Source organism: Pseudomonas sp. R15(2017) (assembly GCF_002112685.1).
In the GTDB taxonomy this organism is placed as follows: Bacteria; Pseudomonadota; Gammaproteobacteria; order Pseudomonadales; family Pseudomonadaceae; genus Aquipseudomonas; species Aquipseudomonas glycinae.
On sequence record NZ_NEII01000004.1, the window covers coordinates 115344 to 172342 of the forward strand.

Genomic DNA, 56999 nt, shown 5'->3' on the forward strand with positions numbered 1-56999 from the left:
TTTCTCACCAGGCTGCCTCTTACCGAGGCAAATTTCTTTTCAATTCAACCACTTGCTTGCCGCGCCGAACGTACGCCGGCTTTGCGGGGGCAAAAGGGTGGTCATTGTACACAGCGACACAGAGGCTCACAAATTTGACGACGAAATGTCGCAAATTCATGTCGCATTTGTGAAAGGTTTAAAGCGATCTGCTGTGCTAGTCAAAACTTTTTTAATTTTGACCGCAACGACTCAAAGACTACTGTGACGCAGACACTACAAGGCACGCGGTCTGTAGAGACGGCGCGCACTTGTAGAGATTTTGAGGTGCTTGGAGAGGCGGCCTGGGTAAGGCCGCCGAATCTTCAGCGAGTTGTTGCCAGTTCCTGTTGGACGCTGGCGACAGTGCGAGGCCAAGGTTTACCAGCCTGAACCTTCGCTGGCAAGGCCTTGATGGCAGAAACGGCTGCATCACGATTGGCGAAGTTGCCGTAGGTGATCACGTAGAGAGGCTTGCCGTTGAGGACTTTCTTGAAATAACGGTACTCGCCGCCCTGCTCCTTGACGAAGTTTTGCGCGGTCGCTTCGGAGCTGGTACCGAGGATCTGCACCACGTAGTTGCTGGTCGGCTGACCGGCGTACCAGCTGCCACCGGCAGCCTTGGCGACGGTGACCGGCTTCTCGGCAGGTTTCGCGGCGGCAACAGGCTTGGCAGGCGCCGGAGCCGGTTTGGCCGCTGGAGCTGCCGGAGCAGGCACAGGCTTGGCGGTAGCGACCTGGGTCGGCGCCGGGGTCGGCTTGGCCGCCGGGACTGGAACCGGAACCGGTGTCGGCGCAGGGCCGGCCTGAACGCCCGCAGGTGGCGCAGTGGTGGTCACGGTCGGTGGCGTGTTGCTGGAACCTTCGACCGGCACGCCGTCGTCGCCCTCAGTGATGCCCCCAGCGGCTTCAGCCAGCGGACCGCGCATTACCGGCTGCGAGTTGCCGACCAATGGCAGCGGCATCGGCTGGGTATTGCCGTTGAATTCGACGGACGGTGCGCCACCCGCTTGCGGCGCACCCTGGCCCAAGGGCAGTTGCGCCTGCTCGTTGGCCGGCGCACCGGTGGTCGGTGCCTTGTTGCGACCCGGCATCAGCCAGGCGGCAGCGACCGCGACCACAACGACGGCGGAAATCGCCAATACGTGTTTCTTCGGCATGTTGAACCCCATACTTGGACGCTTGACCGCAGAGCGGCTGGCAATCATGACTTCGATCAGAGCATCGCGAGCAACCTGGTTGATGTTGCCCGGCCAACCCTCGGAGCTTTCGTGAATATCAGAGATCTGATCCGCGGTGAAAAGTTCGACACCCCGGCCGGCGCCTTCAAGCCGCTGGTCGAGATACTCGCGGGTTTCTTCTTCGGTGTACGGCTGCAATTCGATGACGTGGAAGCGCTCTTCCTCAAGGTGCAAAGCCTCGAGCTGGGCGATCAGTGACGACTCACCGAACAGGAACACATGCGGACGGCCCTCCGGCGCGCCGGCACCCAGCGCCATCAGGGCTTCAAGCGCGGACTCGTCGAGCTGCTCGGCATCGTCCACCAGCAGATAGACTTCCTGCCCCGTCAGCGCCAGCTGCACGACCTGATCGAGGATCGCCCCGACTTCGGCCTGGGCCACGTCCAGCGCCTGGGCGATCTGGCGCAGCACACCGGCTGCATCGCCGGCGCCACGGGCGGAAACGACGACGCTCTGCACCGATTGCTTGTTGGTACTGGCAACCAGCGCCTGGCGCAGCAGGGTCTTGCCGCTGCCCTGCGGGCCAGTGACCACCAGCAGCAACTGACTGTAACGAGCCAAGTGATGCAGTTGACCCAACACCGGCTTGCGCTGGGCCGGGAAGAATTTGAAGCCCGGCACCCGCGGTGCGAAAGGGTCGTGACTTAACTGGAAATGGCCGAGGAACGCCTCGTCGGCATGCAAACTAGTCATCGGAATCTTATTAACCTTTAAGCTGAGCCAGAGCGCGGTAATCCGCTCCCAGCGTGGCCTGTAGAACCTCTTTCGGATAATCGTCGGTCACCACCGCTTCGCCCATCCGGCGCAGCAGCACCAGGCGCAAGCGACCGTCGATCACTTTTTTGTCAATTGCCATGTGTTCAAGAAAATCGGCTTCGGTCATCTCTTCCGGCGGGATTACCGGCAGACCGGCACGCTGGAACAGGCGGATGCCACGATCACGCTCCTGCTCGCTGATCCAGCCCAGGCGCGCGGACATTTCCAGCGCCATCACGGTGCCAGCGGCGACCGCTTCACCATGCAACCAGACACCATAGCCCATGTGGGTTTCGATAGCGTGACCAAAGGTGTGGCCGAGGTTGAGCGTGGCCCGTACGCCGGTTTCCTTCTCGTCGGCGCCGACCACCGCCGCCTTGGCGGCGCAGGAGCGTTCGATGGCATAGGTCAGGGCCGTTTGATCCAGCGCACGCAGGGCGTCGACGTTGTCTTCGAGCCAGGTCAGGAACGGCTCATCGCAGATCAGACCGTACTTGATGACCTCCGCCAGGCCAGCCGAGAGCTCACGCGCTGGCAGGGTCTTCAGGGACGCGGTATCGATCAGCACCACATTCGGCTGATAGAACGCGCCGACCATGTTCTTGCCCAGCGGATGGTTGATCCCGGTCTTGCCGCCCACCGAAGAATCGACCTGTGACAGCAGCGTGGTAGGAATCTGGATGAAATCGACGCCGCGCTGGTAGCAGGCGGCGGCGAAACCGGCCATGTCGCCGATCACACCGCCACCGAGGGCGATCACCGTGGTGCGGCGGTCATGACGGGCGGTCAGCAGGCCGTCGAAGATCAGTTGCAGGGTTTCCCAGTTCTTGAAGGCTTCGCCGTCGGGCAGCACCACGGAAACCACCGAAAACTGCGCCAGGCTGCGGGTCAGACGTTCGAGATAGAGCGGCGCAACGGTCTCGTTGGAGATGATTGCCACTTGCCGCCCATGGATATGCGGGGCCAGCAGCTCTGGCTGGTCCAGCAGTCCCTCGCCAATGTGAATCGGGTAGCTGCGCTCGCCTAGGTCGACCTTGAGTGTCTGCATGTGTCCCCACAGTGAAGATGGAAGCAGGCGTCCTGCCCTGAATTATTGGTTGTCTGCGGCCTATAGCGGGTATGACGCCGCTCGCTCGCCATCCGCCACAACCTCGGCGGGCTGTAACAGGACGCCGAGGATAGCGCATTTCGAGCGATGCTTTAACGGGGCGGAAGCTGCGCCAGACGGTCGAGAATATCGAGTACGACCATGCGTGGTGGCCGCTCGTCGGTTTCCACCACCAGATCGGCGATTTCCCGATAGAGCGGATCACGGATCGCCAGCAGATCGCGCAGGGTTTTCTCCGGATTGGCGGTGCGCAGCAACGGCCGGTTGCGGTCGCGAGAGGTGCGGCCGACTTGCTGTTCGACGGAGGCGTGCAGATACACCACCCGCCCGCCCTCGTGCAGGGCCTTGCGGTTGGCATCGCGCATCACCGCGCCGCCGCCGGTCGCCAGCACCACGCCGTCGAACGCGCACAGCTCGGCGATCATCGCCTGCTCACGGTCACGAAAGCCGGGCTCGCCTTCCTTGTCGAAGATCCACGGAATATTGGCGCCCGTACGCAGTTCAATTTCCTTGTCGGAATCCTTGAACGGCAGGCGCAGCTCTTTGGCCAGTAATCGGCCGATGGTGCTTTTTCCAGCCCCCATCGGTCCTACAAGAATCAAATTTCGCACAGAATCAACGACTCACAGCAATCGCCTGGTTATTCATGATACGCGGAGTGAGAAAGACCAGCAGCTCGGATTTTTTCTCCGAAACCACATCACGCCGGAAAAGGCGGCCAAGATACGGCACATCGCCAAGAAATGGCACCTTATCTACAACCTTGCTTTGAGTATTTGAGAAAACGCCCCCGATCACGATGGTCTCGCCGTCGTTCACCAGCACCTTGGCATTGACCTCGTTTTTCTTGATCGGCGGTACATCCTGCACTTTGTTCAGATAGTCCGGTTCGTCCTTGGTGACCTTGACCTCCATGATGATGCGGTTGTCCGGGGTGATCTGCGGCGTCACCTCCAGCGACAGCGACGCCTCCTTGAAGGACACCGACGTAGCGCCGCTGGAGCTGGCTTCCTGGTACGGAATCTCGGTGCCCTTGAGGATCTTCGCGGTTTCCTTGTCGGAGGTGACCACCTTGGGCTGCGAGACGATTTCGCCGTTGCCGGTCTTCTCCATCGCGGTCAGCTCAAGGTCGAGCAAGACGTTGTCGGTGATGAACGCGATGCCGATCCCGGACGTGTTGTTGACCGTGCCCATGTCGACGAACGGCGAGTTGGTGCTGGTGCTGCCCGGCGTGCCAATGGTGGTCGACGAACCGTTGCTGACCCCGGAAGTGTTCCAGTTGCCCTTGTTCTGAATCGAACCGCCCCAGCGCACGCCCAGGCTCTTGTCGTAATCGACGTTGGCCTCGACGATCCGCGCCTCGATCATCACCTGACGCACCGGAATATCCAGCTGCGCCACAATCCGCCGCAGTTCGTCGAGGCGATCCTGAGTCTGGTAGGCAATGATGTTGTTGGTCCGCTCATCGACGGTGATCGAACCCCGTTCGTCGACCTTCGCCTCGGCGCTGGTGACCGACTGGAACAGCTTGGCGATGTCCGCAGCCTTGGCGTAGTTCACTTGCAATAGCTCGCGGCGCAGCGGCGCCAGTTCGGCGATCTGTTTCTGCGATTCCAGTTCCTGCCGCTCACGCGCAGCGATTTCATCGGCCGGCGCCACCAGCAACACATTGCCGACCTTGCGCTTGTCCAGGCCTTTGGTCTTGAGCACCAGATCCAGCGCCTGATCCCACGGCACGTTTTGCAGGCGCAAGGTGATCCCGCCCTGCACCGTATCGCTGGCCACCAGATTGAGGTTGGTGAAGTCGGCGATCAGTTGCAGCACCGAACGCACATCGATGTCCTGGAAGTTGAGAGAGAGCTTTTCGCCGTTATAGCTGTTGCGGTCGGCGTTGCGCTTTTGCAGGTCATCGACGGTCAACGGCCGGATGCTGACGGTCAGCTTGTTGTCGGTCTGGTAAGTGGAATAGTCGAACGTACCGCTGGGTTCGACGGTGATCGTCGCCCGATCACCGCTGACACCGGCATTGACGAACTGCACCGGGGTGGCGAAATCCTTGACGTCGAGGCGCACCCGCAGCGGCTCGGGCAATTGGGTACGCGCGAAATTGAGGATGATCTTGCCGTCGTGTTCCTGAATGTCCGGGGCAATGGCCGGGTCGGACAGATCAATGACCACATTGCCCTCACCCGCCGTGCCACGCTGGAAATCCACGCCGCGAATGGCCCTGGCGGTCGGCGTATACGTGCGGACCGGCGCCGCCGCCGGTGCCGCACGCGGTGCACGAGCCGCCGTACGCGGAGCAGCGGTTTTGCTGCCCTGCCCGACCACCACAAACACCGTATTGCCTTCGACCCGGGTGTCGTAAGGCGCCAGTTGCGTCAGGCTGATGATCAGCCGCGTCCGGTTATTGGCCTCGACCACCGTGGCCGTGCGGGCATTGCCGCTGCCCAGGTCACGGGTCTTGCTCGCCAGCTGACTGGCGACACCCGGCAGATCGAGGGCGATCCGCGCCGGCGAATCGGTGGTGTAGCCTTTGGGCTGCGGAGGCGGGCCGTCGAACGACAGCTTCAACTCGACCCGGTCGCCCGGCAGTGCCGCGACGTCCAGCGCCTTCAGATTGGCTGCCTGTACCATCGGCGAAAGCAGCGCTATCCATAGCGAGAAACCGAGGGTGGAGAAAATCCTGTTCATTGTTCGACTTCCACTTATGAATGCTCTTTCAAAGGAATGGTGCGCGGCCGCTCAAGCCAGGCGCCCTGGCCATCCGGAACGATCTCCACCACTTCGACCTGTGAAGCGCTGATGGCGACGATGCGCCCGTCGTTGCGCCCCAGATAGTCGCCGACCTTGAGCCGATGGACGCCGCCCGCGCCTCGCAGCAGGGCGAAGGAACCGGAGGCGTTGGCAATCGTGCCGACCATTTCAAACTGCTCGATGTTGAAACCTTCAAGGTATTGCTTGACCCGGTTGGGATCGGGTTTCACGTCGCGCGAGCCGTGTTTCTGCCCGGCCAGATCGACCCGCAGCTGACGCGAAAACGGACTGCGCAGGTTGGCGGCGCTGTAGGTGAACGTCGGGTAGGAGCGGAAGGTTGGGGTCGGCTCGATCTTGCCCGGCGGACGCAGGCGCACTTCATTCATGTAGGCGTCGAGGTCACTGAAGTCATCGCCGCCACAGCCACCGAGCATCAATAACAATGCCGACAAGGCGATAAAACGGATCGGGCTCATTTCTGCAGCCCCTTGTCGTTGTAGCGGTAGGTCTTGGCGAGAATGCTCATGCGCAACTTCGGCCCGCCTTCGGGATTGGCCGGCGCCAGCTCGAAATCGTGCAGGGTGACGATCCGTGGCAGCCCGGCCACGCCGCTGACGAAGGTGGCAAGGTCGTGATAGGCCCCGGTCACGGTGATCTGGATGGGCAGCTCGATGTAGAACTGCTGGGTGACCTCCGGCAGCAGTTTGATCTCTTCGAATTCAAGACCGCTACCCAACCCGGTACGGGTGATGTCTTCCAGCAACCCTGGCACCTCGGTGTCACTGGGCAGTTGCCGCAACAGCACGCCGAACGAGTTTTCCATCTCCTTCATCTGTTGGGTGTATAGCTCCAGATTGGCCGCCATGTGCGCCTTGCTCGCGAATTGCTCCTTGAGGGTGACCTCCTCCTCACGCTTGAGCTCGAGCTGGCTCTCCAGGTCACTGATGAAAAAGTTATAGCCAAGCGCCAGGACCAGCACCATCAACAGCCCGCCAGCCAGAGTTTTGACCACTGGCGGCCAGGAACCGATGTTACTGGTGTCCAGGTCGTTGAAATCGACATTGCGCAGGCTGTCCAACCACTCGGACGGCTTCATTGGTCGCCCTCCTCGAGCCGGGGACGAGTCTGGCGAACGGTCAGCTGAAAGACGTTGGCCTGATCCACTTGTCCGGCAGTGGTGGCTTTCACTTCATTGAGGTTGGGCGCATCGAACCAGTCGGAGGCATCGAGGTTGCGCATCAGGTCGGACACCCGATTGTTGGACTCCGCCGCGCCGCTGATCGAAAGGGTCTTGCCGACCATTTTCACGTCAGTGAAATACACCCCATCGGGCAAGGTGCGCGCCAGCTGATCGAAGATCCGCCCGCTGATCTGCCGGTTGCCCTGCAAGTCCTGGATGATGCGCATGCGCTCCACCAGTTGCTGGCGATGGGCCTTGAGCTCGCTGATCTGTTTGATCCGCTCGTCGACCACGGCGATCTGCTTGCCGATGTAGTCATTGCGCACGACCTGCCGGGCGATGGCGGCGCTGATGATCTGATCGGCAATGAGCACCGCCCCCACCGAACCGACCACCACACCGGTCAAGACCAGCAGGAAGCGTTTGCGCCGTTCTTCGCGACGCTCCTCGCGCCAGGGTAAAAGGTTGATCCGCGCCATCAATCGAAACTCCTGAGCGCGAGCCCGCAGGCAATCATCAGGGCCGGCGCATCGCTCGCCAGGGCCCCGGCGTTGACCTTGCTGCTCAAGGCCATGTCGGAAAACGGGTTGGCAACCTGGGTCGGGGTGTTCAGGCGCTCTTCGATCAGCCGGTCGAGGCCGGGCACCGACGCCGTGCCACCGGCCAGCAGAATGTGGTCGACAGCGTTGTACTGGCCGGAGGCGAAAAAGAACTGCAGGGAGCGCGACACCTGCTGCACCAGCGCCTCGCGAAATGGCTGCAGCACCTCACTGACGTAGTCGTCCGGCAGGCCGCCCTGCTTCTTGGCGAGCCCCGCCTGCTCAAGGGTCAGGCCGTAACGGCGCTGGATTTCCTCGGTCAGCTGTCGACCGCCGAACAGTTGTTCGCGGGTGTAGATGATCCGGCCGTTGTGCAGGACGCTGAGGGTGGTCATGGTGGCGCCGATGTCGACCACGGCCACCGTCAGGCGCTCCTGGGAAGCCGCCAGTTGCTTGGCCAGCAGGCCGAACGAGCGCTCCAGCGCATACGCCTCTACATCTACCACCCGCGCGGTCAGCCCGGCGAGAGCGAGCGCCGCTTCGCGGACTTCGACGTTTTCCTTGCGACAGGCGGCCAGCAGCACGTTGACCCGTTCGGGGTTGCGCGGCGAAACGCCCTGGACTTCGAAGTCGATGGCGACCTCGTCCAGCGGATAGGGAATGTATTGATCGGCTTCGATCTTGAGCTGGTTTTCCAGCTCGTCGTCGGACAGCCCGGCGTCCATCTCGATGACCTTGGTGATCACCGCCGAGCCCGCCACGGCCACCGCCACGGTTTTCAGCCCGGTGCGCGCCTTGACCAGCACCCGGGACAGTGCCTGGCCGACGCCCTCGAGTTCGGCGATGTTCTTTTCGACCACGGCGTTCGCCGGCAACGGCTCCACCGCATACGCCTCGACCCGGTAGCGCTCCCCCTGACGGCTCAGCTCCAGCAGCTTCACCGACGTGGAGCTGATATCGATCCCCAGTAACGTATTGGCCTTTTTATTGAAGAGTCCTAGCACTACCAATTCCCTATGACTTTCCGTGAGTTACGGACTCTGTAATGCGCATTGCGTTCCCTCGCCCCGTCTTGACAGAAGCGCAAATGACGCCCCCAGCGGAAAAGTGCTTATAATGCCCAGCGTTTTTTTCCGCTTTTTACTGCCGGCGCGGGTCGTTCTGTGTGTTAACCGGGACCCTGTCGCCCAATTCATTCTTTGCCGTGGATGTCCAAAAGCCTTGATTCGTCTGCTGAAATTTTTCGGTTGGTCCATCGTCGCCGTTTTCTGCGGACTGCTTTTAGGTCTCAGCGGCGCGTTTCTTTACCTTAGTCCGGGTTTGCCATCTGTGGAGGCGCTGAGAAGCATTCAGTTGCAGATTCCGCTCCGGGTCTACAGCAGCGACAACAAGTTGATCGCAGAATTTGGCGAAATGCGCCGCACACCGATCCGTTTCGCCGACATTCCCCCCAATTTCATCAATGCGTTACTAAGTGCTGAAGACGACAACTTCGCCAACCACTACGGCGTTGATCCGAGCAGCCTGATGCGTGCCGCGACCCAACTGGTCAAGAGCGGGCACATCCAGTCCGGCGGCAGCACCATCACCATGCAGGTGGCGAAGAACTTCTTCCTGACCAGCGAACGCAGCTTCTCGCGCAAGACCACGGAAATCCTGCTGGCCCTGCAGATCGAGCGGCAATTGACCAAGGACGAGATCCTTGAGCTGTACGTGAACAAGATCTACCTGGGCAACCGCGCCTACGGCATCGAGGCGGCGGCACAGGTGTATTACGGCAAGTCGATCCGCGAAGTCAGCCTGGCGCAGATGGCGATGATCGCCGGCCTGCCGAAAGCCCCGTCGCGCTTCAACCCGTTGGCCAACCCGGCGCGCAGCAAGGAGCGTCGTGACTGGATCCTCGGCCGCATGTACAAACTCGGCAAAATCACCGAAGCCGACTACACCGCCGCGATCAACGAACCGCTGAACGCCAGCTATCACGTGCCGACACCGGAAGTGAACGCGCCGTACATCGCCGAGATGGCCCGTGCCGAAATGGTCGGCCGCTACGGCAGCGACGCCTATACCGAAGGTTTCCGCGTTACCACCACGGTGCCGAGCAACCTCCAGGAAATGGCCAACACCGCGCTGCACGAAGGCCTGATGACCTACGACCAGCGTCACGGCTACCGTGGTCCTGAATCGCGCCTGCCGGGCAAGACCCGCGAAGCCTGGGCCACCGAACTGACCAAGCAACGCACCATCAGCAGCCTCGAACCGGCCATCGTCACCCAGGTCGACAAGAACGGCCTGCAAGTGCTGACCCGCACCGGCGAAGAGCACGTGGCATGGGACACCATGAAATGGGCACGCCCGTTCCTCAACACCAACAGCATGGGTGCCGCGCCGCGTCAGCCGTCGGATGTGGCACAGATCGGCGACCTGATTCGCGTGCAGCGCCAGCCGAACAATTCGCTGAAGTTCAGCCAGATTCCGCAGGCCCAGGGCGCGCTGGTGTCGCTGGACCCGCAGAACGGCGCGATCCGTTCGCTGGTCGGCGGTTTCGCCTTCGAACAAAGCAACTACAACCGCGCGATGCAGGCCAAGCGTCAGCCGGGCTCGAGCTTCAAGCCGTTCGTCTACAGCGCCGCGCTGGATAACGGCTACACCGCCGCCAGCCTGGTCAACGACGCACCGATCGTGTTCGTCGACGAGTACCTGGACAAGGTCTGGCGTCCGAAGAACGACACCAACACGTTCCTCGGCCCGATCCGCCTGCGTGAGGCGCTGTACAAGTCGCGCAACCTGGTGTCGATCCGCCTGTTGCAGGCGATGGGCGTAGGCAAGACCATCGACTACATCACCCGCTTCGGCTTCAACAAGCAGGACCTGCCGCCAAACCTGTCGCTGGCGCTGGGCACCGCGACCCTGACGCCGATGGAAATTGCCACCGGCTGGAGCACCTTTGCCAACGGCGGCTACAAGATCACCCCGTACATCATCGACAAGATCGAAAGCCGCAATGGCGATACGCTGTTCGTCGCCAACCCGCCGACCGTACCGCAGGGCGCCGCAGCTACCGACGGCATTGCCGCACCCGCCACCCAGGCGTTCACGGTCAATGCAGCGCCGGTTCCGGGTGAAGCGCCGGGCAACGCTGCCGTGCCCCAAGCACCAGCCGTCGCCGAGCGCATCGTCGATGGCCGTACCACCTACATCCTCAACAGCATGCTGCAGGACGTGATCAAGCTTGGCACCGGCCGGCGCGCACTGGCTCTGGGCCGCAGCGACATCGCCGGCAAGACCGGTACCACCAACGAATCCAAGGATGCGTGGTTCTCCGGCTACAACGCCGACTACGTGACCACCGTGTGGACCGGTTTCGACCAGCCGGAAAGCCTCGGTCGCCGGGAATTCGGCGGCACCGTGGCACTGCCGATCTGGATGAACTACATGGCCGCCGCGCTCAAGGACAAGCCACCGCATGTCCAGCCGGAGCCGGAAGGCATCCTCAGCCTGCGGGTGGACCCGGTCAGCGGTCGCGCGGCATCGCCGAGCACACCGGGTGCGTACTTCGAGCTGTTCAAGGCTGAGGACACGCCGCCGTCGGTCAACGAGATCGGCAATGGCGCCGTACCGGGCAGTCCGCTGCCGGCGGATGAACAGGCGCCGATCGATTTGTTCTGATCCTGATCCGCCAAAAAGCCCCGCCTTCGATTGAAGTGCGGGGCTTTTTATTGCCTGTTCATTTTGTGTTGTCTGAGCCGGCCTCTTCGCGGGCAAGCCCGCTCCCACAGTAACCGGGTGTGCGCTCCATTTGTGAACGCCACAAAACCCTGTGGGAGCGGGCTTGCCCGCGAAGAGGCCCTAAAGATCACCCCAAAATCAACAGGCACAAAAAAGCCCCGACTCTCACGAACCGGGGCTTTCGGCTGAAGCGCTACAACGGCTTAGCCGTTGAACACGTCATCCACGCTTTTCAGCGGGTAGTTCTTCGGATATGGCAGGGTCGCCACACCAGTCTCGATCGCGGCCTTGGCCACGGCGTCGGAGATCACGGTGATCAGGCGCTTGTCCATTGGCTTCGGAATGATGTACTCACGACCGAATTCCAGGGAGATACCGCCGTAGGCGTCGCACACTTCCTGAGGAACCGGCAGCTTGGCCAGTTCGCGCAGGGCGTTGGCGGCAGCGATCTTCATTTCTTCGTTGATGCGCTTGGCGCGAACGTCCAGGGCACCACGGAAGATGAACGGGAAGCCCAGTACGTTGTTGACCTGGTTCGGGTAGTCCGAACGGCCGGTGGCCATGATCACATCGTTACGGGTGGCATGAGCCAGTTCCGGGGAGATTTCCGGATCCGGGTTGGAGCAGGCGAAGACGATCGGGTTGGCCGCCATGCGCTTGAGTTGCTCGGCGCTCAGCAGGTTTGGACCCGACAGGCCGACGAATACGTCAGCACCTTCGATGGCGTCGTCCAGGGTGCGTTTCTCGGTAGGGTGAGCGAACACAGCCTTGTACTGGTTCAGGTCGTCACGGCCAGCGTGGATAACGCCGGTACGGTCAACCATGAAGATGTTTTCGACCTTGGCGCCCATGCTCACCAGCAATTTCATGCAGGAGATGGCGGCGGCGCCAGCGCCCAGGCAGACGATCTTGGCGTCGGCCAGGGTTTTGCCAGCGATTTCCAGGGCGTTGATCATGCCCGCAGCGGTCACGATCGCGGTGCCGTGCTGGTCATCGTGGAAGACCGGAATGTCGCACTGCTCGATCAGCGCGCGTTCGATTTCAAAGCACTCAGGCGCCTTGATGTCTTCCAGGTTGATGCCGCCGAAGGTGATGGAAATGCGTTTTACGGTGTCGATGAAGGCTTGCGGGCTTTCGGAGTCGACTTCGATGTCGAAGACGTCAATGCCGGCGAAGCGCTTGAACAGCACGCCTTTACCTTCCATCACTGGCTTGGAAGCCAGTGGGCCGAGGTTACCCAGGCCCAGAATCGCGGTGCCATCGGAAATGACTGCAACCAGGTTGCCCTTGCCGGTGTACTTGTAGGCCAGTTCAGGATCGCGGGCGATCTCGCGCACTGGTTCAGCTACGCCGGGGCTGTAGGCCAGCGACAGGTCGCGGGCGGTAGCAGTGGCCTTGGTGAGCTCGACACTCAGCTTTCCTGGACGAGGATTGGCATGATATTCGAGAGCGGCAGTTTTCAGATCAGACATTTTGGCATTCCGCTTTTTACTGTTGGACAGACTGGTCAGCGAGGATACGCGCCTCGCAAAGTCCCCACAAGACTGCCCGGTCACCCCTGTCAAGCGCCCTGCCCTAAGACTTTGGGCCAAGAGCCACGGCGCACAAGGGTTAGACTGTTCACAATCGACAGAAAAAATGTCTACAACTTTTTATTCAACGGGACGGCTGGAGCATCGAAGGATCGGTCAGCGGCAACAGCCAGCGCGCCTGACCTGATTTCAGTCCACCGCGCCGGGAACGGTCGACCACCCAGCCACGGGCCTCGATCTGCTTGCCCTTCAACGCCTGCAGAGAGGCTGCGTCGAAGCGATCAAGCAGATTGGGTGCAACACGCAGTACAAGCTTGTCCTGCAACTCGATCCAGATTCCGCCGCGATTGCGTTGAACCTTGCTCACACGACCGCTGACCAGCGCGAAACCCGAGCGCTCGATCTGCTCCGCTTTCAGTACAGGTGAGCGCTTCCACAGGCCGAGCCCGGCCTGCCGCGCGCGGCGTTCGGCAGCTTGCTGGCAATCGACCAGATCGACATTCGGCGCCACCGCGACCTGGAAACCGAGGCCATCGGCGAGCATCTGCGCTTCGAGATTCTCACCCCTGGCGCTGAAAACATGGGCCAGGGTGCGGCCGTAACGGTCCTTGGACTCGGCGCCGAGTCGCAGGCCGACCCGCCCGCCGCTCTCGGCGACCAGGGCTTCGAGGCGCTTGCGCGCAGCCACCGCAAGCGGCTCGTCGCTACGACCCTGCTTGCCGAGTTCGGGCGTATTGAGGCCGATCATCCGCACATTGCGCCCGTCGCTCAGACGCAGGGTGTCGCCGTCGACCACGCGCTGCACCGTGGCGCTGTCCAGCCCGGTCGGCGCCGGGCACAAGGCCTGGGCGGCGGAGAGCCAAATCGCGGACACAAAAAAGGCGCCCGCAAGGGACGCCTTTTTCATCAGACCGGAAAAGCCGCTGAGGTTTTCCAGAATGAAGGGCCTTAGGCCTTTTTCGCGCCGAAAGCACCGAAACGGTCGGCGAACTTCTGAACGCGACCACCGGTGTCCAGAGTCTTCTGCTTACCGGTGTAGAACGGGTGGCACTCGTTGCAAACGTCGATCGCCAGGGCTTTGCCAAAGGTCGAACGGGTTTCGAACTTGTTGCCGCAGCTGCAAGTTACTGCAACTTCTGGGTAATTCGGGTGGATATCGGCTTTCATGGTGTTTTCCTCAGCTGGCGTGCCGCCATCCAACACGATTGTTGAATACCGCACGTAATTAGGCCGCGGATTCTACCAGACAATCCCGATCACGCAAGCTGTCACTGAGACCGACCGTCTGCTAGGCTCCCGTCCCAAACCTCATCCCTGCTGCTTGTTAGCTTCTAATCGAGATCCCGCGTGCCCGACGCCATTCTGCGCCTCGCCCTGCCTTCGCCCCTGCGCCGCCTGTTCGACTATCGGGCCCCGGCCGGCGTGCTGCGTTCGCAGTTGCAACCGGGCATGCGCCTGCGGGTGCCGTTCGGCCGACGGGAGATGATCGGGATTCTGGTGGAGGTCAATGACACCAGTGAAGTGCCAGTGGAGAAGCTCAAACCGGCACTGGCGCTGCTCGACGCCACCGCTCCGCTACCGCCGGCGCTGTTCAAGCTGTGCCTGTGGACGGCGCAGTATTATCAGCACAGCCTCGGCGACACCCTGAGCTGGGCGCTGCCGGTGCTGCTGCGCCAGGGCGAACTGGCCGAGGTTCGGCAGGAACGCTTCTGGTCCGCCGCTCCCGGCGCCAGCCTCGATGACCCGCGCATCGCCCGCGCCCCGCGCCAGCGTGAAGCCCTGGCGACTTTGGCCCAGCACCCTCACGGCGTGGCCCATCAGTTGCTGAGCAAATTGATGCTGAGCAAAGACAGCCTCGATCTGCTGTTGGCCAAGGATCTGGTGCAGGTCGAAGTGCGCCGCCACGCCCCCGGCGCACGCCATGAACACTGGCGGGCCCAGCCCGAGCTGCCGCTCAACAGCGAACAGCGCGCCGCGTACGAGGCGATTCGCGCCGGGTTCGACAGTTATCACGCGTTCCTGCTGGCCGGGGTCACCGGCAGCGGCAAGACCGAAGTCTATTTGCAGCTGATCCGCGAAACCCTTGAGGCCGGCAAACAGGCGCTGGTGCTGATCCCGGAGATCAACCTCGGCCCGCAGACCCTCGCCCGCTTCGAGCAACGCTTCAACGCCCGCATCGCCTTGCTGCACTCGGCGGTCAACGACCGTGATCGTCTGGACGCGTGGCTCGCCGCCCGTGACGGCGAGGCCGACATTATTATTGGCACCCGCTCGGCGCTGTTCACCCCGATGAAGAATCCGGGTCTGATCATCATCGACGAAGAACACGACGGCTCCTATAAACAGCAGGAAGGCCTGCGCTACCACGCGCGGGATCTGGCGCTGGTGCGGGCGCGGCAGGAAAACATCCCGATCGTGCTCGGCTCGGCGACGCCATCGCTGGAAAGCCTGCACAACGCCTACACCGGCCGCTACGGACTCCTACGCCTGAACGAGCGGGCCGGTGGCGCCAAGCAGCCACGCTTCCTGCGCTTGGATGTGAAAAGCCGTCCACTGGACAGCGGCATTTCCGGTCCGATGCAGCAAGCCATCGGCCAGACCCTCGCCGCCGGCCAGCAGGTATTGGTGTTCCTCAACCGTCGCGGCTTTGCCCCGACTCTGCTGTGCCATGACTGCGGCTGGATGTCCGAATGCCAGCGCTGCGATGCGCGGATGACCGTGCACCAGCGCTACGGCGAGTTGCGCTGCCACCACTGCGGTTACGTGGAGCGCGTGCCGCGCCAATGCCCGAAGTGCAACAAGGTCGATCTGCGCCCCGTGGGCGCCGGCACCGAGCGGGCCGAGGAACGGCTGGCGATTCTGTTCCCGGACTATCCGGTGTTGCGCGTCGACCGGGACAGCACGTCGCGCAAGGACGCGATGAACCAGTTGTTCACCACGATCCAGAAAGGTCAGCCGTGCATTCTGGTCGGCACCCAGATGTTGGCCAAGGGGCACCATTTCCCTCGGGTGACGCTGGTGTCGATCCTCGATGCCGACGGCGGTCTGTTCTCCGGCGACTTCCGCGCCAGCGAGCGCATGGCGCAGCTGATCGTGCAGGTTGCCGGGCGCGCCGGGCGTGCGGAGGAACCGGGCAAGGTGATCATCCAGACCCACCTCGCCGACCATCCTTTGTTGGTGCAACTGACCGAGCAGGGTTACTTCGCCTTCGCCGAACAGGCCCTGAGCGAACGCCGCGCCGCCGGCCTGCCGCCGTTCGCGCATCTGGCGCTGTTGCGCGCCGAAGCGCACAAGCCGGGGCAGGCCGAAGGCTTTCTTGATGAAGCCTGCAGCGAGGCCGAGCGCTTGCTGGCCGAACAGAGCCTGACCGGCATTGAACTGCTGGGACCCGTGCCGGCGCCGATGGAACGCCGGGCCGGGCGTTTCCGCGCGCAGCTTCTGTTACAGGCCACGGCCCGGGCGCCGCTACACCGACTGCTGGCGAGCTGGCTGCTGGTGCTGGAGCAGATGCCAAGCGGCCGGGCGGTGCGCTGGTCGCTGGATGTCGACCCCGTCGACTTGTATTGATTGATCGATCGCTATCGCTGGCAAGCCAGCTCCCACAGGCGAATTGTGTCGCTCTTGTGGGGGCTGGCTTGCCAGCGATGGCTGACGAATTGTCACCACACATCCACATCCTGCCTGCTAAGGTTGGCAAGCCCGTCTTCGCAACGGATAATGCCCAGTTTTTCCACCCGCGCATCGATGCGCCGCCGCGCTTGCGGTCGAAAGAGAAGACCATGAAAGACACCATTCGCCAGCTGATCCAACAAGCCCTCACCCAACTCGTCAACGAAGGTGTGTTGCCTGAAGGCCTGACGCCGGCGATCCAGGTGGAAAACGCCCGGGACAAGACCCACGGCGACTTCGCCAGCAACATCGCGATGATGCTGGCCAAGCCTGCGGGCATGAAGCCACGCGACCTGGCGGAAAAAATCATCGCCGCCCTGCCGGCTGACGAGAACGTCACCAAGGCCGAAATCGCCGGTCCTGGCTTCATCAATTTCTTCCAGAACACCCAGGCGCTGGCCTCGCGCCTCGACGCGGCTCTGGCCGACGCTCACGTCGGCGTGCGCAAGGCCGGCCCGGCACAACGCACCGTGGTCGACCTGTCGGCACCGAACCTGGCCAAAGAGATGCACGTCGGCCACCTGCGCTCGACCATCATTGGCGACGGTGTGGCGCGGGTACTCGAATTCCTCGGCGACACCGTGATCCGTCAGAACCACGTTGGCGACTGGGGCACCCAGTTCGGCATGTTGATGGCGTACCTGCAGGAAAACCCGATCACCAGCGACGAGCTGTCGGACCTGGAAAACTTCTACCGCGCCGCCAAGCAACGCTTCGACGAATCCCCGGAATTCGCCGACCGCGCCCGTGGTCTGGTGGTCAAGTTGCAGGCCGGCGACGCTGAATGCCTGGCGCTGTGGACCAAGTTCAAGGATATCTCGCTGTCGCACTGCCAGAAGATCTATGAACTGCTCAACGTCAAACTGACCATGGCCGACGTGATGGGCGAAAGCGCCTACAACGACGACCTGATCAACGTGGTCAACGACCTGAAAGCCGCCGGCATGCTGGTCGAGAGTAACGGCGCCCAGTGCGTGTTCCTCGACGAATTCAAGAACGCCGAAGGCGAGCCGCTGCCGGTGATCATCGTCAAGGCCGACGGCGGCTACCTGTACGCCACCACCGACCTGGCGGCCGTGCGTTATCGCAGCGGCAAGCTGAAGGCCGACCGTGCGCTGTACTTCGTCGACCAGCGTCAGGCCCTGCACTTCCAGCAAGTGTTCGCCGTGGCGCGCAAGGCCGGTTTCGTGACCCATCCGATGGAAATGGAGCACATGGGCTTCGGCACCATGAACGGCGCCGACGGCCGTCCGTTCAAGACCCGTGACGGCGGCACCGTGAAGCTGATCGACCTGCTGACCGAAGCGCAGGAACGCGCCTACAGCCTGGTGAAGGAAAAGAACCCGACACTGGCCGAAGACGAACTGCGCGCGATCGCCAAAGTGGTCGGCATCGGCGCGGTGAAATACGCCGACCTGTCGAAACACCGCACCAGCGACTACAGCTTCAACTTCGACCAGATGCTGAACCTCGAAGGCAACACCGCCCCGTACCTGCTGTACGCCTACACCCGCGTGGCCGGTGTGTTCCGCAAGCTTGAAAAGGAATACAGCGAAGTCGATGGCCAGATCGTCCTCGAAGCGCCCCAGGAACACGATCTGGCAGCCAAACTGGCGCAGTTCGGTGAAGTGCTGAACAACGTTGCGGAAAAGGGCACGCCACACACCCTGTGCACCTACCTGTACGAGGTGGCCGGCCTGTTCTCCAGCTTCTACGAGAACTGCCCGATCCTCACCGCCGACACCCCGGCACAAATGCAAAGCCGTCTGCGCCTTGCCGCGCTGACCGGCCGTACCCTCAAGCAAGGCCTGGAACTGCTCGGCCTGGAAACCCTGGAGCGCATGTAAGTTGGCTGCCAAGAAAAAACCTGCACCCAAGCGTGGCGCCAGCCGTTACCAAGCTCCAGCAAAGCAGCCGATTCCGGGTTGGCTGTGGATGGCCATCGGCCTGACGGTCGGCGCGTTCATCGTGTTTCTGATGAAACTGGAGCCGGGCAAGGGCAGCGACACGGTCAAGCGCGAGAAGGTCGAGCAACAGCAACAACAGAAAGCCAGCAAGATCGCCGAGGCCAACAAGACCCCGCCGAGCCCGACGCAACCGGTGAAGCCGAAGTACGACTTCTACACCCTGCTGCCGGAATCGGAAGTGATCGTGCCGCCGGACGCGGTGCCGGAGAAAACCCTGCCGACGCCACAAGTGCCGGCAATCCCGACCACGCCGGTGACCCCGGCGGAAGCGGCGAAGATCGACACCGCACGGGCACAGGCTGCACTGGCCGGGATCACCCCACCGCCAGCGCCACCAGTGACGAAGGCTGCACCGGTGACCAAGTTCTTCCTGCAAGCCGGCTCGTTCCGCAAAGAGACGGATGCCGACAAGGTCCGCGCGCAGATCATTCTGCTCGGTCAGGCGGTCGCGGTTGAGTCCGGGACGGTCAAGGATGAAACCTGGTATCGCGTACTGGTCGGCCCGTTCAGCAACCGCGAACAACTGACCACCGCCCAGAAACAACTGGCGGGCGCCGGCTTCAGCAACCTGTTGTTACAACAACGCCAGAGCCGCTAACAACTTCCCACTGATCGTTCCCACGCTCCGCGTGGGAATGCAGCCCGGGACGCTCCGCGTCCCTTGCCGCGGGGACGCGGAGCGTCCATTGAGGCATTCCCACGCGGAGCGTGGGAACGATCATGTCGTTCTGCGTGGGACCGATCATGTACAAAGCACCGCTCGTCCCCTCTCCCGCCCCGCAGTTGAAATCCTCTCCACCACCCCCATATGAATGGGCATAAGGCATTTTCGCCCCGCAGTGTGGAGACTCTTCCCTTGACCACCATCGTTTCAGTCCGCCGCCACGGCAAAGTCGTCATGGGCGGCGACGGCCAGGTTTCTCTCGGCAACACCGTGATGAAAGGCAACGCGAAGAAAGTTCGCCGCCTGTACCACGGCGAAGTCATCGCCGGTTTCGCCGGTGCCACCGCCGACGCCTTCACCCTGTTCGAACGCTTCGAAGGCCAGCTTGAAAAACACCAGGGCCACCTGATCCGCGCCGCCGTCGAACTCGCCAAAGAATGGCGCACCGACCGCTCCCTGAGCCGCCTCGAAGCGATGCTCGCGGTCGCCAACAAGGACGCCTCGCTGATCATCACCGGCAACGGTGACGTGGTCGAACCCGAAGACGGCCTGATCGCCATGGGTTCCGGTGGCGCCTACGCGCAAGCCGCCGCCAGCGCTCTGCTGAAGAAGACCGACCTGTCGGCCCGCGAAATCGTCGAGACCGCTCTCGGCATCGCCGGCGACATCTGTGTATTCACCAACCACACCCAGACCATTGAGGAGCAGGATCTCGCTGAATGAGCCTGACGCGGCCCCTGTGCCACGGCTTGTTTCTGCTTGAGGACCGTCAATTATTATGTCCATGACTCCCCGCGAAATCGTCCACGAACTCAACCGCCACATCATCGGCCAGGACGATGCCAAACGCGCCGTCGCGATTGCCCTGCGCAACCGCTGGCGCCGCATGCAGTTGCCTGAAGAGCTGCGCGTTGAAGTGACCCCGAAGAACATCCTGATGATCGGCCCGACCGGTGTCGGTAAAACCGAGATCGCCCGTCGCCTGGCCAAACTGGCCAACGCGCCGTTCATCAAGGTCGAAGCGACCAAGTTCACCGAAGTCGGCTACGTCGGCCGTGACGTCGAATCGATCATCCGTGATCTGGCCGACGCCGCGATCAAGATGCTGCGCGAGCAGGAAATGACCCGCGTTCGCCACCGTGCCGAAGACGCCGCCGAGGACCGTATTCTCGACGCCCTGCTGCCGCCGGCACGCATGGGCTTCAGCAATGAAGAAGCGCCGACCCAGGATTCCAACACTCGCCAACTGTTCCGCAAGCGCCTGCGCGAAGGTCAGCTGGACGACAAGGAAATCGAGATCGAAGTCGCCGAAATGGCCGGCATCGAAATCGCCACGCCTCCGGGCATGGAAGAAATGACCAACCAGTTGCAGAACCTGTTCGCCAACATGGGCAAGGGCAAGAAGAAGGCCCGCAAGCTCAAGGTCAAGGAAGCGCTGAAACTGGTACGCGACGAAGAAGCCGGTCGCCTGGTCAACGAAGAAGAGTTGAAGGCCAAGGCCCTGGAAGCAGTCGAGCAGCACGGCATCGTGTTCATCGACGAGATCGACAAGGTCGCCAAGCGCGGCAATGTCGGCGGCGCTGACGTGTCCCGCGAAGGCGTGCAACGTGACCTGCTGCCGCTGATCGAAGGCTGCACCGTCAACACCAAGCTGGGCATGGTCAAGACCGACCACATCCTGTTCATCGCCTCCGGTGCGTTCCACCTGAGCAAGCCGAGCGATCTGGTGCCGGAACTGCAAGGTCGTCTGCCGATCCGCGTCGAACTCAAGGCCCTGAGCCCGCAGGACTTCGAACGCATCCTCAGCGAACCGCATGCCTCGCTCACCGAGCAATACTGCGCTTTGCTGAAAACCGAAGGCCTGAACATCCGGTTCCAGCCGGAAGGCATCAAGCGTCTGGCGGAAATCGCCTGGCAGGTCAACGAGAAGACCGAGAACATCGGTGCCCGTCGCCTGCACACGCTGCTCGAGCGTCTGCTGGAAGAGGTGTCGTTCAGTGCCGGCGATCTGGCCAGCGCCCATGACGACAAGGCGATCCAGATCGACGCCGAGTACGTCAACAGCCACCTGGGCGAATTGGCGCAGAACGAAGACCTGTCCCGTTATATCCTGTAAGCCATACTTACAGTGGTCGTGAAACTGTGGGAGCCATCGGCTCCCACAATTTTTTTCACCTGACGGAACGCCGGCAATGACCCAACTCCCCACCGACATCAAACTGCACAAAGCCTCGAAAACCCTGTCGCTCAAATACGCGTCCGGCGAGGAGTACACCCTGCCCGCCGAATTCCTGCGCGTGCACTCCCCCTCCGCCGAGGTCCAGGGCCACGGCAAACCGATCCTGCAATTCGGCAAGCTGCACGTCGGCCTGACCAAGGTAGAACCGGCCGGTCAGTACGCACTGAAACTGACCTTCGACGACGGTCACGACAGCGGTCTGTTCACCTGGGATTACCTGTACGAGCTGGGGCGACGTCATGACGCACTTTGGGCCGATTATCTGGCCGAACTCAAAGCCGCCGGCAAAACCCGCGACCCGGACCAGTCCGTCGTCAAGCTGATGCTCTAGTCCGCGCCTCGGACTGTTTAGAGGGCATTTTCTAGATTCATCTGTTTGAATGCTCCGCTAAAGCGGCCCGGGATCGGCTGCTTGCGAAAAAAATCAATCTCGGGTAACCAATGGAACTGGCAAGTTCCCTGCAGTGCTCTACGACTGTAAAGCAGCTATGCAGAATCAACGGTCACCCGAGCAGTAGTACCTGGCATTGGCTGTGGAACTGCACAGCAGAAAACCGGGTACTCGTCTCAGGACAATGGAGCGTCGTAGATGAGTAACAAGAATAACGATGATTTGAAGTACCAGGCCTCGGAGAACACCCTGGGGCTGAATCCTGTCGTTGGGCTACGCGGAAAGGATCTGCTGGCCTCTGCTCGAATGGTGCTGACCCAGGCCATCAAACAACCGATCCATAGTGTCAAACACGTCACCCAGTTCGGCCTCGAACTGAAGAACGTGCTGTTCGGCAAATCCGACCTGCAACCGGCGGGCGATGACCGTCGCTTCGTCGATCCGGCGTGGAGTCAGAACCCGCTGTACAAACGTTATCTGCAAACTTACCTGGCATGGCGCAAGGAACTCCATGCCTGGATCGACGACAGCAGCCTCTCGCCCAAGGACATCGCGCGTGGCCACTTCGTGATCAACCTGATGACCGAGGCGATGGCCCCGACCAACACGGCGGCCAACCCGGCGGCAGTCAAACGCTTCTTCGAGACCGGCGGCAAGAGCCTGCTCGACGGCCTCTCGCACCTGGCCAAGGATCTGGTGCACAACGGCGGCATGCCGAGCCAGGTCAACATGGGCGCGTTCGAGGTCGGCAAGAGCCTGGGCGTGACCGAAGGCGCGGTGGTGTTTCGCAACGATGTGCTGGAACTGATCCAGTACAAGCCGATCACCGAGCAAGTGCACGAGCGCCCGCTGCTGGTGGTGCCGCCGCAGATCAACAAGTTCTACGTATTCGACCTGAGCCCGGACAAGAGCCTGGCGCGCTTCTGCCTGCGCAACAATGTGCAGACCTTCATCGTCAGCTGGCGCAACCCGACCAAGGAACAGCGCGAGTGGGGCCTCTCGACCTACATCGAAGCCCTGAAGGAAGCGGTCGACGTGGTCACCGCGATCACCGGCAGCAAGGACGTCAACATGCTTGGCGCCTGCTCCGGCGGCATCACCTGCACCGCCCTGCTCGGCCACTATGCCGCCACGGGCGAGAACAAGGTCAATGCCCTGACCCTGCTGGTCAGCGTGCTCGACACCACCCTCGACAGTGATGTCGCACTGTTCGTCGACGAGCAGACGCTGGAAATGGCCAAGCGACACTCCTATCAGGCCGGCGTGCTCGAAGGCAAAGACATGGCCAAAGTCTTTGCCTGGATGCGTCCCAACGATCTGATCTGGAACTACTGGGTCAACAACTACCTGCTCGGCAACGAGCCGCCGGTGTTCGACATCCTGTTCTGGAACAACGATACGACTCGACTGCCGGCCGCGTTCCACGGCGACCTGATCGAGATGTTCAAAAACAACCCACTGATTCGCCCCAATGCACTGGAAGTGTGCGGCACGCCGATCGACCTCAAGCAGGTGACCGCCGACATCTTCTCGCTGGCCGGCACCAACGACCACATCACCCCGTGGAAGTCCTGCTACAAGTCGGCGCAGCTGTTCGGTGGCAAGGTGGAATTCGTGCTGTCGAGCAGCGGGCATATCCAGAGCATTCTGAACCCGCCGGGCAACCCGAAATCGCGCTACATGACCAGCGATGAAATGACCGCCAATGCCGATGACTGGCAGGAGAACTCGACCAAGCACGCCGACTCCTGGTGGCTGTACTGGCAGGCATGGCAGGCCGCGCGGTCGGGCGAATTGAAGAAAGCGCCAACGAAACTGGGCAACAAGGCGTATCCGGCAGGCGAAGCTTCACCGGGCACTTACGTACACGAGCGGTAACTGACACCTGAAGAAACTGTGGGAGCGGCGGTTCGACTTGCCGCGATAACGGTATTTCAGTCGACACATTGGCTGAAGCTGCCACCGTCATCGCGGGCAAGCCCGCTCCCACAGGGTTCGAGGTGGAACATAGAATTTGCGACCCACAGGGCCTTGAAGCATGCCGCACCCGTTCATCTTTCGAACCGTCGAGCTGGATGGCCAGACCATCCGCACGGCAGTCCGCCCCGGCAAGCCTCACTTGACGCCCTTGCTGATATTCAACGGCATCGGCGCCAACCTGGAGCTGGTGTTTCCTTTTGTCGCGGCGCTGGATCCGGACCTTGAAGTGATCGCCTTCGACGTGCCCGGTGTCGGCGGTTCCTCGACGCCGAGCCGGCCGTATCGCTTTCCGGGGCTGGCGAAGCTCACCGCGCGGATGCTCGATTACCTCGACTACGGACAGGTCAACGTGATCGGCGTGTCCTGGGGTGGCGCGCTGGCGCAACAGTTCGCCTACGACTATCCCGAGCGATGCAAAAAGCTGGTGCTGGCGGCGACCGCTGCCGGTGCGGTGATGGTGCCTGGCAAGCCGAAAGTGCTGTGGATGATGGCCAGCCCACGGCGCTATATCCAGCCGTCCCATGTGATCCGCATCGCCCCGATGATCTACGGCGGCTCGTTCCGCCGCGACCCGACACTCGCCGCCAGCCATGCGGCGAAGGTGCGTTCGGCGGGCAAGCTCGGCTACTACTGGCAACTGTTCGCGGGCCTGGGCTGGACCAGCATTCACTGGCTGCACAAGATCCACCAGCCGACCCTGGTGCTGGCCGGTGATGACGATCCGCTGATCCCGCTGATCAACATGCGCATGCTCGCCTGGCGCATCCCCAACGCGCAGCTGCACATCATCGACGACGGGCATCTGTTCCTGATTACCCGGGCCGAGGCGGTGGCGCCGATCATCATGAAATTCCTCCAGGAGGAACGTCAGCGTGCGGTGATGCATCCGCACCCGACACCGCTGGGCGGATAACCGTCCCGGCACGGATTTCTGGACAGCGTTTTGCAGCGCGTCTGGACAGGTGCGTGGCAGGAGGCCGCGCAAGCAGCAACCCGCAACAGCGTCTATGGTGTTCTGGTTCGGTGTGTTTGTTTTTGGCCTGAAGACGAAGGAGTGTTGAGTCATGCGTGACAAACCAGCGACGGGCGTCGTGCCCAGCCCCGCCGTGTTCATCAATGCACAGAGTGCCATGACCGGTCTGCGTGGCCGCGACCTGATCTCGACCTTGCGCAGCGTGGCAGCCCACGGCTTGCGCAATCCGATCCACAGTGCAAAACACGCCTTGAAGCTGGGAGGTGCGCTCGGACGCGTGCTGCTCGGCGAAACCCTGCACCCGACCAATCCGCAGGACAGCCGCTTTGCCGACCCGGCGTGGAGCCTGAACCCGTTCTACCGGCGCAGCCTGCAGGCTTATCTGGCCTGGCAGAAACAGGTCAAGAGCTGGATCGACGAGAGCAGCATGAGTGACGACGACCGCGCCCGCGCGCATTTCGCCTTCACCCTGCTCAACGACGCCGTGGCGCCTTCCAACACCCTGCTCAATCCGCTGGCTGTGAAAGAACTGTTCAACTCCGGCGGCCACAGTCTGGTGCGCGGTCTCAGCCATCTGATTGATGATCTGCTGCACAACGACGGCCTGCCACGCCAGGTCACCAAACAGGCTTTCGAAGTCGGCAAGACCGTCGCCACCACCACCGGCTCGGTGGTGTTTCGCAACGAAATGCTCGAGCTGATCCAGTACCGGCCGATGAGCGAGAAGCAGTATTCGAAACCGTTGCTGGTGGTGCCGCCGCAAATCAACAAGTACTACATTTTCGACCTCAGCCCGAGCAACAGCTTCGTCCAGTTTGCGCTGAAGAACGGCTTGCAGACCTTCATGATCAGCTGGCGCAACCCGGATGTGCGCCATCGTGAATGGGGCCTGTCGACCTACGTCGAAGCCGTGGAAGAAGCGATGAACATCTGCCGGGCGATCACCGGCGCCCGTGAGGTCAACCTGATGGGCGCCTGCGCCGGCGGGCTGACCATCGCCGCGCTGCAAGGGCATCTGCAGGCCAAGCGGCAGTTGCGGCGGGTCTCCAGCGCCACCTATCTGGTGAGCCTGCTCGACAGTGAAATGAACACCCCGGCCACCCTGTTCGCCGATGAGCAAACGCTCGAAGCGGCCAAGCGGCGCTCCTATCAGAAAGGCGTGCTGGACGGTCGCGACATGGCCAAGGTGTTCGCCTGGATGCGCCCCAACGATCTGATCTGGAGTTATTTCGTCAACAACTACCTGCTGGGCAAGGAGCCGCCGGCGTTCGACATTCTCTACTGGAACAACGACAGCACCCGCCTGCCCGCCGCGTTTCACGGCGACATTCTGGACTTCTTCAAGCACAACCCGTTGACCCATCCGGGGGGCCTGGAAGTGTGCGGCACGCCGATCGACCTGCAGAAGGTCACGGTCGACAGCTTCAGCGTGGCCGGCATGAACGACCACATCACGCCGTGGGACGCGGTGTATCGCTCGACACTGTTGCTGGGCGGCGAGCGGCGCTTCGTGCTGTCCAACAGCGGCCACGTGCAGAGCATCCTCAACCCGCCGGGCAACCCGAAAGCCCATTACGTCGAGAACGGAAAGCTCAGCAGCGATCCGCGCGCCTGGTACTACGACGCCAAGAAAGTCGACGGCAGTTGGTGGCCGCAGTGGCTGGAGTGGGTGCAGCAGCGCTCCGGCACCCTGCACGAAACCCGGATGACCCTCGGCAACGCCAATTACCCACCGATGGAAGCGGCACCCGGCACCTATGTGCGTGTGCGCTGACTGACTCAAGCCCTTTTAAGAAGACTGGATGAAAACAAGCGAACGGATCCTCGAATGTGCCCTGCAGTTGTTCAATGAAAAGGGCGAGCCGAACGTCTCCACCATGGAGGTTGCCAATGAGATGGGGATCAGCCCCGGCAACCTCTACTACCACTTCCACGGCAAGGAACCGCTGATTCTCGGGTTGTTCGAGCGTTTCCAGAACGACCTCGCCCCGCTGCTCGACCCGCCCGCCGATGTTGAACTGGCGCCGGAGGATTACTGGCTGTTCCTGCACCTGATCGTCGAACGGCTGGCGCAGTACCGTTTTCTGTTCCAGGACCTGTCGAACCTGGCCGGGCGTCTGCCGAAACTGGCCAAGGGCATTCGCCAGTTTCTCAACGTGCTCAAGCGTACGCTCGCGTCATTGCTGGCGCGCTTGAAAGCGTCGGGGCAACTGGTCAGCGACACCCAGGCGCTGGGGCAACTGGTGGAGCAGATCACCATGACCTTGCTGTTCTCGCTGGACTATCAACGGATTCTTGATCGTGAAGGGGAAGTGCGGCTGGTGGTGTACCAGATCATGATGCTGGTGGCGCCGCATCTGTTGCCGCCGGTGAAGGTGGCGACGGAGAGGATGGCTTTGCAGTACCTCGAAGATCACGAGTAATCCGACGGCGTTTACCCAAACAAAAACGCCCGACCTTCACAGGCCGGGCGTTTTTTTGAGCCCTGAAAAATCAGGACTGACTGGTTGGCGTCGACGGAGTCGATGCAGCAGTCGGAGCAGGCGCCGGGGTTGGAGCCGAGGCGGAGTTCGACGTGCTTGCCAGTGCTTGCGGTGTGGTCACCGGTTTTGGTGCTGCAGCTTTCGGCGCAGCGGCTTTCGGCGCGGCCGGTTTTTTCACTGCCGGTTTTTTCGCCGCAGCCGGTTTGGCGGCAGGCTTGGCAGCGGGTTTGGCGGCAGCCGTTTTCGCTGCAGGCTTGGCCGCCGGTTTGGCAGCTGGTTTTGCTGCCGTTTTTGCAACTGGCTTGGCGGCGGCCTTGGCAGCAACCGGTTTGGCCGCGGCTTTCGCTGCAGGCTTGGCGGCAGCGGTTTTGGCTGCTGCTTTTGCGGCCGGTTTGGCGGCGGCTTTAGCCAGTGGCTTGGCAGCGGTTTTGGCCGCAGGCTTGGCTGCTGCGGTTTTCGCCGCGACAGGCTGAGCTTTCAGGCCGGTGAGTTTTTCGATCTGCCTGGTCAGGGTATCGACCTTTTTGTGCAGATCCTTCACCTCGTTGCGGCTCGGTACGCCCAGGCGCGAAATCGCACTGTTCAGGCGCTTGTCGAAAGCCCCTTCCAGCTGATCCCAGGTGCCCAGTGCGCGATCTTTCACGCCGCTGATGCGCGATTTTGCCGAGCTTGCAGAATCCTTGGCAGCATCGACTTTCTTGCCGACTGCAGCCTTGGTGAGCTTCTCGGCTTTCTCGCCGTCTTTGACCAATGTATCGAAGAGCTTGCTGCCGTCAGTGTCGATCTTCGAGTACACGCCTAAACCAGCCAGCCAGATCTTGCGGGAATAGTCTTCGACTTTTCCGATCCACGAGCTGCCTTCTTTATCGGTGTTCTTTTTACCAGCCATCCCGTTCTCCTTAAGATTTACGCGCGACGCGTTCGAGCAATGCCGTCAGCTCATCGAGCTTAGCAGAGAGTGTCTCAACGTCATGTTTAGACGGAATGCCGATACGATTCAAGGCACTGGCCACACGTGTGTCGAACGCCTTCTCGACCTTGTCGAGCTGAACTTCGACCCGGCCTTTGAAAGAGCTGACTTCGCTCTTGGCTTCATCGATCTCGGCGTTGGCTGCTTCGAGTTTTTCGGTGACGGCTTTTTTGCCTTTCTTTTCAACAGTTTGACCAGCCTTGATCAACTCCTGAAAGTACTCGCTGCCCTCCTGACCGACCTTGGTGTAGGCACCCAGGCCTGCCAGCCAGATCTTGCGGGCATAGGATTTGACGTCGCTCAGAGCGGAAGTCGAAGCGTCGATTTTTTTCTTCAAAATGACTTTGGCCATGGTGCACCTCACGCGCAGAAGGTTTGAGGAACTGCCCTGACGAGTGTCGGGCTCAGGCACAAAGTAGGGAGAAAAATTAGAAACGGCACCCTAACAACTGACATAAAAGACGGGGCAAACACGTACCCTGTGGGAGCGGGCTTGCCCGCGATAGCGTAGGTTCAGCCGATAAAGATGCTGGATTTGCCGACGCCATCGCGGGCAAGCCCGCTCCCACAAGGATTTGAAGCTGCAAGAACCGCGTCAGACCAGCGCTTTATCCAGCGCCTTCTCGATCTCGGCTTTGATCATGCCGCTCATGGCCGACATCATCAGGCCCAGTTCGACGTCGACCCGGATCGAATCCTCGGCCACATGCACCGCGCCCTTCACGCCCGAACGCTTGAGGTTCAGGACATCGCCCGACCACTGCGGCTCCAGGCCATATTGATCGGAAAGTTTCTGCGCCAGTTTGTCGGCTTTCTCGCGGGCTGCTTCCTTGCCCAGGCTGTGGGCACGCTCAACACTGATATGGGCCATTGAATGACTCCTGCTTTTTGAATGGGGCTATGAATGCCTGCAACGAATCTTGACCGCCACTGCGGCAAATCGTCCCGAAGGTTGCCCATCTTACCTTTAGCCATTCCAAGACAAAGCATGGCTTGGGGATTAGAATGTCGCGCATTCTCTTTTGGTGACAGCGATATGACTGATCAGCGCAAAGGCAGCGATGCCGAACCCACCACTCACTTCGGCTTCAAAAACGTTCCGGAAAGCCAGAAAGCGGAAAAAGTCGCTGAGGTTTTCCACTCCGTAGCGGCGAAGTACGACCTGATGAACGACCTTTTGTCGGGCGGCATGCACCGTCTGTGGAAGCGTTTCGCGATCGAACTGTCGGGCGTACGCGCCGGCAACCGCGTGCTGGACATCGCCGGTGGCACGGGCGATCTGACCAAGAAGTTCTCGCACCTGGTCGGCCCGACCGGTCAGGTGGTGCTGGCCGACATCAACGAATCCATGCTCAAGGTCGGCCGTGACCGGCTGCTGGATGTCGGCGTGTCGGGCAATGTCGAGTTCGTTCAGGCCGACGCTGAAAAGCTGCCGTTCCCGGACAACCATTTCGACTGCGTGACCATCGCTTTCGGCCTGCGCAACGTGACGCACAAGGAAGACGCCCTGCGCTCGATGTTGCGCGTACTCAAGCCGGGCGGTCGCCTGCTGGTACTGGAATTCTCCAAGCCGACCAACGCGCTGATGTCCAAGGCCTACGACGCCTATTCGTTCGCCTTCATGCCGCTGATGGGCAAGCTGATCACCAACGACTCGGAAAGCTATCGTTACCTGGCCGAATCGATCCGCATGCACCCGAATCAGGAAACCCTGAAGTCGATGATGGTCGACGCCGGTTTCGACCGCGTGACCTATCACAACATGACCGCAGGCATCGTCGCCCTGCACCGCGGCATCAAACCCTGATGCTGCTGACCGGGCTGCTCGCCAGCGTCGAACTCGGCCTGAACCGCGTGCTGCGTCTCGACAGCACGGCGCTGCCGCGACTGGCGCATCTGACCGGCAAAGTGATTGCCGTGGATTGCCGCAGCCCGGCGCTGCAACTGTTCATCCTGCCGAGCGACGAAGGCCTGATGCTGGCGTCCCACTGGGAAACCGGCGTCGACTGCACCCTGCGCGCCCCGGCCTCGAGCCTGGTGAAACTGGCCCTGAGCAAGGACAAGACGGCGGTGCTGCACGCACCGGAAGTCGAACTCGACGGTGACAGCGGCGTGCTGCTGGAACTGGCCGGCGTGCTGCAGGACCTCGAGCTGGACTGGGAGTACGAACTCTCGCGCTGGCTGGGCCCGGTCGCCACGCAACTGGTCGGCGGTCACCTGCGCAGCCGCGCCCGCTGGTATCAACAAGGATTTGCCAGCCTCAACCAGAACCTCGCCGAATACCTGGCCGAAGAATCGCGCACCCTCGTCGGGCAGCGCGAAGCCGAAGCCCGCTTCAGCGAACTGGACCGGATCAAACTCGATCTGGAACGTCTCGAGGCGCGCTTCGAGCGCCTTTCCCGATCCCTCGACCCAAGCGATAACGCATGAAGCTGCTCGCCGTCCGCCGTCTGTTGCGCATCCAGCGCGTCGTGATCCGCTACCGCCTCGATGACCTGCTGTTCGATCTGCCTTTGCCGTGGTTCCTGCTGGCGCTGCGCTACGTCTTGCCGTGGCGCTGGTTCCCGCGCAAGCCGCTGGAGCTCAGCCGTGGCGCACGTCTACGCCTGGCGTTGCAGGATCTGGGGCCGATCTTCATCAAGTTCGGGCAGATCCTCTCGACCCGCCGCGACCTGCTGCCGGAAGACATCGCCGATGAGCTGATGCGGTTGCAGGACCGGGTGCCGCCATTCGATTCGCAGCTGTCGGTCAAGCTGATCGAAGAGCAACTGGGCAAGAAGATCAGCGAAGTGTTCAGTCGCTTCGACGTCGAACCGCTGGCCTCGGCCTCGGTGGCGCAGGTACACGCCGCGCAACTGAAGACCGGCGAAGAAGTGGTGGTCAAGGTGATCCGCCCGGGCCTGAAACCGGTGATCGCCCAGGATCTGGCGTGGCTGTTCATCCTCGCCCGCGCCGCCGAAAAGGTCTCCGCCGACGCCCGCCTGCTGCACCCGGTGGACGTGGTCAGCGACTACGAAAAAACCATCTACGACGAACTCGACCTGTTGCGCGAGGCGGCCAACGCCAGCCAGTTGAAGCGCAACTTCGAGGGCTCGCCGCTGCTCTACGTGCCACAAGTCTATTGGGACTGGTGCCGGCCGAAAGTGCTGGTGATGGAGCGCATCTACGGGATCCAGGTGACGGATCTGGCAACCCTCGCCGACCAGCGCACCGACATGAAAATGCTCGCCGAACGCGGCGTGGAGATCTTCTTCACCCAGGTGTTCCGCGACAGTTTCTTCCATGCCGACATGCACCCGGGCAACATCTTCGTCAGCACCGTCAATCCGTGGAGCCCGCAGTACATTGCGATCGACTGCGGCATCGTCGGCAGCCTGACCCCGGAAGACCAGGACTATCTGGCACGCAACCTGTTCGCCTTCTTCAAGCGCGACTACCGCCGCGTGGCGCAATTGCACATCGATTCAGGCTGGGTGCCGGCGGAAACCAAGCTCAACGAATTCGAAGCGGCGATCCGTACCGTGTGCGAGCCGATCTTCGAAAAACCATTAAAAGATATTTCATTTGGCCAGGTGCTGATGCGCCTGTTCCAGACCGCGCGCCGCTTCAACATGGAAGTACAACCGCAACTCGTACTGCTGCAAAAGACATTGCTGAACATCGAAGGCCTGGGCCGTCAGCTGTACCCGGATCTGGATCTGTGGAACACCGCGCAGCCGTTCCTCGAACGCTGGATGCGCGAGCGCGTCAGCCCGAAAGCCTTGATCGGCAACGTCCAGAGCCAGTTCGAACAGCTGCCGCACCTGGCCAACATGGCCCGCGACCTGCTCGAACGCATGTCCCAACCCCACGCCAACGACCCACCGCCACCGTGGAAAAAACGCAAGGACGACTGGTTCCTGCGCCTGCTCGGCAGTGCCCATCTGGCGGGCGGTACGATCCTCGCCGCCGGGGGCCCGCTGCACGAACTGGGGCATTGGCCCGCCGGGATCATGGTGGCAGTCGGCTTGTATCTGGTCGTTCGCCGATAGCCAGTTCCGTGATCGGCTGGCACACTGTTTCAACGCCTGAACCCGACTATTGAAGTGTGGGTTCGCTGTCGGAGTCGAAGATGAAAAACTGGCTGGACGAGATCAAGTGGGACGCCGATGGCCTGGTGCCGGCGATTGCCCAGGATCACAAGACCGGACGCGTATTGATGATGGCCTGGATGAACCGCGAAGCCCTGGAGCTGACCGCGGCGGAAAACCGTGCCATCTATTGGTCACGTTCCCGTGGCAAGCTGTGGCGCAAGGGCGAAGAGTCCGGGCACGTACAGACGCTGCATGAAATGCGTCTGGACTGCGACGCCGACGTCATCATCCTGATGGTCGAGCAGATCGGCGACATCGCTTGCCATACTGGCCGTCAAAGCTGCTTCTACCGCGTCTTCGAAAACGGCGACTGGAAAACGGTCGACCCGGTCCTGAAAGACCCGCACGCTATTTACTCCGCAGGACACAAACATGAGTGACACTCTGACTCGCCTTGCTCAGGTGCTGGAAGAGCGCAAGGGCGCAGCCGCCGACAGCTCGTATGTCGCCAGCCTGTATCACAAGGGTCTGAACAAGATTCTGGAAAAGGTCGGCGAAGAATCGGTTGAAACAATCATCGCCGCCAAGGACGCCGCCGTCAGCGGCGACTGCAGCGACGTGATCTACGAGACCGCCGACCTGTGGTTCCACAGCATGGTCATGCTTGCCCAGCTGGGGCAGCATCCGCAGGCAGTGCTGGATGAGCTGGATCGCCGCTTCGGCCTGTCCGGACACGTCGAGAAAGCCTCGCGTCCGTCCGCCTGAACAACTTCAAGAGAGGAACAGCAACATGGGCATTTTTGACTGGAAACACTGGATCGTCATCCTGGTGGTCGTGGTACTGGTGTTCGGCACCAAGAAACTGAAGAACCTCGGCACCGACGTTGGCGAGTCGATCAAGGGCTTTCGCAAAGCCATGAACGACGACGAAAAACCGGCCGACCCGACCGTCACGCCTGCGCAACCGGTACCGCCGGTGCAGCCGCAAGCCACTGCTCAGGCCAACCCGCCGCACACCATCGACGTGCAGGCGCAGAAAGTCGAAGAGCCGATCCGCAAAGACGTGTGAGCACTGACTAATGTTTGGTATCAGCTTCTCTGAACTGCTGCTCGTCGGCCTCGTCGCCCTGCTGGTGCTGGGCCCCGAGCGTCTGCCGGGCGCTGCACGCACCGCCGGCCTGTGGGTCGGACGGCTGAAGCGCAGCTTCAACGCGATCAAACAGGAAGTTGAGCGTGAAATCGGTGCCGACGAAATCCGTCGGCAACTGCACAACGAGCACATCCTGTCGCTGGAACAGGAGGCGCGGAAGATTTTCACGCCGGTTCAGCAGGAGCCGACGCCGGTCGAGCACGTGGGTGAGCAGACGATTCATGCGCCTGCCGCCGCGACGCCACCAGCACCTGTCGTAGCGCCAACCGATTCTGCACCTGCTGTCGCAGCCACGACGGTTGAACATGTAGCTCCAACCGCCGCGCCGACCACACCAGCGCCTCACGACCCAACATTGCCGCCGCGAGCCCCATGAGCGATCTCCCCGAAAACGACCAGCACATGCCGCTGGTTTCGCACCTCACCGAGTTGCGCACCCGCCTGCTGCGTTGCGTCGCGGCGATCTTCATCATCTTCGCCGGGCTGTTTGCCTTTACCCAGCAGATCTACACCTTCGTCTCGACGCCGCTGCGCGAATACCTGCCGGCCGGTGCGACGATGATCGCCACCGACGTGTCGTCGCCGTTCCTGACGCCGCTGAAACTGACGATGATGGTCTCGCTGTTCCTGGCGATTCCGGTGATCCTGCATCAGATCTGGGGCTTCATCGCACCGGGCCTGTACAAGCACGAGAAGCGTGTCGCGGTGCCGTTGCTGATCTCCAGCATCCTGCTGTTCTACACCGGCATGGCGTTCGCCTACTTCTTCGTGTTCCCGCTGATCTTCAAGTTCTTCGCCTCGGCCACCCCGGCCGGCGTGGAAATGATGACCGACATCACCAGTTACCTCGATTTCGTCATGACGCTGTTCTTCGCTTTCGGCGTGGCGTTTGAAATCCCGGTGGCCGTGGTGCTGCTGGTGTGGATCGGCGTGGTCGACGTCAAATACCTGAAGAAGATTCGTCCGTATGTAATCATCGGCTGCTTCGTGGTGGGCATGATCCTGACCCCGCCGGACATCTTCTCCCAGACCCTGCTGGCCGTGCCGATGTGGATGCTGTTCGAAGTCGGCATCCTTTTCGGCAGCCTGGTCAGCAAGCGCGAGCGCCCGGAAGAAACCGCCGACGATCACAACGACCAGCCGCCAGCGACTCAGCCATGAACCTGCTGCTGCTCGAAGAGGCCGACTTCATTGCGGCCGACCGCGTCGTGCTGCGTGATCGGCGCCTGACCCACATGCAGGAAGTCCACCGTTCGGAAGTCGGCGACAGCCTGCGGGTCGGGCGGATCGGCGGGTTGATGGGCTCGGCCGAGCTGCTGCGCCTGGACGCGGGTGAAGCCGAGCTTCGGGTCACCCTCGATCAACCGCCACCGGCCAAACTGCCGCTGACCCTGGTACTCGCCCTACCCCGCCCTAAGATGCTGCGCCGGGTGTTCCAGACAGTGGCGACCATGGGCGTGTCGAAGGTGATTCTGGTCAACAGCTACCGGGTCGAGAAAAGCTTCTGGCAGACGCCGTTCCTCGAACCGGACGCCATCCGCGAACAACTGATCCTCGGCCTCGAACAGGCCCGCGATACCGTGCTGCCGGAAATCATCATCGAGAAGCGCTTCAAGCCGTTCGTCGAAGATCGCCTGCCAGCCATCACCGACGGCACCCTCGGCCTTGTCGGTCATCCGGGCAATTTCCCGCCCTGCCCCCGCGCCCTGAACGAACCGGTGACCCTGGCCATCGGCCCCGAGGGTGGCTGGATTCCCTACGAAATCGATCTGCTGGCCAAGGCCGGGCTGCAACCGGTGCAACTGGGCGAGCGAATCCTGCGGGTCGAAACCGCCGTCACCGCGCTGCTGGCCCGGCTGTTCTGAGCGCTTCTGTTCTAAGCGCTTCGCCGGACAAAAGGCGTTACAGATTGCCATCATCCGGCCGATACCCTCTCCATAAGTCCAATTAGTGGTCCGAGGGAGTCGTCGCATGTACCGTTGGTTAGCCGAGAGTCTTGGAAACGTCAGCGTCAAACGTAAGCTTGGAATCGGTTTCGGCCTGGTGCTGCTGCTGACCCTGTTGATCACCTTCACCGGCTGGACCGGCATGAGCGGGATCATCAGCCGGGGTGACAAGCTCGGCTTCATCTCCAGCCTCAACGAGCTGACCAAAGACCTGCGCCTGGCACGCCTGGACTATGAAGCCCGCCGTGGCGAACAGGGCCCTGGCGCGGTCAATGACCTGCTCGGCAAGCTCGACAGCGGCCTGCAAAGCGCGCGCGGCATGATCGAGCAACCGTCCGACGTGGCCATGATCGACCAGCAACTGGCGGCGGTCGCCGAGTACAAACGCGCCTTTGGCGACATGACCCAGGCCACCGTGCAGCGTGAAGACGCCCGCAGCAAACTCGGCGCCAGCGCCGATAACGCCGTGGCCAAGGTCAGCGAAGTCGAGAAATCCCTGCTGCAAGGCGACAGCGTTGCGCAATTCAACAGCGTGATCGAGCTGAGCAAACTGCTGCAGCAGGCGCGCTATCAGGTGCGCGGCTACACCTACAGCGGCAAGGCCGAAGCCGAACAACCGGCGCTGGATGCCATCGCCGCGGCTCTGAACAATCTGGAAAGCCTGCCGAGCAAACTGCCCGAGCAACACATCGCCAACCTGCAGCAGGCCACCGAATCGCTGAAGGCTTACCGCGCCGCCGTCAGCCAGTTCCGCGACTCCCAGGTGAACAACGCCAAGGCGCTGGCTCGCATGTCGGCTCAAGGCGACATCCTGCTCGACGTCAGCAAGAAGCTCACGGTGTCCCAGACCATCGTCCGCGACACCGATGCCGCGCACGCCAAAAACATGCTGATGATCGCCACCCTGCTGGCCCTGGCCTTCGGTCTGCTCGCGGCCTGGGCGATCACCCGACAGATCATCATTCCGCTGGAGCAGACCCTGAAAGTCGCCGAACGCGTGGCCGCCGGTGACCTGACCCACAATCTGGTGTCCCTGCGCCGTGACGAACTCGGTCAGCTGCAGCGTTCGATGCAGAGCATGACCCAGGGCCTGCGCGAATTGATCGGCGGCATCAGCGACGGCGTGACCCAGATCGCCAGCGCCGCCGAAGAGTTGTCCGCGGTGACCGAGCAGACCAGCGCCGGGGTGAACAATCAGAAAGTCGAAACCGACCAGGTCGCGACCGCCATGAACGAAATGGCCGCCACCGTGCAGGAAGTCGCGCGCAACGCCGAGGAAGCTTCGGAAGCCGCGGTCGCTGCTGACCAGCAGGCCCGTGAAGGCGACAAGGTGGTTGGCGAAGCCATTGCCCAGATCGAACGTCTGGCCGCTGAAGTCGGCCATTCCACCGAGGCCATGGGCGAGCTCAAGCGCGAAAGCGACAAGATCGGCAGCGTGCTCGACGTGATCAAGTCCGTAGCCCAACAAACCAACCTGCTGGCCCTAAACGCCGCCATCGAGGCCGCCCGTGCCGGTGAAGCCGGACGTGGCTTTGCGGTGGTTGCCGACGAAGTCCGCAGCCTGGCCCAGCGCACTCAGAAGTCCACGGAAGAGATCGAAGAACTGATCGTCGGCCTGCAGAACGGCACCCAGCAAGTCGCGACGATCATGGACAACAGCCGCACCCTGACCGACAGCAGCGTCGAGCTGACCCGGCGTGCCGGTGGTTCGCTGGAAAGCATCACCCGTACCGTTTCGGCGATTCAGGCGATGAACCAGCAGATCGCCGCAGCGGCCGAGCAGCAGAGCGCCGTGGCTGAAGAGATCAACCGCAGCGTGCTGAACGTGCGGGATGTCTCGGACCAGACCTCGGCGGCCAGTGAAGAGACGGCGGCCTCCAGCGTCGAGCTGGCGCGTTTGGGCACTCACCTGCAAACGCTGGTGGGCCGGTTCAAGGTGTAAGTGGACGCCCGATCGTTCCCACGCTCCGCGTGGGAATGCATCCTGTGACGCTCCGCGTCACGCTTGCGAAGGGACGCAGAGCGTCCTGGGCGGCATTCCCACGCAGAGCGTGGGAACGATCAGTGATAAAAAAACGCAGCCAATGGCTGCGTTTTTTTTGCCCTGCGTTTAGAGGACTTGCCGCAGGAACGCCTGGGCTCGCGGATCCTTCGGCGCATCGAAGAACTCTGACGGCGAGGCGTCTTCCAACAGTTTGCCGTGATCGAAGAACAGCACCCGATCCGCCACTTCCCGGGCAAAACCCATTTCGTGGGTCACGCAGACCATGGTCATGCCTTCCACAGCCAGGTTTTTCATCACGTCCAGCACTTCACCGACCATTTCCGGGTCGAGGGCCGAGGTCGGTTCGTCGAACAGCATTACTTTGGGGTCCATCGCCAGCGCCCGGGCAATCGCCACCCGCTGTTGCTGACCGCCGGACAGGCGCGACGGGTACTCGCGGGCCTTCTGGGCGATGCCGACCTTCTCCAGCAACGCCAGGGCCTTGGCCTCGCTTTCCTTCTGGCCGCGCTTGCGCACGACTTTCTGTGCCAGGCACAGGTTCTCCAGCACGGTCATGTGCGGGAACAGATTGAAATGCTGGAACACCATGCCGACTTCGCGGCGGTAGGCGTTGACGTCGGTTTTCGGGTCGGCCAGTTGCAGGCCGTCGATGCTCACCGAGCCGGAATCGAACTCTTCCAGACCATTGAGGCAACGCAGGAACGTCGACTTGCCGGAACCGGACGGGCCGATCACCACCAGCACTTCACCCTTGGCGACGGAGGTGCTGACGTTATCCACCGCGCGCACCACCTGCCCACGGGTGTCGAAGACTTTTACCAGATCGCGGACTTCAATCACTTTGCGCGAGCCTCCGCTCAAGCCGGCTGGCGATTTTCGACAGCGGCAGGTTGATCAACAGGTACAGGCCGGCGACGCAGAACAGGATCTCGAACGGCGAGAACGAGGTGGTGATGACTTCACGGCCGCTTTTCAGCAGCTCGGTGATGGCGATCACCGACACCAGCGAAGTGTCTTTGACCAGACTGATGAACTGCCCGGCCAGCGGCGGCAGCACGCGCTTGAACGCCTGCGGCAGCACCACATGACGCATCGACTGGCCGGCGCTCAGGCCCAGCGAACGCGCCGCTTCGTTCTGACCACGGGCAATCGACTGCACACCGGAACGGATGATTTCCGCCACGTAGGCGCCGGTGAACAGCGACAGCGCGGCGATCCCGGCGAACTCCCGGGACAGGTTCATTACCGTGCCGATGAAGAAATAGAAAATGAAGATCTGCACCAGCAGCGGCGTGCCGCGCACCAGTTCGACATAGATCGTCGACAGGTCGCGCAGGGTCGGGTTGCTCGACAACCGGCACAGCCCGGTCGCCAGACCGATCAGCAGACCCAGCACGCCGGACACCACCGACAGCCAAAGCGTGGTCCACAGGCCCCACAACAGCGGGCCCGCCGCCCAATGCCGGGTCACGCCCACGACGTCGCCTTCGGCCACATCGTCGCCCTGAGCGAATTGCAGGCTGTTTTCGTCGACGGTCAGGTGCTGCTCGTCACCGGCATCGTTGCGCAGGGTGACCTGCGCGCTGCCGCCCTTGCGCACCAGTTCGCTGACGGTGGAAATGTCGGTCGCGCGCTGGGTTTCCTCGGCCTGATAGGCGAAGTACTGCGGCACGCGGTTCCAGCGCCATTCGTAGGACATCAGCGACGTGGCGTAATACAGCGCGCCGGCCAGGCCGACCAGCACCAGCACGGTCAGGACGTGCCAGGGCCATTGGGCTTTTTTCTGTTTCATTGAATGTTTCTCTGAGTCGCTCGTTCCCATGCTCTGCGTGGGAATGCATCCTGTGACGCTCTGCGTCACGCTTGCGAAGGGACGCGGAGCGTCCCGGGCGGCATTCCCACGCAGAGCGTGGGAACGATCGGCGAGCGGGTGTTATTCCATGTCCTTGAGCCACTCGGTGCTCTTGAACCACTTGTCATGGATGCGATCGTAGGTGCCGTCTTCGTGGATCTGGTGCAGGAAGTTGTTGATGAAGTTGAGGCTGTCGTAGTCACCCTTCTTCAGGCCGAAGGCCAGTGGCTCGTAGGTGAACGGCTTGTCGAGGAACACCAGTTTGCCGGCGCCGACCTTGTTCACGGCAACGACGTTGTACGGCGCGTCGTAGATGAAGGCGTCAGCCTTGCCGTTGACCACGTCGAGCACGGCTTCCTGCTCGTTGTCGTAGCCGTGGTACTTGGCTTTGGAGATCAGCTTTTTGGCGACCATCTCGCCGGTGGTGCCGAGCTTGGAGGTGATGCGGTAGTCGGCGGTGTTCAGGTCTTTATAGGACTTGATGGTGCCTTCCAGCTCTTTACGGATCAGCAGAGTCTGGCCGACCACGATGAACGGTTCGCTGAAATTCAGGCGCAGGTTGCGTTCCTGGGTCAGGGTCATGCCGCTGCCGATCATGTCGAACTTGTCGGTCATCAGCGCCGGGATGATCCCGTCGTAACCGGTGGAGACCAGCTCCAGCTTGACGCCCATGGCCTTGGTCATGGCTTTGAGGATGTCGACTTCGAAACCGATGATTTCGCCGCGCTTGTTGGTCATTTCGAACGGCATGTAGGTCGGATCCATACCGACTTTCAACGAGCCGCGCTTGACCGCGTCGTCGATTGCGCCGGCCTGCGCCGCATTGACTGCAACCAGTGCCGTGACGCCGACCAGCAGCATCGACAGATACTTCTTCATCTTCAAGTCCCCAAAACCATTGCGTTTGCGGCGCGAAAACCGACAGAAATGGACAAGATTGTCCGGGTGCGCCAATTCGGGGACGGATGCTAACGCACTCGTCCGTTTGCACAAGGTTTTTTGATCGGTTGCTGCCGTATGGGACGCAGAGCGTCCCGGGCTGCATTCCCACGCAGAGCGTGGGAACGAGTGATCCGCGACACTAATCGGCAGGCAAAAAAAACCCCGCTTTCGCGGGGTTCTTCATCAGGCCGGTTGTGCCTGCAAGCTCACCGGCTTGAGCGGCAGCAGCGGCGCGTGGGGATCGGCTTTCACCGAAGCCCGCCAGGCGTCCAGCCACTCGGCGTGACCTTCGGCCCACACCTGCTCGTGCAGACGGGCCAGTGCCACCGGATCGCTCAGCAGTTGCAGACGATCATGGTTGTTCAGCCCGGCCGGGCCGACCTTGATCGCGTGACGCACGCGTTCCTGACGCAGCCATTCGATCGGCTCGGCCTGACCGTGACGCGAGGTCGCCAGCGAGCACGCCAGGGCGTTCTGCTGCGGATCGACCACCGCACGGATAAAGCCGTCATTCAGTGCGTGCCAGCGGTTTTCGTGGGTGTACTGATCGGTGGCCAGCAGCGCCTGTGGCGGATTGTATTCCTCGGGAATGAGGAACAGGCTCTCGTCACGGGACTTCAGGCCCAGGCCCACACGGCTGGAAATCACCGACACCGGAATCGACAGCATCAGCGAACCGACGATCGGCACCAGCCACCACAGGAAGCTCGGGTTCAACCAGATCACCAGCAGCGCCCAGAAGAAGCCCAGCAGGGTCTGCGGGCCGTGACGCTTGACCGCTTCGCTCCATGGCGTGGAGTCATCGTCACGCTGCGGCGAGTTCCAGGTCGCGGCCCAGCCGAGGAACGCGGCCAGAACGAAACGGGTGTGGAAAATCATCCGCACCGGCGCCAGCAGCATGGAGAACAGCATCTCCAGCAGCATCGACAGGGTCACCTTGAACTTGCCGCCGAACTCTTTCGCGCCCTTGGCCCAGATCAGGATGATGCTCAACAGCTTCGGCAGGAACAGCAGCACGATGGTCGTCGAGAACAGTGCGATCGCCTTGTCCGGGTGCCATTGCGGCCACAGCGGATAGAGCTGACGCGGTTCAAGGAAGTACTGCGGCTCCATCAGCGTGTTCACCGCCAGCAGCGCGGTCGACAGCACCAGGAAGAAGAACCACAGCGGAGCCGACAGGTAAGACATCACGCCGGTCAGGAACACCGCGCGGTGCACCGGGTGCATGCCCTTTACCAGGAACAGACGGAAGTTCATCAGGTTGCCGTGGCACCAGCGACGGTCACGCTTGAGCTCGTCGAGCAGGTTCGGCGGCAGTTCTTCGTAGCTGCCCGGCAGATCGTAGGCAATCCACACGCCCCAGCCGGCACGGCGCATCAGCGCCGCTTCAACGAAGTCGTGAGAGAGGATCGCACCGGAGAACGCACCCTTGCCCGGCAACGGCGCCAGGGCGCAGTGGTCGATGAACGGCTTCATGCGGATGATCGCGTTGTGACCCCAGTAGTGGGATTCACCCAGCTGCCAGAAGTGCAGACCGGCCGTGAACAGCGGACCGTAAACCCGGGTGGCGAACTGCTGCATGCGCGCATACAGCGTGTCCATGCCCGAAGCGCGCGGCGCGGTCTGGATGATACCGGCGTCCGGCGTGGCCTCCATCAGGCGCACCAGACTGGTCAGGCACTCGCCACTCATCACCGAGTCGGCGTCGAGCACGACCATGTACTTGTAGTCACCGCCCCAGCGACGGCAGAAGTCGTCGAGGTTGCCGCTCTTGCGTTTGACGCGACGGCGACGGCGGCGATAGAAGATCTTGCCGAAGCCCTTGGCCTCGCGGCAGACGTCCAGCCAGGCCTGCTGCTCGGCAACGCAGATGTCGGTGTCGTTACTGTCGCTGAGGACGAAGAAGTCGAAACGGTCCAGGTCACCGGTAGCGGCGACCGACTCGAACGTCGCGCGCAGACCGGCAAACACCCGAGGCACGTCTTCGTTGCAGATCGGCATCACCAGTGCGGTGCGCGCGTCTTTCGGAATCGGCTCGTTACCGGCACTTTTACCGGAAATCCGGTATTTATCGTGACCGGTGAGCAATTCGAGGAAGCCCATCAGCGCGGTCCAGAAACCGGCCGACACCCAGCAGAACAGAATCCCGAACATGATCAGGATGCTGGTCTGCAGCGCATACGGCAGCACTTGCGTGGCGGTTTGCAGCAGCGGTTGATGCAGGACTTCTTCCAGATCGACGAACGACCAGCCCTGGTACGGCATGATGCCTTTCATGTACCAGCCGGCGACGATGGTCTGACCCAGCATCAGCACCAGCAGAATGTAGCGACGGATCGAACCGACCGTGCGCCAGCGCGCCGCCGGCAGCACGTTGGCGTCCTTCGGCGGTTGCGGCGGGTTGGTCCGGCCGGTCAGGCGGCGCCAGCCACGCACCAGAATGTTGGTGCGCCACGGCTCCGGCACGACCTTGGTCCGACGGATCGGCGGCGTGGCCTTCATGCTGACCCGGCCGCTGGCGTCGAGCACCAGCATTTCCGCGTCTTGCAGCTCTTCGGCGGTGCTCAGGATCAGGCGCTGGCCGACCGAAGCCTGGGCGGCTTCGGTCGGCGCGTCAAAGGTCTTGGACGACAGGCGTTCATGCAATTCGCTGAAGGACTGGCAGCCCGCGAGTTCCGCGCGCTGCTCGTCGGTCATCGGCAGATGCGCCAGGTACTCGGACAGAGTCTCTGGCTGTACTTGAGAGTTACTCATCGGCAGGCAACTGATAGCTCCAGGTCTCGGTCAGGACTTCTTCAGTCGGTGCCGATTCCGGTGTGGCTGGGGCCGCGTCCGCAGCGGCTGGCTGCTTGGCGTCTTTGTTGGCCTTGTCCTTGGCATCTGCAACCGGCTTGGCGTCGGCCTGCTTGGCCTCGGCGGCCTTGGCTTCCTTGTCGGCTTTCTCTTGTTGCTTGGCGGCAACCTTGTCGGCCTTGGCCACCGACGAGTTGGACGTCGGCACCGAAGACTTGGCCAGATCAGCGGTCACCACTGGCTGCACCAGGGCAGCGCGCATTTCGGTGGACTTGCTCGGGTCCTTGATCTTCATCCGCAGGGTCAGGCGCCAGCCTTTGGTTTCCGGGTTGTAGCGCACGCTGTTTTCGACCAGTTCGGCGTTGTCACCGACGCTGACCTGGCTGCGAACGTCCGCGTCCGGGGCCAGGGCCGCCAGGGACGGGCCTTCGAAATCGACCAGGTAGGCCACGCTGCCATCCGGCTGACGGATCAGGTTCGACTGCTTGACGTCACCGGTCGAACGCAGGGTCTGGTTGACCCAGGCGCTGTCCGGCGCGTGCAGCGCGGCTTCGTCGATGGTCCAGTGCATGCGGTAGGCGAAGTCCAGCGGCTGGCCAGGCTCCGGCAGTTTTTCCGGGTTCCAGAACGCTACGATGTTGTCGTTGGTTTCGTCGGCGGTCGGGATCTCGACCAGATCAACGGTGCCCTTGCCCCAATCGCCCTTCGGCTCGATCCAGGCGCTTGGGCGCTTGTCGTAGCGGTCGTCGAGGTCTTCGTAGTGGCTGAAGTCACGGCCACGTTGCAGCAGACCGAAACCACGCGGGTTCTCGACGCTGAACTGGCTGACAGCCAAGTGTTTCGGGTTGTTCAGCGGACGCCAGATCCACTCGCCATTGCCGGCATGGATCGACAGACCGCTGGAGTCGTGCAGTTCACGACGGTAGTTGAGCACTTTCGACGGCTGGTTGGCGCCGAACAGGAACATGCTGGTCAGCGGCGCGATGCCGAGCTTGCCGACCTTGTCACGCAGGTACATCTGGCCCTTGACGTCGACGATGGTGTCGCTGCCTGGGCGCAGGATCAGACGGTAGGCGCCGGTCGCACGTGGCGAATCCAGCAAAGCGAAGATCACCAGGTGCTTGTCGCTCGGCTTTGGCTGCTGAATCCAGAACTCGCGAAAACGCGGGAATTCTTCGCCGGACGGCAAAGCGGTATCGATCGCCAGACCACGGGCCGACAGACCGTAGGTGTGACCCTTGCCGACGACGCGGAAGTAGCTCGCGCCCAGCATGGTCATGATTTCGTCTTGCTTGTCCGCCTTGTTGATCGGGTACAGCACACGGAAACCGGCATAGCCCAGTTGTTCGGTGGCCTTCGGATCGAACTGCAGGTCGCCGAAATCGAAACGGCTTGGATCGTATTTGATCTCTTCGACGGTGTTCGCGGTGATTTCGTTGATTTTCACCGGCGTATCGAAGTGCATGCCCTGATGATAGAAGGACAGCTTGAACGGGGTCTTCTGGTCGGCCCATTCGGCTTTTTCGGTGCGGAAACGAATCTTCTGATAGTCCGCGAATTTCATTTCACGGAATTCGTTTGGCAGGTTGCTGCGCGGGGCTTCGAACTTCTGCCCGGCCAGCTCTTTGGCCTTGGCCGACACATCGTCAAGATTGAATGCCCAGAGCTGGCCGGCGCTGAGCAGGCAGAGTACTGCCGAGCCCGCTACCAGAGCGCTGCGCAAGCGTTTGGCAGACAATTTTGCTGCATTACAGGGACTAACAATCACGAGCAACCCTCGCCGAAAACAGATCAATAAACCAACGGCCAGATGAAGTGCCTGTGAGGAATTCGGTACAAAAAAACCGACCTTGCAGGGCACCCTTGCCAAGTTGGCGAGCATTGTTCCGACTCCGCTGGGTCAAAATGATTCCCCAATCGGATCCGGACAAGTCTCTACCTAAGTCAAAATGGACCAACGAACGCTGATCCCCGTAGCGCGCGATTATCTAGTAGCCCGCGTGACAACGCATCAGGGGTAACAAAGTATTTATCGCGAAAATTCCCTGTTTTCAGTCGAAAAGCCCTTAAAAAGATGTTTCAAGCGCTTTCATGTCTGTAACAGGAAGGTTACCGGGCCATCGTTGACCAGGTGCACCTGCATATCCGCGCCGAATCTACCTGATGCCACTGTGCCATGCATCTGTTTCGCTCTGCTTAATAGATAGTCGAATAATTTTTCGCCCAGCGCCGGAGGAGCGGCGGTCGAGAAACTCGGGCGCAACCCGCTTTTGGTGTCGGCGGCGAGGGTGAACTGAGAGACCAGCAGCAACCCGCCGCCCACATCCGCCAGGGACAGATTCATCTTGCCCTCGGCGTCACTGAACACTCGATAGTTAAGCAGCTTATGCAGAAGTTTGTCGGCGCTGGCCGGCGTGTCGTCGGGTTCTACCGCCACCAGCACCAGCAAACCCTGATCGACACTGCCAACCACCTCGCCCGCCACTTCGACCCGCGCGCCTTTCACGCGCTGCAACAGACCCTTCATGCTTCTTCGGGCGGCAGATCGAGCAGACGACGGGCCATTTTGCTGGCGGCACGCACCAGTGCATCGGTGATGCCCGGTTCGGACGCAGCGTGGCCGGCATCGCGGATCACCTGCAGCTCGCTGTTCGGCCAGGCCTGATGCAGTTCCCAGGCGTTGTCGAGCGGGCAGATCACGTCGTAGCGGCCGTGGATGATCACGCCCGGCAGATGGGCGATCTTGCCCATGTCGCGGATCAGCTGGTTCGGCTCAAGGAACGCATTGTTGGTGAAGTAGTGGCATTCGATCCGTGCGATCGACAGGGCGCGCTGCGGTTCGGAGAAGCGGTCGACCACCAGCGGATTCGGCCGCAGGGTCGCGGTGCGCCCTTCCCAGGTCGACCAGGCCTTGGCCGCATGCATCTGGGCGATCTGGTCGTTGCCGGTCAGGCGTTTGTGGAACGCGCTGAGCAGGTCGTCGCGCTCGTCCAGCGGAATCGGCGCGAGGTAGTCCTGCCAGTAATCGGGGAACAGACGGCTGGCGCCGGCCTGGTAGAACCATTCGATTTCCTGCGGACGGCAGAGAAAGATCCCGCGCAGGATCAGGCCATGTACGCGCTCCGGATGGGTCTGCGCGTAGGCCAGCGCCAGGGTCGAACCCCAGGAGCCGCCGAACAGCACCCATTTGTCGATGCCCAGGTGTTTGCGGATACGCTCGAGGTCTTCGACCAGATCCCAGGTGGTGTTGTTTTCCAGACTGGCGTGGGGCGTGGAGCGACCGCAGCCGCGCTGGTCGAAGGTGACAATGCGATACAGGTTCGGATCGAAATAACGGCGACTCTGGGCGTCGCACCCGGCGCCGGGACCTCCGTGGATGAACACCACCGGCAAACCTTCCGGTGAACCGCTTTCGTCGACGTACAGCGTATGGGTGTCATCGACGGCCAGATCGTGCCGTGCGTGAGGTTTGATCTGCGGAAACAAAGTCTGCATTGCGCGCTCCGTAAGGGGTCGAGGTCATCCCTGGGGGGACTTCTATTATTCTGCCGTCCGGCATCATAAACCCGATTTACGTCAATGAGCATGCCCGTGCGCTGTCACATTTTGTCAGCCATGAACCCCAGCAGGTTCTCAAAGAGACGATCGACCTCGGCGACCTGATGTCGCGCCCGCAGGCAGCCGTGAACCAGCCCTTCGCCGTAATACAGCGCCGCGTCGACGCCCGCTGCGTCAAGCAGTTCGGCATAGCACACGCCATCGTCACGCAACGGATCGAACTGCGCCACGGCAATCCAGGCCGGTGGCAAACCGCTGAAGTCCCCGGCCAGCAACGGCATCGCATAGGCGTTCGGCTTCGCGGTGCCGCGCAGGTACAAGGCGTGATAACAATCGACATCGCTGCTGGCGAGCAGCGGCGCATCGGCGCATTCACTGCGTGACGGTAACTTCTCGTCGCCTCCAAGCCCCGGATAGATCAAAACCTGCGCACCCGGCAGCGGCTCGCCCGCATCGCGCAGCGCCAGACAAAGTGCCGCCGCCAGATTGCCGCCGGCGCTGTCGCCCGCCACCAGCATTCGTCCGGGGTCGAACCAGAAGGGCCCACTGCGCAACGCGCGCCAGACGCTCAGGCAATCCTCGAAACCGGCCGGGAACGGATGCTCCGGCGCCAGCCGATAATCCACCGCGACCACCATCGCCCCGAGCGCCATGGCCAGCTCGCAGCAGATGAAATCGTGGGAATCCAGCCCGCCGACCACCCAACCGCCGCCGTGCAGATACAACACGCACGGCCAGCCACTGGCCGATGGCCGGACAGGCGGGCGATACGAGCGCACCGCCACCCCGCTCAACTGGAAATCCACCACCTCCAGACCCGCCGGCCGTTCGGGCGTGAAGGCGCGACACATGTCGTCATAGGATTTGCGCAATCCGCCGAGGCTGCTGTCATCGCTGGCGAAGCTTTCGGTTCTGGCGACGAACGCCGCCATCGACGGCGAGAGTGGATAAGTGCCCATCAGTTTTTCAGGCTGGCCTGAACCGTGGCCACGCCGTCCTTGCCGTCGAAGCTGCTGACACCCGCCAGCCAGCGTTGCAGGTCTTCGGGATGCTCGCGCAGCCAGGTCTTCGCCACTTCCTGCGGTGTCTTGCGCTCCATGATCGGCACCATCAACTGGCTTTCCTGGGCGGCGGTGAAGGTCAGGTTTTCCAGCAGACGATGGACGTTCGGGCAGCGCTCGGCGTAGTCCGGCGCGGTGACGGTGGAAACGGTGGCGGCGCCTTCGTTGGGGCCGTAGACGTCTTCGCTGCCGGTCAGGTAGGTGATTTTCATGTTGATGTTCATCGGGTGCGGGGTCCAGCCGACGAACACCACGAACTCCTTGCGGTTAACCGCCCGCTGCACGGCCGCAAGCATGCCGGCCTCACCGGATTCGATGATCTTGAAATCCTTCAGGCCGAAATGGTTGGTTTCGATCATGGTCTTGATCGTGGTGTTGGCGCCGCTGCCGGGCTCGATGCCGTAAATCTTGCCACCGAGCTGATCCTTGAATTTCGCGATGTCGCCGAAGGTCTTCAGCCCTGCCGCCGCCACGTAATCCGGCACTGCCAGCGTCGCCTGGGCGTCGGCCAGGCTGGGCTTGTCCATGACCTTGACCTGATTGGCGGCGAGGAACGGCGCGATGTTCTTGTCCATCGCCGGTTTCCAGTAACCGAGAAAGATATCGAGGCGCTTGTCGCGGATGCCGGCGAAGATGATTTGCTGCACGGCGCTGGTCTGCTTGCTTTCGTAACCGAGGCCGTTGAGCAGCACGTCGGCCATGCCGCTGGTGGCGATCACGTCGGTCCAGTTGACCACGCCCATGCGCACGGTTTTGCAGGAAGCATCATCGGAAGCCATGGCACCGGCGCTGAGCAGCGCACTGCCGGTGAGGATTAACGCACAACGAGTGAACAGTCTTTTCATGTGGGATCGTCTCGTGCGGCAGCGGGTTATTGTTCGGATCGGTGTCTTCTTGCACCGTGGTCGAAACATTACGCAGCAGACGAGCGGGAAAAGCGAACTGTGGCGACCGGGATTTGCACGGTGGCGACTGTTTGAGGGCGCCCCCCAGATCGCTCACTCACCGCAGATCGTTCCCACGCTCTGCGTGGGAATGCCTCAAGGGACGCTCCGCGTCCAGTGACGCGGAGCGTCACGGGCTGCATTCCCACGCGGAGCGTGGGAACGATCAGACAATCAGTTAGGCTGTATAGCGGGATTTGCCCCAAGCGAGCAGTCCTTGCAGCAATTCCTTCAGCACCACCCGCGTCGGCTCCGCCAGATCGGCGCGGTAGCGGAACGGTTCGAACTCTTCCATATACGTGCACTGGCCCAGCTCCAGTTGCACGGCGTGGATGTTCTCGGCCGGGTTGCCGTAGTGACGGGTAATGTGGCCGCCCTTGAAGCGTCCGTTCAGCACATGGCTGTAATCGCCATGGCGTGCGCAGATCGCTTCCAGTTGCGTGGCCAGCTGTGGATCGCAACTGGCGCCATTGAAGGTGCCGAGGTTGAAGTCCGGCAGCTTGCCGTCGAACAGGTGCGGGATGATCGAACGGATCGAGTGCGCATCGAACAGCAGCGCGTAACCGAACTCGGCCTTCAGCCGCGCCAGTTCTTCCTGCAAGGTGCGGTGGTACGGCGTCCAGATTTGCTCCAGGTACGTCGCACGTTCTTCTTTCGACGGCTCCTTGCCTTCCTTGAACAACGGAATGCCATCGAACAGCGTCGCCGGGTACAGCCCGGTGGTGGCGCCGACGTACAGCGGTTTGTCGTCGGACGGCCGGTTCAGGTCGATGACGAATCGCGAGTACTCGGCCGCCAGGGTGCTGGCGCCCAGTTCGGCGGCGAAGTCGTAGAGCTGCGGAATGTGCCAGTCGGTGTCCGGCAGGCTTCTCGCGTCCGGGATCAATCCGGCCTCGACCGCCGGGGTCAGGCGCACACCGGCGTGGGGCATGCTGATCAGCAGCGGCACGCGACCTTGTTTGAAGTTCAGAACCTTATCCACAACCGCTCTCCTACAGACTTGATTCAACGCCGTGACGCACGACGCGTTTGTCCAGTTCACCACCCAGCCAGTACGCCAGATCCGCCGGCCGATCGATCTGCCAGGCGACAAAATCGGCGACCTTGCCGACTTCCAGCGAACCGTGGGTCTCGGCCATGCCCAGGGCTTGTGCCGCATGAATCGTGGCGCCGGCCAGGGCTTCTTCCGGGGTCATGCGGAAGCAGGTGCAGGCCATGTTCAGCATCAGGCGCAACGACAGCGCCGGCGAGGTGCCGGGGTTGAGGTCGCTGGCGATGGCGATTTTCACTTTGTGTTTGCGCAGGGCTTCCATCGGCGGCAACCGGGTTTCACGCAGGAAGTAGAACGCGCCCGGCAACAACACCGCGACGGTGTCGGATTCGGCCATGGCGATGGCGTCGGCTTCGTCCATGAACTCCAGGTGATCGGCAGACAATGCGTGGTAGCGCGCAGCCAGGCTGGAACCGTGCAGCGACGACAATTGTTCGGCGTGCAGTTTCACCGGCAGACCGAGTTTTTGCGCGGCGATGAACACCCGCTCGACCTGCTCCGGCGAAAACGCCAGGTATTCGCAGAAGGCATCCACCGCATCCACCAGCCCTTCGGCGGCCAGCGCCGGGAGCATCTCGGCGCAGATGTGATCGATGTAAGCGTCGGCGCGATCCTTGTACTCCGGCGGCAATGCGTGGGCGGCCAGGCAGGTGCTGCGCACGCTGATCGGCAGTTCGTCGGCGAGGCGACGGATGACCCGCAGGATCTTGCGCTCGCTGGCCAGATCGAGGCCGTAGCCGGATTTCATTTCGACCGTGGTCACGCCGTCGCGCATCAGGCTTTTCAGACGTTTGGCGGCGCTGGCGAACAGCTCGTCTTCCGTGGCTTCGCGCGTGGCACGCACGGTGCTGGCGATGCCGCCGCCGGCGGCTGCGATCTCGGCGTAGCTGACGCCTTGCAGGCGCTTCTCGAACTCGCCGCTGCGGTTGCCGCCGAACACGGTGTGGGTGTGGCAGTCGATCAGGCCGGGGGTGACCCACGCGCCTTGCAGGTCATTGACCGCCGGGTATTCGCCTGACGGCAATTGGCTGCGCGGGCCGATCCACTCGATGAGTGCACCGGACGTCACGATGGCCGCATCCTCGATGATCGAGTAGACGCCTTGCGCCATGGTTGCGACGTGGCAGTGTTGCCAGAGGGTTTTCATCCCAAGTCCTCGTCTTGTGATCGTTCCCACGCTCTGCGTGGGAATGCCTCAAGGGACGCTCCGCGTCCAGCGACGCGGAGCGTCACGGGCTGCATTCCCACGCGGACGGTTCGACGCCTCGACGTGGGAACGATCAGTGGTGGGGTTAAAGGCTCGGCAGCAACTTCGCCGGAACCAGTTCAGTCAGAACCCGCGAAGCCAACAGTTCGGTCGCCGCATTGATGTCCGGCGCGAAGAAGCGGTCCTTCTCGTAGAACGGCACTTCGCGACGCAGAATCCCACGGGCCTGTTCCAGTTTGGCCGAGGTCTTCAAACCGTTGCGCAGGTCCAGCCCCTGCACCGCCGCCAGCCATTCCACCGCGAGGATCCCACGGGTGTTCTCGGCCATTTCCCACAGGCGCTTGCCGGCAGCCGGGGCCATGGAGACGTGGTCTTCCTGGTTGGCGGAGGTCGGCAGGCTGTCCACCGAGTGCGGATGGGACAACGCCTTGTTTTCGCTGGCCAGTGCCGCAGCGGTCACCTGGGCGATCATGAAGCCGGAGTTCACGCCGCCATTGGCCACCAGGAACGGCGGCAGTTGCGACATGTGCTTGTCCATCATCAGCGAGATACGACGCTCGCTCAGGGAACCGATTTCGGCAATGGCCAACGCCATGTTGTCAGCGGCCATGGCCACCGGCTCGGCGTGGAAGTTGCCGCCGGAAATCACGTCGCCTTCGGCCGCGAACACCAGCGGGTTGTCGGATACGGCGTTGGCTTCGACAGCCAGCACCTCGGCGGCCTGACGGAACTGGGTCAGGCAGGCGCCCATGACTTGCGGCTGGCAACGCAGCGAGTACGGATCCTGAACCTTTTCGCAGTTCTGGTGCGAGTCGGAGACTTCGCTGCGCTCGCCCAGCAGATCGCGGTAAGCGGCAGCGGCGTCGATCTGGCCTTTCTGGCCACGGGCGGCGTGGATGCGTGCGTCGAACGGCGAACGCGAACCGAGCACCGCTTCCACCGTCAGACCGCCCAGCGCCAGCGCACCGGCAAACAGGTCTTCACCTTCGAACAGACCACGCAGTGCGAATGCGGTAGAAACCTGAGTACCGTTGAGCAGCGCCAGACCTTCTTTGGCCGCCAGCGTCAGCGGGGTCAGACCGGCGACTTTCAGCGCTTCGGTCGCTTCTAACCACTCACCCTTGTAACGCGCCTTGCCCTCGCCCAGCAGCACCAGCGACATGTGCGCCAGCGGTGCCAGGTCACCGGATGCACCGACCGAGCCTTTCAACGGAATGTGCGGATAGACCTCGGCGTTGATCAGCGCGATCAGCGCATCGATCACCACCCGACGAATGCCGGAGAAACCACGGCTGAGGCTGTTGACCTTGAGCACCATGATCAGGCGCACCAGCTCATCGCTGATCGGCTGGCCAACGCCGGCGGCGTGGGACAGCACCAGCGAGCGCTGAAGGTTTTCCAGGTCTTCGCTGGCGATGCGGGTCGAGGCCAGCAGGCCGAAACCGGTGTTGATGCCGTACGCGGTGCGGTTTTCCGCGAGGATCTGCTCGACGCAGGCCACGCTGGCTTCGATCTGCGCGCTGGCGCTGTTGTCGAGGGTCAGCTTGACGGGGTTCTGATAAACGTCACGCAGTTGGGCCAGGCTCAGTTGGCCGGGGATCAGGTTCAGCGCAGTCATTTTGTGCTCCTTTTGAGAGTTTATTGTTAACTCGCCAGACGCTCCGGAGATGTCCGTTGTCCGTCGCGTCTGCCCTTTTGGGGAGCCGCGCCTTGGCACGCTGGCGTGGGTAGTTTTCAGTGCAAATTCGGTAATGCGCTGTGCAGCAGATCCGGGTCTTTCAGAACGCTTGCGGCAGCGGCGATATCCGGTGCCAGCCAGCGGTCCTGATCGTAGGCCGGGACTTTTTCGCGCAGCAGTCGCCAGGCGGTATCGGTGCCGGCGCCGAAGCGCTGTTCCTTGAGAAATTCAAACGCCTGGGCCGCCAGCAGGTACTCGATGGCGAGGATCTGCGTGCAGTTTTCCAGCGCGCGGTGCAGCTTCAGCGCGGCGTTGGTGCCCATGCTCAAGTGATCTTCCTGCAGGCCCGAGGTGACGTAGTTGTCGATCACCGCCGGTTGCGCCAACTGGCGGTTTTCCGCGCACAGCGACGCAGCGACGTATTGCACGATCATCATCCCGGAGTTCACCCCCGGATTGGCCACCAGAAACGCCGGCAGACCGCTGACGTGCGGGTTGATCAGGCGATCCAGACGCCGCTCGGCAATCGAGCCGATTTCAGCCATCGCAATCGCCAGAAGATCCGCCGCCAGCGCCACCGATTGTCCGTGCGGGTTGGCCTGGGACATGACACGGAAGTCATCCGGCGTGCCCAGCAACAACGGGTTGTCGGTGCAGCCGTTGAGCTCGGTTTCGATCTGCTTGATCGCGTGTTCCAGTTGATCGCGGGCGGCGCCGTGCACCTGCGGGATCGAGCGGATGCTCAAGGCATCCTGCGTGCGAATGCCCTTGCTCGCGGCAATCACTTCACTGCCATCGAGCAAGGCGCGCAGATTGACGCCGACCTGCTGCATGCCCGGATGCGGCTTGAGCGCGATGATCTCGGCATCGAACGCGGCGATCTGGCCGCGCTGGGCCTCGAAGCTCATGGCGCCGATCACGTCGGCCCATTGCACCAGCCGCGTGGCATCGGCAATCGCCAGGCAACCGAGGCCGGTCATGCACGGCGTGCCGTTGACCAGGCACAGACCGTCCTTCGCTCCGAGCTGCACCGGTTGCAGGCCCTCTTCGGCCAGCGCCTGCTGCGCGGAAACCACTTGCCCGCGATAGCTGACATTGCCCACGCCCAGCAGCGCGATACCGATGTGTGCCATGTGGGTCAGGTAACCCACCGAACCCTGGGACGGCACTTGCGGGGTGATGCCGCGATTGAGCAGCGCCAGCAGCGCTTCGACCACCCGGCGATGAATGCCGGATTTGCCGTGGCTGTAGTTGCGGATCGCCGAGCACATGATCGCGCGCGTCTGCTCGTCGGCCAGTACCGGGCCGACGCCGCAGGCATGGCTGAGCAAGGTGTTGCGCGACAGCTGGCTGAGCTGTTCGTCTTTCAGCGAGACGTTGCACAGCGCACCGAGCCCGGTGTTCACGCCGTAGGCGCGCTCGCCGCTGGCAACGATACGCTGGACGATGCCCTGCGCGTTTTCAATGCGCGCCCAGGTCTGCGCCGACAGCTCGAGCTGCGCGCCATGACGAGCGACTGCGACCACATCCTGCCAACGCATCGGAGCGTCGGCGATAACGATTTTTTCAGCCTGGGACATCACTTACCTCAACCATAATTTTGATGCAGCTTCACCGGCCTCATCGCTGGCAAGCCAGCTCCCACAGAATCTCCGCTGCTCACACAATCCCTGTGGGAGCGGGCTTGCCCGCGATGAGGCCAGTCTGTGCACTGCAAAACTCAGATCAGACCACCGCCGCCCGCCGCTGCACGAAGCGGTCGACATACTCGTCCGCCGGCGAATGCAGGATCTCTTTCGGCGTGCCGACCTGGATCAGGCGGCCGTCCTTGAGGATCGCGATGCGGTTGCCGATGCGCACGGCCTCGTCGAGGTCGTGGGTGATGAAGACGATGGTCTTGTGCAGGGTCTTTTGCAGCTCCAGCAACTGGTCCTGCATCTCGGCGCGGATCAGCGGATCCAGCGCACTGAACGCTTCGTCCATCAGGATGATGTCGGTGTCCGCTGCCAATGCCCGGGCCAGACCTACACGTTGGCGCATGCCGCCGGAGAGCTGGTGCGGGTATTTGTTTTCGTAGCCCTTGAGGCCCACGGTGTTGATCCAGTGCAGCGCACGCTCGGCGCACAGTTGCTTGCTCTCGCCGCGCACTTTCAGGCCGTAGGCGACATTGTCGAGCACGGTCTTGTGCGGCAGCAGACCGAAGCTCTGGAACACCATGCTGATCTTGTGCCGGCGAAATTCGCGCAAGGCGTCCATGTCGTATTGCAGGATGTCCACGCCGTCCACCAGGATCGCGCCGCTGGTCGGGTCGATCAGGCGGTTGAAGTGGCGCACCAGGGTCGATTTGCCCGAGCCGGACAGGCCCATGATCACGAAGATCTCGCCGGTGCCGATGCTCAGGGACAAATCGTTGACCCCGACCACGCAACCGGTTTCGTTCAGCACCTGATCCTTGGTCTTGCCCTGGCCGACCATCGTCAGTGCATCCTTGGCGCGGTTGCCGAAAATCTTGAAGACGTTTTTGACTTCGATCTTGCTCACGGTTGCGTTGCTCATTTGCTCACCTCATGCCGTGGCCGACCATACGCCTGGGTAATGCGGTCGATGACCACTGCGAGAATCACGATCGCCAGACCGGCCTCGAGACCGCGTCCGACGTTGAGGGTCTGAATGCCCACCAGCACATCTTCACCCAGGCCACGGGCGCCGATCATCGAGGCGATCACCACCATCGACAGGGCCATCATGGTGGTCTGGTTGATCCCGGCCATGATGCTCGGCAGGGCCAGCGGCAGTTGCACGCCGAACAGTTGCTGCCAGCGGTTGGCGCCGAAAGCGTTGATCGCTTCCATCACTTCGCCGTCGACCTGGCGGATGCCCAGATCGGTCAGGCGGATCAGCGGCGGCGCGGCGTAGATCACGGTGGCGAAAATCGCCGGCACCTTGCCCAGGCCGAACAGCATCAGCACCGGAATCAGGTACACGAAGCTGGGCATGGTCTGCATGATGTCGAGCAGCGGCATCAGCACCGAGCGCAGGCGATTGCTGCGCGCCGAGAGAATCCCCAGCGGTACGCCGATCAGCACCGAAATGACCGTCGCCACCATCATCAGCGCGAGGGTCTGCATCAACTTGTCCCACAGGCCGACGGCGCCGACCAGGAACAACAGACCGACGATCACGGCAGTGGTCACGACTTTGCGCGTCGCATGCCAGGCCACGACGCCGACGATGGCCAGCATCAACCACCACGGCGCGGCGCGCAGCAGGCCTTCAAGATTGACGATGGCCCACAGCAGGGTGTCGGAGATATGGCGGAACACGTCGCCGTAATTGGTGACCAGCGCATCGACCCAACCGTTGACCCAGTCGGCGATGGAAAAGGTAAAGCTTTCGGGAAACATAAGCGGCTCTCAATCAGGAAACTCAATCAAGCGATTGCGGCGAACACCCCGGCCAGCCTCTCGGTTGGCCGGGAGGAATTCGACCTACAGCGCCGCGTCGATTTTCTTGGCAGCGTCTTCACTCACCCACGCATGCCAGACCTCAGGATGTTCCTTGAGGAAGATTTTCGCCAGTTTTGGCGACTCGATACGTTCCTTCGCCATGCGGCCCAGGTTCTGGTTCAGCAGGTCGATCGGCAGGTTGACCTTTTCCAGCACGGCCACCAGTTCCGGCGCTTGCTCGTGGAAGGTCTTGGACAGACCGACCTTGATGGTCACGGTCTTGTCGACGCCCGGTTTCTCTTCCAGTTTCACCGCGTCGATCTGGCCCATCAGCGGGGTTGGCGACCAGTAGTAGAACAGGATCGGCTCGCCACGCTTGTAGCTGGACAGCACGGCCGCATCCAGCGCCGGGCCGGTGCCCGGACGGAAGTTGGTGTAGCTGTTTTCCAGGCCGTAGCTTTTCAGCATTTCGCTGTTGTCCAGCTCGCAGGTCCAGCCGGCCGGGCAGTTGTAGAAGCGGCCCTTGGAAGGCTCTTCGGCGTCCTTGAAGATGGCGGCGTATTTGCCCAGGTCGGCGATGTTTTTCAGGTCCGGCGCCTTGGCTTCGAGTTTGCGTTTGGCGTCGCCTTCGATCACGTAGCGCGGCACGTACCAGCCTTCGATCGCACCCACCACCGGGGCGCCGACACCGACGACCTTGCCGGCCTTCTCGGCCTTGTTCCAGACCTCGCTGCGGCCGACCCATTCTTCGGCGAAGATCTGGATGTCGTTGCTGCTCAGGGCGTTTTCCATGGTGATGGAGTTGCCCGGCAGGCTGTCGGTCTTGCAGTCGTAACCTTTTTCCAGCACCACTTGCAGAACGTCGGTCAGCAGCATGCCGCTTTCCCAGTTCAGGCCGGCGAATTTCACCGGTTTGCCGGACTCGCACCAGCCGGCGGCCTGGGTCGCGCCGGCACTGGCCAGCAGGCCCATGGAAAGCAAGGTGGTCAGCAGGGTCTTGTTCGATTTCATTGTTGTGACGCTCCTAATCATGAATTGGCTTACGGCAGTCAAGAGGCATCCAGCCCTGTCCACGTCCAAATCAGGCCTGCGCCGCA

The 56999-nt window shown here is 62.0% G+C and carries 52 protein-coding genes and 1 pseudogene (1 of these 53 only partly in view); 22 read left to right on the plus strand and 31 right to left on the minus strand.

The annotated features are described in order from the left end of the window. Positions 1-344 precede the first annotated feature (344 nt). The 8 genes from CAF77_RS10225 to CAF77_RS10260 all read right to left on the minus strand — a co-directional run bounded on the left by CAF77_RS10225 (position 345) and on the right by CAF77_RS10260 (position 8603). Positions 345-1952, minus strand: coding sequence for an AAA family ATPase (locus CAF77_RS10225; RefSeq protein ID WP_064382839.1), 1608 nt, complete (start codon positions 1950-1952; stop codon positions 345-347). A gap of 10 nt (positions 1953-1962) precedes the next feature. Then, on the minus strand, positions 1963-3063 hold the full coding sequence (gene aroB / locus CAF77_RS10230) for a 3-dehydroquinate synthase (protein ID WP_011332082.1): 1101 nt from the start codon (positions 3061-3063) through the stop codon (positions 1963-1965). Between the two features lie 152 nt (positions 3064-3215). Then, on the minus strand, positions 3216-3734 hold the full coding sequence (gene aroK / locus CAF77_RS10235; protein WP_011332081.1) for a shikimate kinase AroK: 519 nt from the start codon (positions 3732-3734) through the stop codon (positions 3216-3218). A 4-nt stretch (positions 3735-3738) separates the two neighbouring features. Then, positions 3739-5817, minus strand: a complete 2079-nt coding sequence (gene pilQ, locus CAF77_RS10240; RefSeq protein WP_085654412.1) for a type IV pilus secretin PilQ — start codon at positions 5815-5817, stop codon at positions 3739-3741. 14 nt (positions 5818-5831) lie between these two features. After that, positions 5832-6356: a pilus assembly protein PilP gene (locus tag CAF77_RS10245; protein WP_007952383.1), complete on the minus strand. Its 525-nt coding sequence runs from the start codon at positions 6354-6356 to the stop codon at positions 5832-5834. Beyond that, entirely contained in the window at positions 6353-6976 is a 624-nt protein-coding gene (gene pilO, locus CAF77_RS10250) for a type 4a pilus biogenesis protein PilO (RefSeq protein ID WP_085654413.1), read from the minus strand. Before pilO ends, CAF77_RS10245 begins: the two co-directional genes overlap by 4 nt. Then, positions 6973-7539, minus strand: coding sequence for a PilN domain-containing protein (locus tag CAF77_RS10255; protein ID WP_085654414.1), 567 nt, complete (start codon positions 7537-7539; stop codon positions 6973-6975). The genes pilO and CAF77_RS10255 overlap by 4 nt, the downstream gene beginning before the upstream one ends. Continuing rightward, a complete protein-coding gene (locus tag CAF77_RS10260) occupies positions 7539-8603 on the minus strand; it encodes a pilus assembly protein PilM (RefSeq protein ID WP_064382835.1) in 1065 nt (354 codons plus the stop codon). The genes CAF77_RS10255 and CAF77_RS10260 overlap by 1 nt, the downstream gene beginning before the upstream one ends. 217 nt (positions 8604-8820) lie before the next feature. Here CAF77_RS10260 and CAF77_RS10265 point away from each other — a divergent pair, with 217 nt between their 5' ends. Then, positions 8821-11268, plus strand: a complete 2448-nt coding sequence (locus tag CAF77_RS10265) for a penicillin-binding protein 1A (RefSeq protein WP_064382834.1) — start codon at positions 8821-8823, stop codon at positions 11266-11268. Positions 11269-11531: 263 nt separating this feature from the next. On the opposite strand, the gene CAF77_RS10270 is transcribed toward CAF77_RS10265, so the two are convergent. The 3 genes from CAF77_RS10270 to rpmE form a co-directional block, all read right to left on the minus strand. Further along, on the minus strand, positions 11532-12800 hold the full coding sequence (locus tag CAF77_RS10270; protein ID WP_007952395.1) for a malic enzyme-like NAD(P)-binding protein: 1269 nt from the start codon (positions 12798-12800) through the stop codon (positions 11532-11534). Between the two features lie 184 nt (positions 12801-12984). Further along, positions 12985-13767: a thermonuclease family protein gene (locus CAF77_RS10275; RefSeq protein WP_085654415.1), complete on the minus strand. Its 783-nt coding sequence runs from the start codon at positions 13765-13767 to the stop codon at positions 12985-12987. Between the two features lie 41 nt (positions 13768-13808). Continuing rightward, entirely contained in the window at positions 13809-14027 is a 219-nt protein-coding gene (gene rpmE, locus CAF77_RS10280; RefSeq protein ID WP_007952398.1) for a 50S ribosomal protein L31, read from the minus strand. Positions 14028-14207: 180 nt separating this feature from the next. Between rpmE and CAF77_RS10285 the strand changes: the two genes are divergently transcribed. The 10 genes from CAF77_RS10285 (at position 14208) to CAF77_RS10335 (ending at position 27166) form a co-directional block, all read left to right on the plus strand. Next, positions 14208-16427: a primosomal protein N' gene (locus CAF77_RS10285; RefSeq protein WP_085654416.1), complete on the plus strand. Its 2220-nt coding sequence runs from the start codon at positions 14208-14210 to the stop codon at positions 16425-16427. Positions 16428-16639: 212 nt separating this feature from the next. Further along, on the plus strand, positions 16640-18376 hold the full coding sequence (gene argS, locus CAF77_RS10290; RefSeq protein WP_064382831.1) for an arginine--tRNA ligase: 1737 nt from the start codon (positions 16640-16642) through the stop codon (positions 18374-18376). Position 18377: 1 nt separating this feature from the next. Beyond that, the gene (locus CAF77_RS10295; RefSeq protein WP_039772438.1) at positions 18378-19094 is read left to right on the plus strand and encodes an SPOR domain-containing protein; all 717 of its coding nucleotides are present in this window, start codon (positions 18378-18380) and stop codon (positions 19092-19094) included. A gap of 258 nt (positions 19095-19352) precedes the next feature. Then, positions 19353-19883: an ATP-dependent protease subunit HslV gene (gene hslV, locus CAF77_RS10305; RefSeq protein ID WP_039772440.1), complete on the plus strand. Its 531-nt coding sequence runs from the start codon at positions 19353-19355 to the stop codon at positions 19881-19883. Positions 19884-19938: 55 nt separating this feature from the next. After that, positions 19939-21276: an ATP-dependent protease ATPase subunit HslU gene (gene hslU / locus CAF77_RS10310; RefSeq protein ID WP_085654417.1), complete on the plus strand. Its 1338-nt coding sequence runs from the start codon at positions 19939-19941 to the stop codon at positions 21274-21276. A 76-nt stretch (positions 21277-21352) separates the two neighbouring features. Continuing rightward, entirely contained in the window at positions 21353-21730 is a 378-nt protein-coding gene (locus CAF77_RS10315; RefSeq protein ID WP_011332068.1) for a gamma-butyrobetaine hydroxylase-like domain-containing protein, read from the plus strand. 258 nt (positions 21731-21988) lie between these two features. After that, the gene (phaC, locus tag CAF77_RS10320; RefSeq protein ID WP_011332067.1) at positions 21989-23668 is read left to right on the plus strand and encodes a class II poly(R)-hydroxyalkanoic acid synthase; all 1680 of its coding nucleotides are present in this window, start codon (positions 21989-21991) and stop codon (positions 23666-23668) included. A gap of 160 nt (positions 23669-23828) precedes the next feature. After that, complete coding sequence (gene phaZ, locus CAF77_RS10325; RefSeq protein ID WP_007952412.1) at positions 23829-24683, plus strand: poly(3-hydroxyalkanoate) depolymerase; 855 nt, start codon at positions 23829-23831, stop codon at positions 24681-24683. 151 nt (positions 24684-24834) lie between these two features. Beyond that, a complete protein-coding gene (phaC, locus tag CAF77_RS10330; RefSeq protein ID WP_011332066.1) occupies positions 24835-26517 on the plus strand; it encodes a class II poly(R)-hydroxyalkanoic acid synthase in 1683 nt (560 codons plus the stop codon). 28 nt (positions 26518-26545) lie between these two features. Continuing rightward, a complete protein-coding gene (locus CAF77_RS10335; protein WP_007952414.1) occupies positions 26546-27166 on the plus strand; it encodes a TetR/AcrR family transcriptional regulator in 621 nt (206 codons plus the stop codon). A gap of 70 nt (positions 27167-27236) precedes the next feature. Here the strand turns inward: CAF77_RS10335 and CAF77_RS10340 are convergent, their stop codons facing one another. From CAF77_RS10340 to CAF77_RS10350, 3 genes are all read right to left on the minus strand, one after another. After that, positions 27237-28115, minus strand: a complete 879-nt coding sequence (locus CAF77_RS10340; RefSeq protein ID WP_085654418.1) for a phasin family protein — start codon at positions 28113-28115, stop codon at positions 27237-27239. 10 nt (positions 28116-28125) lie between these two features. Further along, positions 28126-28548: a phasin family protein gene (locus tag CAF77_RS10345; RefSeq protein ID WP_039772451.1), complete on the minus strand. Its 423-nt coding sequence runs from the start codon at positions 28546-28548 to the stop codon at positions 28126-28128. A gap of 243 nt (positions 28549-28791) precedes the next feature. Beyond that, positions 28792-29067, minus strand: coding sequence for a polyhydroxyalkanoic acid system family protein (locus CAF77_RS10350; protein WP_007952417.1), 276 nt, complete (start codon positions 29065-29067; stop codon positions 28792-28794). A gap of 165 nt (positions 29068-29232) precedes the next feature. Between CAF77_RS10350 and ubiE the strand changes: the two genes are divergently transcribed. From ubiE to CAF77_RS29700, 11 genes and pseudogenes are all read left to right on the plus strand, one after another. Next, a complete protein-coding gene (gene ubiE, locus CAF77_RS10355) occupies positions 29233-30003 on the plus strand; it encodes a bifunctional demethylmenaquinone methyltransferase/2-methoxy-6-polyprenyl-1,4-benzoquinol methylase UbiE (protein ID WP_007952418.1) in 771 nt (256 codons plus the stop codon). Beyond that, positions 30003-30626, plus strand: a complete 624-nt coding sequence (locus tag CAF77_RS10360; RefSeq protein WP_007952419.1) for an SCP2 domain-containing protein — start codon at positions 30003-30005, stop codon at positions 30624-30626. The genes ubiE and CAF77_RS10360 overlap by 1 nt, the downstream gene beginning before the upstream one ends. After that, on the plus strand, positions 30623-32227 hold the full coding sequence (gene ubiB / locus CAF77_RS10365) for a ubiquinone biosynthesis regulatory protein kinase UbiB (RefSeq protein WP_085654419.1): 1605 nt from the start codon (positions 30623-30625) through the stop codon (positions 32225-32227). The genes CAF77_RS10360 and ubiB overlap by 4 nt, the downstream gene beginning before the upstream one ends. An 80-nt stretch (positions 32228-32307) precedes the next feature. Then, positions 32308-32709 (plus strand): phosphoribosyl-AMP cyclohydrolase, encoded by a 402-nt coding sequence (gene hisI / locus CAF77_RS10370; RefSeq protein ID WP_007909357.1) that lies wholly within the window; start codon positions 32308-32310, stop codon positions 32707-32709. Then, the gene (locus CAF77_RS10375) at positions 32702-33034 is read left to right on the plus strand and encodes a phosphoribosyl-ATP diphosphatase (RefSeq protein WP_007952422.1); all 333 of its coding nucleotides are present in this window, start codon (positions 32702-32704) and stop codon (positions 33032-33034) included. Before hisI ends, CAF77_RS10375 begins: the two co-directional genes overlap by 8 nt. Before the next feature lie 25 nt (positions 33035-33059). Beyond that, entirely contained in the window at positions 33060-33338 is a 279-nt protein-coding gene (locus CAF77_RS10380) for a twin-arginine translocase TatA/TatE family subunit (RefSeq protein WP_007952423.1), read from the plus strand. Positions 33339-33348: 10 nt separating this feature from the next. Next, positions 33349-33795, plus strand: a complete 447-nt coding sequence (tatB, locus tag CAF77_RS10385) for a Sec-independent protein translocase protein TatB (RefSeq protein ID WP_084777045.1) — start codon at positions 33349-33351, stop codon at positions 33793-33795. After that, complete coding sequence (gene tatC, locus CAF77_RS10390) at positions 33792-34580, plus strand: twin-arginine translocase subunit TatC (protein ID WP_007952425.1); 789 nt, start codon at positions 33792-33794, stop codon at positions 34578-34580. The genes tatB and tatC overlap by 4 nt, the downstream gene beginning before the upstream one ends. Beyond that, entirely contained in the window at positions 34577-35284 is a 708-nt protein-coding gene (locus tag CAF77_RS10395; RefSeq protein ID WP_064382826.1) for a 16S rRNA (uracil(1498)-N(3))-methyltransferase, read from the plus strand. The genes tatC and CAF77_RS10395 overlap by 4 nt, the downstream gene beginning before the upstream one ends. A 223-nt stretch (positions 35285-35507) precedes the next feature. Next, positions 35508-36452: pseudogene (locus tag CAF77_RS29695) on the plus strand (methyl-accepting chemotaxis protein); the annotation flags it as partial. A gap of 141 nt (positions 36453-36593) precedes the next feature. Continuing rightward, positions 36594-37307: a methyl-accepting chemotaxis protein gene (locus CAF77_RS29700; RefSeq protein WP_371857706.1), complete on the plus strand. Its 714-nt coding sequence runs from the start codon at positions 36594-36596 to the stop codon at positions 37305-37307. A gap of 168 nt (positions 37308-37475) precedes the next feature. Here the strand turns inward: CAF77_RS29700 and CAF77_RS10405 are convergent, their stop codons facing one another. The 17 genes from CAF77_RS10405 to CAF77_RS10485 form a co-directional block, all read right to left on the minus strand. Continuing rightward, the gene (locus CAF77_RS10405) at positions 37476-38210 is read right to left on the minus strand and encodes an amino acid ABC transporter ATP-binding protein (RefSeq protein ID WP_085608399.1); all 735 of its coding nucleotides are present in this window, start codon (positions 38208-38210) and stop codon (positions 37476-37478) included. Further along, on the minus strand, positions 38203-39162 hold the full coding sequence (locus CAF77_RS10410) for an amino acid ABC transporter permease (RefSeq protein WP_007952431.1): 960 nt from the start codon (positions 39160-39162) through the stop codon (positions 38203-38205). The genes CAF77_RS10405 and CAF77_RS10410 overlap by 8 nt, the downstream gene beginning before the upstream one ends. Positions 39163-39303: 141 nt before the next feature. Next, the gene (locus CAF77_RS10415) at positions 39304-40101 is read right to left on the minus strand and encodes a transporter substrate-binding domain-containing protein (RefSeq protein ID WP_011332057.1); all 798 of its coding nucleotides are present in this window, start codon (positions 40099-40101) and stop codon (positions 39304-39306) included. A 246-nt stretch (positions 40102-40347) separates the two neighbouring features. After that, a complete protein-coding gene (gene mdoH, locus CAF77_RS10420; protein ID WP_064382823.1) occupies positions 40348-42918 on the minus strand; it encodes a glucans biosynthesis glucosyltransferase MdoH in 2571 nt (856 codons plus the stop codon). Beyond that, positions 42911-44725, minus strand: a complete 1815-nt coding sequence (locus CAF77_RS10425) for a glucan biosynthesis protein G (RefSeq protein WP_085654514.1) — start codon at positions 44723-44725, stop codon at positions 42911-42913. Before CAF77_RS10425 ends, mdoH begins: the two co-directional genes overlap by 8 nt. Positions 44726-45046: 321 nt before the next feature. After that, the gene (gene dtd / locus CAF77_RS10430) at positions 45047-45484 is read right to left on the minus strand and encodes a D-aminoacyl-tRNA deacylase (protein WP_011332054.1); all 438 of its coding nucleotides are present in this window, start codon (positions 45482-45484) and stop codon (positions 45047-45049) included. Continuing rightward, positions 45481-46452 (minus strand): prolyl aminopeptidase, encoded by a 972-nt coding sequence (gene pip / locus CAF77_RS10435; protein WP_007952436.1) that lies wholly within the window; start codon positions 46450-46452, stop codon positions 45481-45483. The genes dtd and pip overlap by 4 nt, the downstream gene beginning before the upstream one ends. A gap of 104 nt (positions 46453-46556) precedes the next feature. Further along, a complete protein-coding gene (locus CAF77_RS10440; RefSeq protein WP_085654420.1) occupies positions 46557-47474 on the minus strand; it encodes an alpha/beta hydrolase in 918 nt (305 codons plus the stop codon). After that, entirely contained in the window at positions 47474-48421 is a 948-nt protein-coding gene (locus CAF77_RS10445; RefSeq protein ID WP_085608394.1) for a choline ABC transporter substrate-binding protein, read from the minus strand. The genes CAF77_RS10440 and CAF77_RS10445 overlap by 1 nt, the downstream gene beginning before the upstream one ends. Positions 48422-48698: 277 nt before the next feature. Then, positions 48699-49502 carry an N-formylglutamate deformylase gene (gene hutG, locus CAF77_RS10450; RefSeq protein WP_064382820.1) on the minus strand — a complete coding sequence of 268 codons (804 nt, stop codon included), beginning with the start codon at positions 49500-49502 and terminating at the stop codon, positions 48699-48701. A 10-nt stretch (positions 49503-49512) separates the two neighbouring features. Next, the gene (gene hutI / locus CAF77_RS10455) at positions 49513-50718 is read right to left on the minus strand and encodes an imidazolonepropionase (protein ID WP_085654421.1); all 1206 of its coding nucleotides are present in this window, start codon (positions 50716-50718) and stop codon (positions 49513-49515) included. Positions 50719-50863: 145 nt separating this feature from the next. After that, positions 50864-52396, minus strand: a complete 1533-nt coding sequence (gene hutH / locus CAF77_RS10460; RefSeq protein ID WP_085654422.1) for a histidine ammonia-lyase — start codon at positions 52394-52396, stop codon at positions 50864-50866. 116 nt (positions 52397-52512) lie between these two features. After that, entirely contained in the window at positions 52513-54036 is a 1524-nt protein-coding gene (gene hutH, locus CAF77_RS10465) for a histidine ammonia-lyase (protein WP_064382817.1), read from the minus strand. A 145-nt stretch (positions 54037-54181) separates the two neighbouring features. Further along, entirely contained in the window at positions 54182-55012 is an 831-nt protein-coding gene (locus CAF77_RS10470; RefSeq protein ID WP_085654423.1) for a glycine betaine/L-proline ABC transporter ATP-binding protein, read from the minus strand. Beyond that, the gene (locus tag CAF77_RS10475) at positions 55009-55860 is read right to left on the minus strand and encodes a proline/glycine betaine ABC transporter permease (protein ID WP_007952475.1); all 852 of its coding nucleotides are present in this window, start codon (positions 55858-55860) and stop codon (positions 55009-55011) included. Before CAF77_RS10475 ends, CAF77_RS10470 begins: the two co-directional genes overlap by 4 nt. An 84-nt stretch (positions 55861-55944) precedes the next feature. Further along, on the minus strand, positions 55945-56913 hold the full coding sequence (locus tag CAF77_RS10480) for an ABC transporter substrate-binding protein (protein ID WP_064382816.1): 969 nt from the start codon (positions 56911-56913) through the stop codon (positions 55945-55947). A gap of 70 nt (positions 56914-56983) precedes the next feature. Next, on the minus strand, positions 56984-56999 hold the 3' portion of the coding sequence (locus tag CAF77_RS10485; protein WP_064382815.1) for a cytosine permease. 1457 nt of this gene lie beyond the right edge of the window; the window shows 16 of its 1473 coding nt (coding positions 1458-1473); its start codon lies off the right edge, out of view — the gene reads right to left on this strand; it ends in the stop codon at positions 56984-56986.

What these genes read in the sequence shown, in the direction of transcription:
- CAF77_RS10225 (WP_064382839.1), bottom strand. Translation starts at nt 1,952, where the DNA reads ATGACTAGTTTGCATGCCGACGAGGCGTTCCTCGGCCATTTCCAGTTA.
- aroB (WP_011332082.1), bottom strand. Translation starts at nt 3,063, where the DNA reads ATGCAGACACTCAAGGTCGACCTAGGCGAGCGCAGCTACCCGATTCAC.
- pilQ (WP_085654412.1), bottom strand. Translation starts at nt 5,817, where the DNA reads ATGAACAGGATTTTCTCCACCCTCGGTTTCTCGCTATGGATAGCGCTG.
- CAF77_RS10245 (WP_007952383.1), bottom strand. Translation starts at nt 6,356, where the DNA reads ATGAGCCCGATCCGTTTTATCGCCTTGTCGGCATTGTTATTGATGCTC.
- pilO (WP_085654413.1), bottom strand. Translation starts at nt 6,976, where the DNA reads ATGAAGCCGTCCGAGTGGTTGGACAGCCTGCGCAATGTCGATTTCAAC.
- CAF77_RS10255 (WP_085654414.1), bottom strand. Translation starts at nt 7,539, where the DNA reads ATGGCGCGGATCAACCTTTTACCCTGGCGCGAGGAGCGTCGCGAAGAA.
- CAF77_RS10270 (WP_007952395.1), bottom strand. Translation starts at nt 12,800, where the DNA reads ATGTCTGATCTGAAAACTGCCGCTCTCGAATATCATGCCAATCCTCGT.
- CAF77_RS10275 (WP_085654415.1), bottom strand. Translation starts at nt 13,767, where the DNA reads ATGAAAAAGGCGTCCCTTGCGGGCGCCTTTTTTGTGTCCGCGATTTGG.
- rpmE (WP_007952398.1), bottom strand. Translation starts at nt 14,027, where the DNA reads ATGAAAGCCGATATCCACCCGAATTACCCAGAAGTTGCAGTAACTTGC.
- argS (WP_064382831.1), top strand. Translation starts at nt 16,640, where the DNA reads ATGAAAGACACCATTCGCCAGCTGATCCAACAAGCCCTCACCCAACTC.
- hslU (WP_085654417.1), top strand. Translation starts at nt 19,939, where the DNA reads ATGTCCATGACTCCCCGCGAAATCGTCCACGAACTCAACCGCCACATC.
- CAF77_RS10315 (WP_011332068.1), top strand. Translation starts at nt 21,353, where the DNA reads ATGACCCAACTCCCCACCGACATCAAACTGCACAAAGCCTCGAAAACC.
- phaC (WP_011332067.1), top strand. Translation starts at nt 21,989, where the DNA reads ATGAGTAACAAGAATAACGATGATTTGAAGTACCAGGCCTCGGAGAAC.
- phaZ (WP_007952412.1), top strand. Translation starts at nt 23,829, where the DNA reads ATGCCGCACCCGTTCATCTTTCGAACCGTCGAGCTGGATGGCCAGACC.
- phaC (WP_011332066.1), top strand. Translation starts at nt 24,835, where the DNA reads ATGCGTGACAAACCAGCGACGGGCGTCGTGCCCAGCCCCGCCGTGTTC.
- CAF77_RS10335 (WP_007952414.1), top strand. Translation starts at nt 26,546, where the DNA reads ATGAAAACAAGCGAACGGATCCTCGAATGTGCCCTGCAGTTGTTCAAT.
- CAF77_RS10340 (WP_085654418.1), bottom strand. Translation starts at nt 28,115, where the DNA reads ATGGCTGGTAAAAAGAACACCGATAAAGAAGGCAGCTCGTGGATCGGA.
- CAF77_RS10345 (WP_039772451.1), bottom strand. Translation starts at nt 28,548, where the DNA reads ATGGCCAAAGTCATTTTGAAGAAAAAAATCGACGCTTCGACTTCCGCT.
- CAF77_RS10350 (WP_007952417.1), bottom strand. Translation starts at nt 29,067, where the DNA reads ATGGCCCATATCAGTGTTGAGCGTGCCCACAGCCTGGGCAAGGAAGCA.
- ubiE (WP_007952418.1), top strand. Translation starts at nt 29,233, where the DNA reads ATGACTGATCAGCGCAAAGGCAGCGATGCCGAACCCACCACTCACTTC.
- CAF77_RS10360 (WP_007952419.1), top strand. Translation starts at nt 30,003, where the DNA reads ATGCTGCTGACCGGGCTGCTCGCCAGCGTCGAACTCGGCCTGAACCGC.
- ubiB (WP_085654419.1), top strand. Translation starts at nt 30,623, where the DNA reads ATGAAGCTGCTCGCCGTCCGCCGTCTGTTGCGCATCCAGCGCGTCGTG.
- hisI (WP_007909357.1), top strand. Translation starts at nt 32,308, where the DNA reads ATGAAAAACTGGCTGGACGAGATCAAGTGGGACGCCGATGGCCTGGTG.
- CAF77_RS10375 (WP_007952422.1), top strand. Translation starts at nt 32,702, where the DNA reads ATGAGTGACACTCTGACTCGCCTTGCTCAGGTGCTGGAAGAGCGCAAG.
- CAF77_RS10380 (WP_007952423.1), top strand. Translation starts at nt 33,060, where the DNA reads ATGGGCATTTTTGACTGGAAACACTGGATCGTCATCCTGGTGGTCGTG.
- tatB (WP_084777045.1), top strand. Translation starts at nt 33,349, where the DNA reads ATGTTTGGTATCAGCTTCTCTGAACTGCTGCTCGTCGGCCTCGTCGCC.
- tatC (WP_007952425.1), top strand. Translation starts at nt 33,792, where the DNA reads ATGAGCGATCTCCCCGAAAACGACCAGCACATGCCGCTGGTTTCGCAC.
- CAF77_RS10395 (WP_064382826.1), top strand. Translation starts at nt 34,577, where the DNA reads ATGAACCTGCTGCTGCTCGAAGAGGCCGACTTCATTGCGGCCGACCGC.
- CAF77_RS29700 (WP_371857706.1), top strand. Translation starts at nt 36,594, where the DNA reads ATGAACGAAATGGCCGCCACCGTGCAGGAAGTCGCGCGCAACGCCGAG.
- CAF77_RS10410 (WP_007952431.1), bottom strand. Translation starts at nt 39,162, where the DNA reads ATGAAACAGAAAAAAGCCCAATGGCCCTGGCACGTCCTGACCGTGCTG.
- CAF77_RS10415 (WP_011332057.1), bottom strand. Translation starts at nt 40,101, where the DNA reads ATGAAGAAGTATCTGTCGATGCTGCTGGTCGGCGTCACGGCACTGGTT.
- mdoH (WP_064382823.1), bottom strand. Translation starts at nt 42,918, where the DNA reads ATGAGTAACTCTCAAGTACAGCCAGAGACTCTGTCCGAGTACCTGGCG.
- dtd (WP_011332054.1), bottom strand. Translation starts at nt 45,484, where the DNA reads ATGAAGGGTCTGTTGCAGCGCGTGAAAGGCGCGCGGGTCGAAGTGGCG.
- pip (WP_007952436.1), bottom strand. Translation starts at nt 46,452, where the DNA reads ATGCAGACTTTGTTTCCGCAGATCAAACCTCACGCACGGCACGATCTG.
- CAF77_RS10440 (WP_085654420.1), bottom strand. Translation starts at nt 47,474, where the DNA reads ATGGGCACTTATCCACTCTCGCCGTCGATGGCGGCGTTCGTCGCCAGA.
- CAF77_RS10445 (WP_085608394.1), bottom strand. Translation starts at nt 48,421, where the DNA reads ATGAAAAGACTGTTCACTCGTTGTGCGTTAATCCTCACCGGCAGTGCG.
- hutI (WP_085654421.1), bottom strand. Translation starts at nt 50,718, where the DNA reads ATGAAAACCCTCTGGCAACACTGCCACGTCGCAACCATGGCGCAAGGC.
- hutH (WP_085654422.1), bottom strand. Translation starts at nt 52,396, where the DNA reads ATGACTGCGCTGAACCTGATCCCCGGCCAACTGAGCCTGGCCCAACTG.
- hutH (WP_064382817.1), bottom strand. Translation starts at nt 54,036, where the DNA reads ATGTCCCAGGCTGAAAAAATCGTTATCGCCGACGCTCCGATGCGTTGG.
- CAF77_RS10470 (WP_085654423.1), bottom strand. Translation starts at nt 55,012, where the DNA reads ATGAGCAACGCAACCGTGAGCAAGATCGAAGTCAAAAACGTCTTCAAG.
- CAF77_RS10475 (WP_007952475.1), bottom strand. Translation starts at nt 55,860, where the DNA reads ATGTTTCCCGAAAGCTTTACCTTTTCCATCGCCGACTGGGTCAACGGT.
- CAF77_RS10480 (WP_064382816.1), bottom strand. Translation starts at nt 56,913, where the DNA reads ATGAAATCGAACAAGACCCTGCTGACCACCTTGCTTTCCATGGGCCTG.